Below are 53566 nucleotides of genomic sequence, written 5' to 3' on the forward strand. Positions count from 1 at the left end.
AGCCGCAGCACGAAGCCGGGTTGCAGGTCGTCGGCCTTTGCGGTCTTGACGGGTGGGTGGGGCCTCTCCCTGACCATGGCGACAGCTTCCATTTGTTCCTCCATGCGGTGGTTTGACGATGAACGCAGTCTAGGGAGGGCGGGAGCCGGCGCGCTGTAAACGGCTACCGCGCGGCTTGTGACCCATTCACATGCCGCGCCGGCCGTGCGATAGGCCCTTGCAATGACGCGCCGGCACCACGCCTGGCGGCACTACCGCACGGTTTCAGCCGCGCACGAAGGGGTTGAAGCGGCGCTCGGCGCCGAAGCTGCTCTCCGGCCCGTGGCCCGGGATGAACACCGTGTCGTCGCCCATGGGCCACAGGCGTTCGCGGATGCTGGCGATCAGCTGCGCGTGGTTGCCGCCCGGAAAGTCGGTGCGGCCGATGCTGCCGGCGAACAGCACGTCGCCCACGAAGGCGCGCTTCGCCCCGGGCGCGTGGAAGACCACGTGCCCCGGCGTATGGCCCGGGCAGTGCCGCACGGCCAGCGTCTCCCGGCCCACGGTGACGGTGTCGCCGTCGGCCAGCCAGCGCGCGGGCGTGAAGGGCTCGGCGGCCGGAAAGCCGAACATGCGCGACTGTTCGGCCAGCCCGTCGATCCAGAACTGGTCGCCCGGGTGCGGGCCGACGATGGGCAGGCCCAGGCGCCGCGCCAGCTCGCCCGCGCCGCCGGCGTGGTCGATGTGGGCGTGGGTGAGCCAGATCTGCGCCAGCTCCACCCCCAGCTCGCGCGCCGCCGCCTCGATGCGCGGCAGCTCGCCCCCGGGGTCGATCACCGCGGCCTGGCGGGTGGCGCCGCACCAGACGATGGAGCAGTTCTGCTGAAACGGGGTGACGGGAACGGTTTGGTAAGCCAGCATGCGGGGATCGGTTTCCGGGGACGTTCATTCAAATTATCAAACGATTGTTCAAAACGTAGCCGGCCCCGGGCTGCACATGGCGGAATCGGCGGGCCGGAATCGATCGGTTGCCGGGCAAGTCGGCGCCGATTCGGCCTGGCGGACGCGTTGCATGCCCATGGCGGGCGCACACGCATGCCACGAGGCGCGCACGTGCCAGGCAAATAGGGGCCAGGCCCAGCGCATGCGGCATGGCGCTCCGTCAGGGCTGACGCCGGGTGATTACCATCGCGGCATGGAGATCAAACGCACGTTCGACCCCTCGAGCGATACGAAGGCCAGGGTCGTCGCGGCCGCCACGCGGCTATTCGCCGAGAAGGGCATGGAAAAAGTCGCCCTGCGCGAGCTGACCAGCGCCGCCGGCGTGAACCTGGCGGCGGTCAACTACCACTTCGGCACGAAGGAAGCCCTGTGCGAGGCGGTGCTGGACAGCCTGGCCGAGCGGGTCAATGCGCGGCGGCTGGCCAACCTGGGCCAGGTGCTGGACGAAGCGCGCCGCGCCGGGCGGCGCCCCGCCCTGCCAGCCATCCTGGACACCTTCATCGCGCCCTACCTGGACGACGACGCCAGCGCCACCGACGGCGCGGTGCTGGTGCAGCTGCTCATCAAGGACCGCGTCAGCCCCAGCGACATGACGGCCCGCATCATCCGTAAACATTTCGATCCCCTGGCCCGGGCGTACATTGCCGCGTTCGCCCTGGCCTGCCCGAACGTGGCCCCCGACGACTTCTACTGGCGCTACATGCTGACCTACAACACGGTGATCCTCACCGCGAGCGACCGCGACGCCAGCCGCATCGCGACGATGTCGATGGGCCGGCTCGACGGCGCCGACCGTCCGGCGCTGCGGCAGGCCCTGGCGGACTACCTGGCGGCCGCCATCGGCGCGCCCAGCCGCACGCCGCCGGGCTGATCCGTCTCACGCACGCATCCGGGTAATCCCCGATTTGTTTCGAGCAAAGCGGTCACTATGCTTGTTTCATACATTCGTTTGATACAAGCGTTTCCACCACTCGGAGCGAACCATGCCCGCAGCCAATCCCCTCGACGGCTTCACCGTTGACCGCACCCGGATCCGCACCGTCGGCCGCGATCTCCAGCGGCCCGAATGCATCCTCGCCGAGCCCGACGGCACGCTGTGGTGTGCCGACGCCCGCGGCGGCGTGACGCGGATCGCCGCCGACGGCTCCCAGCGCTTCATCGGCCAGCGCGCGGACGAGCGCTTCGCCGCCGGCGCCGGCGGCACCGCCGAGGCGCTGGAGGCCAAGCTGACCACCGGCACCCTGCCCAACGGCCTGGCCTTCGCCGCCAACGGCGACATCCTGATCTCCAACTTCGGCACCGACCTGCTGGAGATCATGACTCGCGACGGTCAGACCCGCACGCTGTACGACCGGATCGACGGCCAGCCCATCGGCAAGGTCAACTTCGTGCTGCGCGACTCCAGACAGCGCATCTGGCTCACCGTATCGACCCGCGTCAACCCGTGGACGGCCGCCGCCGCCAGTCGTGTGTGCGACGGCTACATCGCGGTCATCGACGAGCGCGGCATCCGCGTGGTGGCCGATGGCTTCTACTTCACCAACGAGGTCCGGCTGGACGCGAAGGAAGAGTGGTTGTACATCGTGGAAACGACCGGTCCGCACATTACCCGCATGCGCCTGGACGAATCGCGCGCCGACGGCGTGCGCCTGACCGACCGCGAGGTGTTCGGCCCCTCGCACCTGGGCGGCAGCCCCGACGGCATCGCCTTCGACAGCTTCGGCAACCTGTGGTGCACGCTGATCATGGTCGACCAGCTCATCGCCCTCACACCCGAGGGCGACAAGCGCCTGCTGCTGGACGACGGCGACCCGGCCGCCAGCCGCAACCTGCGGGAAAAGACCGCTGCCGGCACCCTGACGGCCGAGGACATGCAGCGTGCGCGCGGCACCATCGCGCCCTGGATGGCCAGCCTGACCTTCGGCGGCCCCGACCTGCGCACCGTCTACCTGGGCAGCCTGCTCGGCACGACGATTCCCTGTTTCCGATCGCCCGTGCCCGGCTTGCCGATGGTGCACTGGCAGACCGCTTCCTGAGCCCTTTCCCCCTGGCCCCCAAAAGACCATTCACAGGAGACAACCATGAACCACCCCACGCCTTCCCCCCTGTCCGCCACGGCCTCCACCCGGCGGCATGCGCTCGCGGCGCTCGCCGCCGGCGCCGCCGCGCTCATGCCGCTGGCGGCGGCGGCCCAGGGCGCCTTCCCCAGCAAGCCCATCCGCATCGTCGTGCCCTTCGGCGCCGGCTCGTCGCCCGACGTCATCGTGCGCCTGATGAGCGAGCCGATGGCCAAGGCCCTGGGCCAGCCAGTGGTGATCGAGAACAAGGCCGGCGCCAGCACCATCATCGGCGCGCAGACCGTGGCGGCGGCGCCGGGCGACGGCCACACGCTGCTCTACACGGTGAACAACACCACGTCGATCAACCCCTACGTGTACAAGTCGCTGCCCTACAAGGCGGAGGACTTCGTGCCGGTGATCCGCGTGCTCTCGGTGCCCTACGTGGTGGTCACCTCGACCCAGTCGCCCTACAAGACGCTGGCCGACATGATGGCCGCGGCCAAGGCCAGCCCCAACAAGCTGAACTACGCCAGCTACGGCATCGGCCAGGGCACGCACGTGGCCATGGTGCGGCTGCTGAACGCGGCCGGCGCCCAGATGACCCACGTGCCCTACAAGGACACCGCCACCACCGACCTGATGGCCGGCCTCATCACCACCGTGATGGAGCCCACCACCACCGCCATCCCCAACATCCAGGCCGGCAAGCTGCGCGCGCTGGCCGTCACCGGGCCGCAGCGGGTGGAGTCGCTGCCCGACGTGCCGGCGGTGAACGAGACCTTCAAGGGCTTCGTCGGCGACTCGTGGCACGGCCTGCTGGCGCCCAAGGGCACGCCCGCGGCCGTGGTCGCCCAGCTCAACGACGTGGCCGGCAGGATCATCGCCACGCCCGAGTTCCAGAAGCGCCTGAAGGACCTGGGCCTGGTGCCGGCCGGCGGCTCGCCCGCCGACTTCCAGCAGTTCCTGAAGAACGACGCCCAGGCCTGGGCCAAGGTGGTGCGCGACAACCACATCCAGGTCGATTGACGCATCGGCACGTATCCTCCGCCTTGCCCACGTCCCACAGGAGAGCCCCATGCCCCGCAAGTTCATCGACCTGTCGATCTACCTGGAGAACGACGTCATCTCCGACCCGCCGGCCTTCGCGCCGAAGATCGAGTACTTCAACCACCAGAACTCGTTCGAGCAGATGGCGCCGTTCTTCCCCGGCCTGAAGCAGCAAGACCTGCCCGACGGCGAGGTGTGGGCGGTGGAGATGGTGCAGCTGTCCACCCACAACGGCACGCACCTGGACGCGCCCTACCACTTCCACAGCACCATGGACAAGGCGCTGGGCGAGAAAAGACCCGCCATCACCATCGACCAGGTGCCGCTGGAGTGGTGCTTCCAGCCCGGCGTGAAGCTGGACTTCCGCCACTTCGCCGACGGCTACGTGGTCACCGCCGCCGACGTGGAAGCGGAGCTGAAACGCATCGGCCACACGCTGAAACCGCTGGAGATCGTCGTCGTCAACACCCGCGCCGGCTCGCGCTACGGCCATGACGACTTCGTCAGCGCCGGCTGCGGCATGGGCTACGAGGCCACCATGTACCTGCTGGAGCGCGGCGTGCGCCTGACCGGCACCGACGCCTGGAGCTGGGACGCGCCCTTCGTCTACACCGCCGAGAAATACGCCGAGAGCCGCGACGCCGGCCTGATCTGGGAAGGCCACAAGGCCGGCCGCGACATCGGCTACTGCCACATCGAGAAGCTGCACAACCTGGAGGCGCTGCCGCCCGACGGCTTCACCATCTCGTGCTTCCCGCACAAGATCCGCGGCGCCTCGGCCGGCTGGACGCGCGCGGTGGCGATCTTCGACGACGCGCTGCTGCCCGCGTCGGCCTGACCTTCTTATAAGCAAAAAGTGCCTCCAGCGCTTGCCCATCAAGCGCTGGCAGCTATCAAATCAGGAGAATCCGTGGCACTCGATCACACCCACGACCCCCAGGCAAGAAGCTGGCTGGCGGCGGCCAGCGCGGCCGGGTGCGACTTCCCCCTCCAGAACCTGCCCTTCGCCGTGCTGCGCCGGCGCGGCACCCATGACGCCTTGCGCGGCGCCGTCGCCATCGGCGACCAGGCGCTGGACCTCGCCGCGCTGGCCGCTTCGGGCCTGCTGAAAGGTGATGCGCAAGACGCGCTGGCCCTGGCGGCCGAGCCCACGCTCAACCGCTTCATGGCCGCCGGCCCCGACGCCTGGCGCGCGCTGCGCCGCGCGCTGTTCGATCTGCTGCGCGAAGGCGCCAAAGGCCAGGACACGGCGCGCGCCTGCCTGCTGCCGCTGTCCGGCGTGGAATACGCGCTGCCCGCGCGCGTCGGCGACTACACCGACTTCTACACCTCGCTCGACCACGCCCTGAACTGCTTGCGCATCATGATGCCGGGCGGCGACATCACGCCCAACTTCCGCTGGCTGCCGCAGGCTTATCACGGCCGCGTCTCCACCCTGGGCGTGAGCGGCCAGCAGTTCCACCGCCCGCTCGGCCAGGCCATGCCGCCGGGCGCCGGCGCGCCGGTGTTCCGCCCCTGCGCCGCCATGGACTACGAGTGCGAGCTGGCCTTCTGGATCGGCCCCGGCAACGCGCAGGGCCAGCCCATTCCCGTCGGCGAGGCCGAGCGCCACCTGTTCGGCGTCGGCCTGCTCAACGACTGGTCGGCGCGCGACATCCAGGCCTGGGAGATGGCGCCGCTGGGCCCCTTCCACGCCAAGAACTTCGCCACCACCGTCTCGCCCTGGATCGTGACGCTGGACGCGCTGGCCCCCTACCGCACGGCCTGGACGCGGCCGGCCGCCGACCCGCAGCCGCTGCCCTACCTCGACGCGCCCGCCAACCGCGCCGGCGGCGCCTTCGACATCCGGCTGGAGGTGTGGCTGGAGAGCGAGCAGGCGCGGCGCCAGGGGCGCGGCCCCGCGCGGCTGTCGGGCACCAGCTTCCGCCACCAGTACTGGAGCGCCGCGCAGATGATCGCCCACCACACCGCCGGCGGCTGCGCCCTGCAGCCCGGCGACCTGCTGGGCAGCGGCACCATCTCCGGCCCCGGCCCGGGCGAGGCCGGCGCGCTGATCGAGCTGGCGCACGGCGGGCGCCAGCCCGTGCCCGTGGGCGGCGACGAGCAGCGCGGCTTCCTGCAGGACGGCGACACCGTGATCCTGCGCGGCTGGTGCGAGAAACCCGGCGCCGCGCGCATCGGCTTCGGCGAATGCCGGGGGACGGTGCTGCCGGCGCGGGCGTGAGCCGCGATTTTCAAGCCCAATCGGCCTCCAGTGCCCGCCAGCACTGCGCTGGCAGCTACTTAAAAAGTAGCATCAGCGGCGCGTCAGCCAGGTCCAGACCAGGTTCAGCCCGGCCACCCACAGGTCATCGGCGGGCGAGCCCTTGCCCTGCCAGCGCTCCTGCTGCGCCTCGCGCCGGGCGCGCTCGCGCTCGCGTTCGATGCTGATCAGCGCGTCGGCCAGGTCGGGCGGCGGGGCGCCTGCCTCGGCGCGCTCGGCCTGCCGGCCGTAGCCGGCCAGGGCGCGCTCCACGGCCCGCGGGTCCAGCAGCGAGAAGGCGGCGCGGCAGTAGGGGCAGGCGTGGTCCTGGCGCAGATCCACGGCGGCGCCGCAGCCGCCGCAGTGGATGACGCGCAGGCGCTCGGCCAGGTCGGCCACCTCGACGGGGGTGAGCTGGCGCACGAAGCCCTTCTCGACCATGAACGACGAGAAGGTGGAAAAGCGCCCGTGCCGCTGCGGGCAGCGCCAGGTGACGTAGCGGCCCGAGCGCACCACGTCCGAGCCCTCGGTGAGCGCGCGGCGGCAGCGCGGGCAGTTCATGGCGCGCGCCAGCGGCGCCTGCGGGTCGGCGCGGTGCTCGTGCAATTGGCGGAACAGCGCCACCACGCCGGCCGGCGCCATGCGCAGGTTCTCGTTGGCGTCGAACCAGATGCCGTGGCAGGCGTGGCACAGGTCCAGCTCCAGCGTGCCGCCGCCGTGCGCCGCCACTTGGCGCGCGTCCATCGGCCCGCGGCAGGACGGGCAGGCGGCGGGAGTGGGGGCGAGGCGGGCGAGCATGGTGGCGCGATGTTAGACGTACCATCACGCGCCGCCATGCCACGATTTCACGTTCCGCCGCCTCACCCGCCCGGCCTCGCGCCTGGCGCCCGCCTGGCGCTGCCGCCCGGCGCCGCGCGCCACGCCCAGGTGCTGCGCCTGCAACCGGGCCACGCGGTGACGCTGTTCGACGGCGCGGGCGGCGAGTGGTCGGCGCAGATCACCCGCATGGGCCGCAGCGAGGTCGAGGTGCAGGTGCAGGCGCACGACCCCGCCGAGCGCGAGGCCGCGCGCGCCGTGCACCTGGCCGTGGGCCTGATGGCGGCCGAGCGCATGGACTGGCTGGCCGAGAAGGCCACCGAGCTCGGCGCCGCCAGCCTGCAACCCCTGCTGACCGAGCGCGCCAGCCTGCGCCTGGCCGGCGAGCGGGCGGCGAAGAAGCGCGCCCACTGGCAGGCCGTGGCCGTCGCCGCTTGTGAACAAAGTGGCCGCAACCGCTTGCCGGACGTGCGCGAGCAGCTCTCATTTCAGGAGTACCTGGCAGTGCCGGCGGGCCCGGTGCGCTGGCTGCTGTCGCTGGACGCGGCGGCCACGCCCTTGAGCGCAGCGCTGGCGGCCCTGGCGCCCGATCAACCCGTGGCGCTGCTCTCCGGCCCCGAAGGCGGCCTGTCGCCCGCCGAGCAGGCCGCCGCGCTGGCCGCCGGCTGGCAGCCGGTCGGCCTGGGCCCGCGCGTGCTGCGCGCCGAGACCGCCCCGCTGGCGGCGCTGGCCGCGCTGACGCTCCCCTGAGTCTCGCCGCGCGATACCGCGCAGGCCCCGGTGCCGCCCGCCGGCGCGCCGGCCGCACAATGGCGCCCTTCGACGAACGAGGGTGTTGGACATGCTGATCTGGGGAGCCGTGTGGGGCGCCGTTCTGGGTGCGTTGTGGCCGGACTGGGGCGAGATCCTCTGGCTGCCGGGCGCCTTGCTGGGCCTGGCCGCGGGCTGGAGCCTGCGCCGGGCCGTGCGCACCGTGGTGCGCAAGGAGATCGCCGCCGCGCGGCAGGCGGCGCCGGCGGTTGCCCCGCAGGCCGCGGAAAGCCCGGCGAACGACCTCGCGGTGGGGCAGACGCCCGTGGCGCCCGCCGCCGTCCGCACGGCCACGCCGCCATCCGCGCCGGTGGGAGACGACGCGCCCGACTCCTTCTTCGGCGACACGGTGCCGGACGCCCCCGCGCCACCGCCTCCACCCCCCTCCGCCCCGCGCGCCCCCAGTCCGCTGGAGCAGGCCGTGGCCGGCGTGCGCCACTGGCTCGTGCAGGGCAACCCCATCGTCAAGGCGGGCCTGGTGATCCTGTTCATCGGCCTGTCCTTCCTGGCGCGCTACGCGGCGCAGGCCGGCCTGTTCCCGGTGGAGCTGCGGCTGACCGCCATCGGCGCGGTCGGCGTGGCGCTGCTGGCCGTCGGCTTCCGCCAGCGCGCGGCCCGGCCGGGCTTCGGCCTGGCGATGCAGGGCGGCGGCGTGGCGGTGCTGTACCTGACGGTGTTCGCCGCCTTCCGGCTCTACCACCTGGTGCCGCAGGGGGCGGCGTTCGCCTTCATGGGGCTGGTGTGCGCCTTCAGCTGCGCGCTGGCGCTGCTGCAGAACGCGCGGGCGCTGGCCTTCATGGCGTTCGCCGGCGGCTTCGCCACGCCGCTGCTGCTGTCCAGCGGCGGCGGCAGCCACGTGGCGCTGTTCGGCTACTTCACGCTGCTGAACCTGGCGATCCTGTTCATCGCCACGCGGCGCGCCTGGCGCGCGCTGAACCTGCTGGGCTTCGCCGCCACCTTCGGCACCGCCGGCGCCTGGGGCTGGTCGCGCTACGGCGTGGAGCACTACGCCAGCGCGCAGGCGTTCCTGGCCGCGTTCATGGCGATCTACATCGCCACCGCCATCCTCTACGCCCGCGCCACGCCGCTGCGCCTGGGCTGGGGCACCAGCCGCGCGGTGGACAGCACGCTGGTGTTCGGCACGCCGCTGCTGGGCTTCGGCCTGCAAGTCGGGCTGGTGCAGCCGTTCCCGTACGGCGAGGCGTTCTCGGCGCTGGCCTTCGGCGCCGTCTACCTGGTGCTGGCCGCGCTGCTGCTGCGGCGCGGCGAGGGCTACCGCGTGCTGGCCGAATGCTTCCTGGCGCTGGGCGTGGGCTTCGGCACGCTGGCGGTGCCGCTGGCGCTGGACGCGCGCTGGACCAGCGCGGTCTGGGCGCTGGAGGGCGCGGCGGCGTTCTGGGTCGGCGCGCGGCAGGCGCGCTGGCTGCCGCGCGCCTTCGGGCTGCTGCTGCAAGGGCTGGCTGCCTTCAGCTACTTCGGTTCGCTGGGCACGCCCATCAGCCGCTGGCCGCTGGCGCATCCGGCCTTCCTGGGCGCGCTGCTGATCGCGCTGCCGGCCATGGCCATCGCGGGGTGGGCGCGCCGGCCGCTGCCGCACGGCGGCTCGCGCTGGGCGCAGGGCTACGCGGCGCTGGAGGCGCGGCTGCCGACGCCGCTGCTGCTCTACGGCTTCGCCATGTGGCTGCAAGCCTGGTCGATGGAGTTCGCGCGCACGGTGCCGGCGCCTGTAGCGGATCAGTGGGCGCAGCCCGCCTGGACGGCGCCCGTGGCGCTGTGGCTGATGACGGGCGTCACCCTGCTGTCGTCCGCCGCGCTGCTGGCCTGGGCCCGGCGCGCGGCCTGGCCGGCCGCTGCCTGGCCCAGTCGCCTGAGCCTGCCGGTGCTGGCCCTGGCGCTGCTCGGCCAGTGGGGCAGCGGCCAGCACGCCATCGACTGGCCGGCGGCGCTGGGCTGGCCGCTGGCGCTGGCCTTCCACGTGGGGCTGCTGCGCCGCAACGAGCAGGCGGGCGACCTGCTGACCGCGCGCTGGCGCCGCTGGCTGGGCTGGCAGCACACCGGCACGGTGTGGCTCGTGGTGCTGCTGATCGGCGACGCCCTGGCCGGCTGGGCGGAGCGCGGCGGCCTGTGGGGCACGGCCTGGGCCAGCGTGGCGGGGGTGGTGGCGGGCACGGCGGTGCTGTTCGCGCTGACGCGCTGGGCCGGCCGCGCCCACCGCGCCGACACGCGCCAGCGCTTCGGCTGGCCGCGGAACCCGCACGCCGAGGCGTACTACTGGTTCGCCGCCGCGCCGCTGGCGCTGCTGCTGTGGCTGGGCGCGTTCGCGCTGGCCTGGACTTCATCCGGCCGCACCGCGCCGCTGCCCTACATCCCGCTGCTGAACCCGACCGACCTGGCGGTGCTGCTGGCCATCGGCGCGCTGCTGCTGTGGCGCGGCACGGTGCTGGCGGCCGCGCCGCGCCCGGCCGGCGCCGCGCGGCTGGCGGGGCCGGTGTTCTGGGGCGCCATCGGGCTGCTGGGGCTGGTGGCCGTCAGCACGGTGTGGCTGCGCGTGGCGCACCACTTCTTCGGCGTGCCGTGGGACGCCGATGCGCTGTACGACAGCTTCGTCGTGCAGACCGGCTACGCCATTCTGTGGACACTGACCGCGCTGGCGCTGATGGTGGCCGCGCACCGGCGCGGGCAGCGCCCGGCCTGGCTGGCCGGCGCGGCGCTGCTGGCGCTGGTGGTGGTCAAGCTGGTGCTGGTCGATCTGTCCAACCGGGGCGGCGGCGAGCGCATCGTCGCCTTCATCGGCGTCGGCCTGCTGATGCTGGTGGTGGGCTACCTCGCGCCGCTGCCGCCGAAGGCGCGGGCGCGTGCCGAGCCTAGAAACGGCAGTTGACCGCTTGTCATCTTCACGAGTACCGCATGGACATTGACCTTCATCGCTTCGATCACGTTCACCTGTCGGGTGGCAGCGCGTTCAACTGCCGTTTCTAGGCTGAGGAAACATCATGACGCTGCGCCGCTTCGCTTTCGCGCTGGCCCTGGCGCCGGCCCTCGCCGTCGCCGTCGCCATCGCCGCGCCCGCCGACACGCCCGACGGCTACGCCGCGCGCTGGCCCCTGCAACTGCCCGCCGCCACCAGCCTGGCGCGCCTGCCGCTGCCGGCCGAGGTGCTGGCGCAAATACAGACCGCCGACCTGCGCGACCTGCGCGTGTTCAACGGTGCCGGCCAGCCGGTGCCGCTGGCGCTGGACCGCGCCAGCCCCGACACCCGCGCGCCCGCGCCAGCCGCCATCGCCCTGCCCGCGCTGCCGATCCTGGCCGACGCGCAGGCCGCCACCACCGCCGGCCTGTCGCTGCGCGTGGAAGACGGCCCCGGCGGCCGCGTGGTGCGGCTCGACACCCCTTCCGCGCCCACTGCGGCCGACGCCACGCTGATCGGCGCCCTGGTGGACACGCGCGAGCAGAAGGCCGCGCTGCAAGCCGTCGAGCTGGACGCCGACTGGCCCGCCGCGCGCCCTTTCACCTTCCGCCTGCACGCCAGCACCGACCTGCGGCAATGGCAGCCGCTGGGCGAGGCCACCGCCTACCGCGGCGCCGACGGCGCGGTGGCGGCGCCCGCGCGCGTGCCCCTGAACGGCGCCACGCTGCACGCGCGCACCCTGCGCATCACCTGGGACGCCGCCGCGCCCGGCGCCGTGGCGCTGCGCGGCGTGCGCCTGCTGCCCCAGCCGCCGCAGGCCGCGCCCGCGCGCGTGGCCGTGCCGCTGGCGCTGCCCGAAGGCGCCGGGCGCGACCCGCGCGTGCTCGAATGGCGGCTGCCCTTCGCCACCCCGCTGGCGGCGCTCGACATCCGTGCCGACGGCGCCGCCGCCCTGGTGCCGGTGCGCGTGCTGGCGCGCCAGCAGCGCGAGCAGCCGTGGACGCCGCTGGGCCGCCACGTCGTCTTCAGCCTGGCGCAGGACGGGCGCACGCAGCACAGCCCGCCGCTGGAGCTGGGCCCGGCGGCCTGGCGCGAATGGCGCGTGGAGGCCGACGCCGCCTCGCCCGGCTTCGCCGCGCCGCCGCAGGTGACGGCCTGGCTGGCGCCGGTGCAGATCGTGTTCGTCGCCAGCGGCCCGCCGCCCTTCACGCTGGCGGCCGGCCGCGCCGACGCGCCCGCCGCCAGCCTGCCGCTGCCCAGCCTGATGCCGGGCCACGAACCCGGCGCGCAGGCCCGGCTGCCCGCCGCCGCGCTGGCGGCGCCCGCGCCGCAGCCCGCCGCCGTGCCCACCACCGCGCCCGGCGCGCAGCGCGACGTGCGGCGCTGGACGCTGTGGGCCATCCTGCTGGCGGGCGTGCTGGCGCTGGGCGGCATGGCCTGGGCGCTGGTGCGGCAGCTCGGCAAAGCGGATTCATAGCCAAATCGGCCTCCAGCGCCCATCCAGCAAGCGCTGGCAGCTATTTCATCAGTAGCAGCCATACCTCCTACACTGGGCGGCATGAACCGCCGCCTGCTGCTGCTGACCCTGGCCCAGGGCCTGTTCCTGGTCAACAACATCACCTTCGTCGCCATCAACGGGCTGGTGGGGCTGCAACTGGCGCCGTTCGGCTGGATGGCCACGCTGCCGGTGATGGGCTACGTGGTGGGCGGGGCCATCGCCGCGCCGCTGGTGGCGCGCGCGCAGGCGCGGCTGGGGCGCAAGGGCTCGTTCCAGATCGGCCTCTTGGTGGCGCTGGGCTCGGCGCTGCTGGCCGCCTTCGCCGCCTGGACGCGCCAGTTCCCGCTGCTGGTGGCGGCCACCGTGATCGCCGGCTACTACAACGCCAACGGCCAGCTCTACCGCTTCGCCGCCGCCGAGCTGGCGCGGCCCGACTGGCGCGAGCGGGCGGTGTCGCTGGTGCTGGCCGGCGGGCTGATCGGCGCCGTCGTCGGCCCCAACCTGGCCAACTGGACGCGCGCGCTGCTGCCCGCGCCCTTCGTCGGCGCCTACCTGTCGCTGGCGGGGGTGGCGGTGCTGGCGATGGCGGTGGTGAGCGCCATCGACTTCCCGCCCGCGCCGCCCAAGGTGGCGGGCGCGCCGGCCGGCCGGCCGCTGGGCGAGATCATGCGCCAGCCGGTGTTCGTGGTGGCCGCGCTGGGCGCGGCGCTGGGCTACGGCGTGATGAACCTGCTGATGGCCGCCACGCCGCTGGCGATGCAGGTGTGCGGCTTCGACTTCAGGGACACGGCGCTGGTGCTGGAGTGGCACGTGATCGGCATGTTCGCGCCGGGCTTCTTCACCGGCGGCCTGATCAAGCGCTTCGGCGCGCTGCCGGTGATGGGCGCGGGCGTGGCGCTGAACGGGGTGTGCGTGGCGATCGCGCTGTCGGGGGTGGAACTGCACCAGTTCCTCATCGCGCTGCTGGTGCTGGGCGTGGGCTGGAACTTCCTGTTCACCGGCAGCACCACGCTGGCGCTGCAAGCCTGGCGGCCGGAGGAAAAGGACCGCGCGCAGGCGGCGATCAACTTCTGCGTGTTCGCCACCATGGCGTTCACCTCCTTCGCCTCGGGGGCGCTGGTGACGACGCAGGGCTGGGCCTGGCTGAATAGGGGGTCACTGCCGGCGCTGCTGCTGGTGGGTGGTGCGCTGGTGTGGCTGGGAAGGCGCCGGCCGCAGGCTGCAAGCTAGACTATTGATAGCTACTGGCGCTTGACTGGCGGGCGCTGTAGGCTGATTCGGTATGAATTTTCTGCTTGGTGCGGGATGCGCCGTATGCCGGGAGATGCGCCCGGCGGCGCAGCGCAGCGAAGCGGCCGAAGAACCGCTTTCAGCACACGCCAGACAAGCGTCAGCGCCCGATTCGGCGCTCAATCGGAAGCCGCCCGCCCCGGCAGCCCGAACGCCAGCGCGCCCAGCGCGCCCTGCGCGATGCCGTACAGGCCGTAGATCATCCCCACGCCCACGGCGGCCGGCGCCGCCACGCCGAAGGGCGCCAGCGCCGCCACCGCCGCCGCCTCGCGCGTGCCCCAGCCGCCCACGCTGACCGGCAGCGCCGCCATCAGGAACACCGGCGCGATGGCGAAGGCCCACACCGCCGGCGGCTGCCGCACGCCCAGCGCCAGCGCGCCGGCCGCCAGCGCCGCCGCCGACAGCACCTGCACCGCGGCCGAGGCCAGCACCTGCCAGCGCAGCTGGGCGCCGAAGTCGGGCCGCCCGGCCACCGCCCGCAGCGGCCCCGCCCCGCCGCCGCCCACGCGGCGCAGCAGCCACGGCAGGCACCACGGCAGCGCCAGCCACAGCAGCGTGCCGGCCAGCGCCAGCGCGGCCAGGGCGGCCGGCGGCACGCGCAGCGCGGCGCCCAGCGCGGGCGCGCAGGCGGCGGCGCCCAGGCCGCCGATGGCGCACAGCATCCACAGACCGCTCACGCGGTCGAGCACCACCGACCAGCCCGCCGCCCGCGCGTCCTGCCCGGCGCGGCGCAGCACCACGGCGCGGTACACGTCGCCGCCGACCACGGCGCCCGGCAGCAGCGCGTTCAGCCCGATGGCCTGGAAGTACCAGCGGCAGGCGTCGCGCACGCCCACGTCGGCGCCCAGCCAGCGCGCCAGCGCGCGCCAGCGCAGGGCGGAGACCAGGTTGGACGCGACGGCCGCCAGCAGCCCCGCCAGCAGCCAGCCGGGATGCGCCTGGCGCAGCTGGCCCAGCACGCGCGCCGGCTCGGCCAGCCAGAGCACCGCGCCCAGCAGCAGCAGCCCGGCCAGGCCGCGCAGCAGGGCCTTGCGCGCGCGCTTCACGCTATTAAATCAGAAGCTGCTTGCGCTTGTCTGGCGGGCGCTGGAGGCTGATTTGGCTCGGAATCCGGCACGACTTCCTCGGCATGGAACTGCGGCGCGCCGCCGGCCTCGTGGTAGATGCGCATGAGCAGCTCGCCGATCAGCCCGGCGGCGATGAGCTGCACGCCCATCAGCAGCAGCATCACGCCTATCAGCAGCAGCGGCCGGCCGCCGATGTCCTCGCCGAACAGCTTCTGCACCAGCAGCCAGAACAGGATCAGCGCGCCCGGCGCCGCCAGCCACAGGCCCAGCCCGCCGAAGGCGTGCAGCGGGCGCTGGCGGTAGCGCATGAAGAAGACGATCAGGATCAGGTCGAGGATGACGCGGAAGGTGCGGTCGATGCCGTACTTGGACACGCCGCGCGTGCGCGCGTGGTGGCGCACCGGCACCTCGGCGATGCGCGCGCCGGCCTCCTTGGCCAGCGAGGGAATGAAGCGGTGCAGCTCGCCGTACAGGCGGATGCGGTCGATGATGGGCCGGCGGTACGCCTTCAGCGCGCAGCCGTAGTCGTGCAGGTGCACGCCGGTGGCGCCGGAGATCAGCCGGTTGGCGATGCGCGAGGGCAGCTTGCGCGACAGCTCGGCGTCCTGCCGGTCCTTGCGCCAGCCGCTGACCATGTCCACGTCGGGGTCGGTCTCCAGGCGTTGCAGCAGCAGGGGGATGTCGCCGGGCTCGTTCTGCAGGTCGGCATCGAGCGTGACCACGTAGCGGCCGCGCACGCGGTCGAAGCCGGCCTGCAAGGCGCTCGACTGGCCGTAGTTGCGCGCCAGGAACACCGGGCGCAGCCAGGGGTGGCTCGCTGCCAGCTCGCGCAGTTTGGCGCGGCTGCCGTCGGTGGAGCCGTCGTCCACCGCCAGCAGCTCGAAGCCGAGCGGCTGCCCGGCCATGGCCTGGGCGATGCGCGCCACCAGGTCGGGCAGGTTCTCGACCTCGTTGTAGATGGGCACCACGATGGAGACATCGGGCGCCGCGGTACGCGGGGGGGGGGGGGGGCATGGGCGGCGCGGCGGATCGGATAATCAAAAGATTGTGCCCTGCCCCGCATGACCGCCCTCGACGCCCCCCGCGCCATCGACCTGCGCCCACCCATCGCCCATCCCCTGGTCTGGCTGCTGCTGCTGGCGGCGGCGCACGTGGCGGTGCGGGTGGCGGTGTCGCCCGCGCTGAAGTGGGACGAGGCCGAGCAGATGCTGTGGTCGCAGCAGCTGCAACTGGGCTACGGGGCGCAGCCGCCGCTCTACACCTGGCTGCAATGGGGCATGAACCGGCTTTTCGGCCCCAGCGTGCTGGCGCTGTCGCTGCTCAAGCACGCGCTGCTGGCGCTGGCCTATGCGCTGATGTGGCTGGCCGGCCGCGCGCTGCTGGGCCCGCGCGGCGCCTGGTGGGCCGCCGCCAGCCTGATGCTGCTGCCGCCGCTGGGCTGGTATTCGATCCGCGACCAGACCCACACCGTGCTGGTGGCGGCCATGACCTGCGGCGCCTGGTGGCTGCTGCTGCGCATCGTCCGGCGCCCCCGGCCGGCCGATTTCGCCTGGCTGGGCCTGGTGTGCGGGCTCGGCCTGCTGGCCAAGTACAGCTTCGCGCTGGTCGCCGGCGCCATGCTGGTGGCGGCGCTGTCGGTGCCCGAGGCGCGCCGCGCCCTGCTGGGGCGCGGCTGGTGGTGGGCGCCGGTGGTGGGCGCGCTGGTGGTGGCGCCGCACGCCACCTGGCTGCTGTCGCACCTGGGCGAGGCCACCACCGGCACGCTGGGCAAGATGCAGATCCAGCCCGAGCGCGGATGGAGCAAGGGCCTGCTCAGCCTGCTCGACGTGTATGCCGGCACCTTGGGGCTGTGGGCGTTGGTCGCGCTGTGGGCGTTTCGTTCAGCCTGGTGGCGCGGGCCCGTTGCGCCGGCAGCACCCTGGGCGCAGCGCGTGTTCATGCGCTACCTGCTGCTGGTCGCGCTGGCGCTGCTGGGCATGGTGCTGCTGGCCGGCGTCACCGACTTCAAGGGCCGCTGGGTGGTGCCGCTGCTGTGCGTGGTGCCGCTGGCGGCGTTCGCGGCGCGGCCCGAGCTGCAAAGCCACCCGCGCGGCGGGCGCTTCACCGGCGCCGTGGTGGCGCTGGCCCTGGTCATGCTGGTGGCGGCCGGCGTGCGGCCCTGGTTCAGCGGGCTGCGCGGCCAGGTGGACGAGCTGAACCACCCGGCGGCGGCGCTCGGCGAGGCGCTGCGCGCCGCCGGCTACGACGGCCAGGGCCGCATCGTCGCCGCCGACCACATGATGGCCGGCACGCTGCGCACGCGCTTCCCGCGCGCCACGGTGGCCGCCTGCGCCGCCGGCGAGGAGAACGTGCCCGCCTGCGTGGCCGCCAGCGCCGCCGCCGCGCGCGCCGCCGGCACCGGCTGGCTGCTGATCTCGCGCGACGACCGCGGCGAGCCCGGCTGGTGGCGGCAGGCCGCGCCCGGCGCGGCGGCCAGCGTCATCGAACTGCCCCTGCGCATGGTGCGCGCCGGCACGCCGCCGGCGGTCTACCGCTACGTCTGGCACCCGGCCGGAGCGGAGAAGAAATGAGCGTGATCCTCGTCACCGGCTGCGCCGGCTTCATCGGCCTGCACTGCGCCGAGCGCCTGCTGGCGCGGGGCGAGCAGGTGGTGGGCATCGACAACCTCAACGCCTATTACGACCCGGCGCTGAAGGAAGCGCGCCTGGCGCGCCTCGCCGCCCACCCCGCCTTCCGCTTCGAGCGGCTCGACCTGGCCGACCGCGCCGGCATGGCGGAGCTGTTCGCCCGCGTCAAGCCCACGCGCGTGCTGCACCTGGCGGCGCAGGCGGGCGTGCGTTACTCCATCGACCAGCCTCATGATTACACCGACGCCAACCTCCTCGGCTTCGGCCACGTGCTGCAAGGCTGCCGCGCGGCGCAAGTCGAACACCTCGTTTTCGCCAGCAGCTCCAGCGTGTACGGCGGCAACGCCAGGCTGCCCTACAGCGAGCGCGACGCCGTGGACCACCCGGTCAGCTACTACGCCGCCACCAAGAAGGCCAACGAGGTCATGGCCCACAGCTACGCCCATCTGGACGGCATGCCCGCCACCGGCCTGCGCTTCTTCACGGTGTACGGCCCCTGGGGGCGGCCGGACATGGCGTTGTTCAAGTTCACGCGCGCCATGCTGGCCGGCGAGCCCATCGACGTCTATGGCCACGGCCGGCTGGTGCGCGACTTCACCTACATCGACGACATCGTGGAGGGCGTGCTGCGCGTGCTCGACAAACCCGCCACGCCCGACCCCGCCTACGACCCGATGGCGCCCAACCCCGGCACCAGCAGCGCGCCGTACCGTATCTTCAACATCGGCAACCGCCAGCCCACGGTGCTGATGGACTACATCGAGGCCATCGAGTCGGCGCTGGGCATCACCGCCGACAAGCGCATGCTGCCCATTCAGCCGGGCGACATGCACAGCACGGCGGCCGACACCTCGGCGCTGGCCGCCTGGGTGGGCTTCGCGCCCGCCACGCCGGTGCGCGAGGGCGTGGCGCGCTTCGTGCGCTGGTACAGAGAGTTCTACAAGGTATGAAAGTCACCGTCTTCGGCACCGGCTACGTCGGTCTGGTTCAAGGGGCCGTGCTGGCCGACGTCGGCCACGATGTGGTCTGCGTGGACATCGACGCCGCCAAGGTGGCCGCCTTGCAGGCCGGCCGCATCCCCATCCACGAGCCCGGCCTGGCGCCGCTGGTGGCGGACAACCAGGCCGCCGGTCGCCTGCGCTTCACCACCGGCGCGGCCGAGGGCGTGGCGCACGGCGAGCTGATCTTCCTGGCCGTCGGCACCCCGCCCGACGAGGACGGCAGCGCCGACTTGGCCGCCGTGCTGGCCGTGGCGCGCACCATCGCCACCCACATGGCGGCGCCCAGGACCATCGTCAACAAGTCCACCGTGCCGGTGGGCACGGCCGACAAGGTGGCCGATGCGGTGCGCGCCGTGCTGGCCGGGCGCGGCGCGCGGATCCCGTTCGAGGTCGTCTCCAACCCCGAATTCCTGAAGGAAGGCGCCGCCGTCGCCGACTGCAAGCGGCCCGACCGCATCGTCATCGGCACCGCCAGCGCGGCGGCCGAGCGCCAGCTGCGCGAGCTGTACGCGCCCTTCAACCGCAACCACGACAAGATCGTCGTGATGGACGTGAAGAGCGCCGAGCTGACCAAGTACGCCGCCAACGCCATGCTGGCCACCAAGATCAGCTTCATCAACGAGATCGCCAACCTGGCCGAGCGCCTGGGCGCCGACGTGGAGGCCGTGCGCCGCGGCATCGGCAGCGACCCGCGCATCGGTTACCACTTCATCTACCCCGGCGTGGGCTACGGCGGCAGCTGCTTCCCGAAGGACGTGAAGGCGCTGATCCACACCGCGCGCTCGGTCGGCTTCGCGCCCGAGGTGCTGGAGGCGGTGGAGCGCCGCAACGACGCGCAGCGCCAGGTGCTGGCCGAGCGCATCGCCGCGCACTACGGCAGCCGGCTGCAAGGCAAGACCATCGCCGTCTGGGGCCTGGCCTTCAAGCCCGAGACCGACGACATGCGCGAGGCCCCCAGCCGCGCCCTGCTGGCCGCGCTGTGGGCGGCCGGCGCGCAGGTGCGCGCGCACGACCCGGTGGCGATTCATGAAGCGCGCCGCCTGTTCGGCGAGCGCCCCGACCTGGTGCTGTGCGAGACGCCCACGCAGGCGCTGGAGGGTGCCGACGCACTGGTGATCGTGACGGAGTGGAAGCAGTTCCGCGTGCCCGATTTCGCGCAGATGGCGCGGCTGCTGAAGGACCGCGTCGTCTTCGACGGCCGCAACCTGTACGAGCCCGCCGCCGTCGCGCGCCATGGGCTGCGCTACGAGTCCATCGGCCGGCCGGCGGCCGAACCGCCGCAACCCTGAGCCGCCATGCCCCGCTTCGCCGCCAACCTGAGCCTGCTCTACCCGGAGCTGCCTTTCCTCGACCGCTTCGAGGCCGCCGCGCGCGACGGCTTCGAGGCGGTCGAGTACCTGTTCCCCTACGCCTGGCCGGCCGAGGAGTTGGCCGCGCGCCTGCGCGCGCACGGCCTGCGCCAGGTGCTCTTCAACGCGCCGCCGGGCGGCAGTGATGCCGCCGGCTTCGAGCGGGCCTGGGCCGACGGCCAGCGTGGCACCGCCAGCGTGGCGGGGCGCGAAGCCGAGTTCCGCACCGGCGTGCAATGGGCGCTGCGCTACGCTCAGGCGCTGGACTGCCCGCGCATCCACTGCATGGCGGGCTTGCTCCCTGAGGCCGCCAGCGCAGGTCAGATAAGCGCTGCACGCTCCGTTTATGTGAGCAACCTGCGCTGGGCCGCCGAGCAGGCCCGGGCCGCCGGCTGCGACGTGCTGATCGAGCCCATCAACCCGCGCGACATGCCGCGCTTCTTCCTCAACCGGCAGGACGAGGCGCACGCCATCGTGCGGGAAGTGGGCATGCCCAACCTCAAGGTGCAGTTCGACCTGTACCACTGCCAGGTGGTCGAGGGCGACGTGGCGACCAAGATCCGCCAGTACCTGCCGACCGGGCGCGTGGGCCACTTCCAGGTGGCGGGCGTGCCCGAGCGGCACGAACCGGACCAGGGCGAGCTGAACTGCGCCTACCTGTTCGGCGTGATCGACGAAGTGGCCGCGCAGTGCGGCTGGCAGGGCTGGGTCGGCTGCGAATACCGCCCTCAGCGCGGCGCCGAGCCCGGCGGCACCTCGCGCGGGCTGGGCTGGCTGCGCGCCGCCGGCTGACGCCCGGTTACGCCGGCCGGCCGCGCGGGCTGGCATCATGCCCCGCATGGACTCCACTTTCGATCTCTCTCGCCGCCGCTGCCACCGCCTGGCCGGCGCCAGCCTGCTCGGCGCGCTGCTGCCCGCGCTCGGCGCCTGCGCGGCCGGCGGCGGCGTGCGCACGCAGCTGCTGTCGGCGCAGCGCCTCAACCAGCTGCTGGCCAGCCAGTTCCCGTACACGCGCAGCTTCGGCGGGCTGGCCGAGCTCTCGCTGCTGTCGCCGCGCCTGTCGCTGCTGCCAGCCAGCAACCGGCTGGCGACGGCGTTCGACCTGGCGCTCGTCGAGCGCCTCGCCGGCGGACGCTACACCGGCGGCCTGGACCTGGACTACGGCCTGCGCTTCGACGCCCCGCAGGGCGCCATCCGCATGGCCGACGCGCGGGTGAACCGCCTGGCCATCGACCAGCTGCCGCGCGCGCAGCAGCAGCTGGTGTCGCAATACGCGCCGCGCCTGGCCGAGCATTTGCTGGCCGACCTGGTGATCTACCGCTTTCCGGCCGAGCAGCTGGACCTGGCGCGCAACCTGGGCCTCGGCGTGGGCGCGCTGCGCGTGCTGCCCGAGGGCCTGCAAGTGGAGCTGGCGCCGCGGGGACCGCGCTGAAGATTTACAGTCAAATTGAACTCCAGAGCCCGCCCATCAAGCGCCGGGGGCTATATTTCAAATAGCAACCATCGACCGGAGGCACCCCTGAGCGGACGCGAAAACCTCCGGGAATTCAACGCAAAAGAAACCGGGAATCCACCAAGTTGGGCGCATGGCAGCCAGTTAGCGCCGGTGCCGGTCCAAGCGCCCTTTCTCATGCCTGCAAGAGGTACGACCGGATCAGGTCGGCGATGTTCGCCTTGTCGTCATCCGAGAGGCCCAGGAACCGCCGGAATCGAACATGGCCGCATTGGGGCAGTTGGCTGCCGATGCCCACGCTGTTCTCGTCGAGGAGCGACAGTGTCAACAGCCCCGCCTGCCGCTTGCCCCAGGACCAGCCTGATTGGCCAAGCAGGGTAGGTCTGCGCCGTTGCGGGAAGAACGGACAAGGGAAAGGAGCTGCGCGGCTCGGGCGAGGTCAACCAGGTTGTCGCAGGCAAGCGTCGAGCGCGGCGCCGTCAACGACGAGGCGGAGATCACGCTGCCCGGCGGCCAGGCGCTGGTGGCCGTGGTGACGCGCCGCAGCGCCGAATTGCTGCGAATTCAGTAGCTGCCAGCGCTTGCCCAGCAAGCGCTGGAGGCCAAAAAACATATGGATCCGCAAACGCGTCCGCGCCTCAGCGCCGCGACTCGGGCGCCACCGCCGGGAACACCACGCGCACCAGCAGCCCCGCACGCGCCTGCCGCCCCGGCGGGCGGGCGTCCAGCAGCATCAGCTCGGCCCCGTGGCCGATCGCGATGTCGTGCACGATGGACAGCCCCAGGCCGCTGCCCCGGCCCGGCGCGCCGGGGCCGCGCTGAAAGCGCCGCAGCACGCGGGCGCGATGTTCTGGCGCGATGCCGGGGCCGTCGTCCTCCACCTCCAGCACGCCGCGGCCATCGGCCGCCTGCCGCGTGCGCACCGTGATGCGCGCCTCGGCGCCGGCGTACTCGAAGGCGTTGTGCACCAGGTTGCCGGCCAGCTCGGCCAGCAGCATGGGCCGGCCGCGCACCGGTGCGTTCGCCAGCTCGAAGCCCAGGTCAACGGCGCGGTGCGAGGCCTGGCGCACCCAGTCCTCGGCCGCGTCGGCGGCGATGGCCTTCAGATCCGTGTCCAGCATCTGCTCGGTGCCGGGCGACTCGGTGCGCGCCAGCACCAGCAGCTGCGAGGCCACGCGCGCGGCGCGCTCGCTGGCCGACGACAGGCGCGCCAGCGTGGGCGTGAGGGCGGGCGGATGCGTCTCCAGCAGCGCCAGCTCGGCCTCGGTGCGCAGCGAGGTCAGCGGCGTGCGCAGCTGGTGCGCGGCGGCGGCAATGAAGTTCTGCTGCACCGCCGAGGCCCGCCGCAACCGCTCGAACAGCCGGTTGATGGACTCGATCAGCGGCCGGATCTCGGCCACGGCGGAGGCGCTGTCCACCGGGTCGAGCCGGTCCAGCGAACGCTCCGCCAGCTCGGTGCCCAGCGCGTGCAGCGGCTGCAGGCCGCGCCGGATGCCGCCCAGCGCGACCAGCGCCAGCGCCGCCGCCAGCAGCGACATCGGCGCCAGCACCGCCAGCAGGGCCGCGCGGCGCGCGGCGACGCGCTTGTTCAACGTCTCGGCCACGCGCACCTCGCACGCCGCCGCGCCGCAGGGCGCGGCCAGCTGGACCAGGCGCACATCGGTCGGGCCCAGCCGCAGCTGGCTGAAAACCGGCGCGCCGCCTGCCGGCGGCGCCAGCGCCGGCTGCAACAGCTGCGGGTCGCCCGCCAGCAGGCCGTGCTCCGGGGTCAGCACGGCGAAGTACAGCCGATCGCTGCGGTCGGTGCGCAGCGCATGCTCGGTCTGCGGGTTGATGTCCAGCCCGGGCTGCCCCGCGGCGTCCACGCGCAGCAGGTTGCCCAGCGCCAGGGCGGTGTCGCCCAGCTCGTGGTCGAAGGCGTCGATCGCCGGCTTGACCACGAACGAGAACTGCAGGTACGCCGCCAGCGGCAGGATGGCCAGCAGCGGCAGCAGCACGGCGCGCGTCAGCCGTACGCGCAGCGAGTCGGGCGCTGTGGATCGAGCCCCCACGCTCCCCGCTGCGCGTGGTTCGCTGCCCCCCAAGGGGGTCTTCGCGCCTTCGGGCGGCCGGGCGGCGCTCATCGGGCCCCCACGCTCCCCGCTGCGCGTGGTTCGCTGCCCCCCAAGGGGGTCTTCGCGCCTTCGGGCGGCCGGGCGGCGCTCATCGCGTTCACCCGGCCGGCGGCCGCTCCTCCATCAGGTAGCCGAGGCCGCGGATGGTGCGGATGCGCAGCCCCGCCGGCTCGATCCTGCCGCGCAGCCGGGACACGTAGACCTCGATCGCGTTCTCGGACATCAGCTCGTCCCAGCCGGCGATCGATCGCATGAGGTCGTCCTTGGACACGATCTTGCCCGCGCGCGCGAGCATGAACGCCAGCACCTCCCATTCGCGCGCCGACAGATCGAGAGGCTGGCCGTCGATGGCGGCGCGCCGGCCGTCCAGGTCCACCCGCAGCGCGCCCATCTGCAGGGTGTCGCCGTCGCGGCGGCGGGCGCGGCGCTCCAGTACCCGCACGCGCGCCAGCAGCTCGGCCAGTGCGAAGGGCTTGACGACGTAGTCCTCGGCGCCGCCTTCCAGGCCGCGCACGCGGTCCTCGACGGCGTCGCGCGCGGTCAGCATCAGCACCGGCGTGCGGCTGCCTTGCTCGCGCAGGCGGCGCAGCGTCTCGAAGCCGTCGATGCCCGGCAGGCCGACGTCGAGGATGACCAGGTCGTAGGCGTCTTGCTTGACCGAGCGCGGCACGGGTTCGCCCCGCGCCGAGACGTCCACCTTCCAGCCCTGCGAGCGCAGGGCGCGCGAGGTGGATTCGGCGAGCTCGGGATCGTCCTCGACGAGCAGGATGTACATGGCGCGCATAGCTTAGTCCAGCGCCGGCCGCAGGCGTGGCGGGCGAGTTCAGCTTGCAGCAAGGTTTCCGCGCGCGATCGCTGGGAACATCGCTTCCCAGGCGCGGCGCAAGGGGTGCGCCCGCCGCCACAACCAGCGCGCGGAGGAGAGACGAGCCCATGAACAACCGAAACCTGCTGCGGGGGCTGTTCCTCGTGGCCATCTCGCTGGTGTTCGCCGGCGCGTCGCTGCGTTATCCGGTAGGCGGGTTCGACCGCGCCGGGCCGGGCCTGTTCCCGCTGATGGTCAGCGGCATGCTGCTGGTCATCGGCGTGGCGACCCTGATCCAGTCGCGCCTGCTGCCGCCCGAGCCGATGAAGCCGCAGATCAAGAACATCTCGCTGATCCTCGTCGCGCTGTGCGGCTTCGCGCTGCTCTCGCACTTCGTCAACATGATCGTCGGCATCGTGTTCATGGTGTTCTGCGCCTCGCTGGCGGGCGATTCGTTCTCGGCCTGGCGCAGCGCCAAGATCGCCGCCGCGCTGGTGCTCATCGCCGTCGGATTCGAGAAGCTCCTCGGCCTCAACCTGCCGCTCTACTGATGGACGTCCTGCACAACCTCGCCTTCGGGTTCGAGCACGCGCTCACCCTGCAGAACCTGATGTACTGCGCCATCGGCTGCGTGGTGGGCACCCTGGTGGGCCTGCTGCCCGGCCTGGGGCCGCTGGCCACCATCAGCCTGCTGCTGCCGCTGACGTACTCCATCCCCACCACCGGCGCGCTGATCATGCTGGCCGGCATCTACTACGGGGCGCAGTACGGCGACAGCGTGAGCGCGATCACCATGAAGATCCCGCACGCCAGCTCCATCGTGGCCTGCATCGACGGCTATGCGATGACGCTCAAGGGCAAGACGGGGCTGGCGCTGTTCACCGCCGGCATCTCCAGCTTCATCGGCGGCACGGTCGCCATCGTGGTGCTGGCCTGGCTGGCGCCGGTGCTGGGCGAGGTGGCGTTCCTCTTCGGCCCGGCCGAGTACTGCGCGATGATGATGGTGGGTTTCGTCAGCGTGAGCTTCGTCACCACCGGCAGCATGCTCAACGGCCTGGCGATGTGCATGATCGGCGTGCTGCTGGGCACCATCGGCACCGACGTCAACAGCGGCATGCAGCGCTTCACGTTCGACCTGCCCTTCCTGGCCGACGGCGTGGGCCTGATCAGCGTGGCACTGGGGTGCTTCGGCATCGCCGAGATCACCAAGAACCTCGACTCGCACGAGAACCGCTCGCCCTTCAACGGCAAGATCAAGCTGATGCCGACCTGGCCCGAGTTCAAGCGCATCATCCCCAGTGCGCTGCGCGGCAGCGTCGTCGGCTCGCTGCTGGGCATCCTGCCCGGCGGCGGCCCGACCATCGCGCAGTTCGCCGCCTACGCGCTGGACAAGAAGGTCAGCAAGTACCGGCGCGAAATCGGCTCCGGCGTCATCGAGGGCGTGGCCGGGCAGGCGGCGGCCGACGAGGCGGCCGCGCGCACCAGCTTCATCCCGCTGATGAGCATCGGCATCCCCGAGAACGCCGTCATGGCGCTGATGATGGGCGCCTTCATCATCAAGGGCGTTCAGCCCGGCCCCAACATGATCGCCGGCCACCCCGAGCTGTTCTGGGGGCTGGTGGCCAGCATGTGGGTGGGCAACGTGTTCCTGGTGGTGCTGAACGTGCCTCTGGTGCGCTACTGGCTGTCGGTGTTCAAGATCCCGTACGACGTGCTGTTCCCGGCGATCCTGTTCTTCTGCTGCATCGGCACCTACAGCATCAACAACAACCTGGACGACGTGTTCATCACCGCCGCGTTCGGCCTGCTGGGCTACGCGATGATGCGGCTGCAGCTGGACCCGGCGCCCTTGATGCTGGGCTTCATCCTGGGGCCGATGCTGGAGGAGAACTTTCGCCGCGCGATGCTGCTGAGCCGGGGCAGTTTCTCGGTCTTCGTCACGCGGCCGATCAGCGGGAGCCTGTTCGCGCTGGTCGGGGGATTCGTGGTGTGGCAGGTGGTCGGCTTCTTCCTGCGCTCGCGCCGGGTGGTACAGGCGCCGGCCCTCACGGCTTCATCCTAAGCGCGGCCGCGCCGGCCCGAGGTTCCTTCGCGCGCTCGGCGCCGGGGCGTTCACCGGACTGCCGCCCGTGCCGCGCGCCGACGGTCCGGCGCGCTCATGGGCGTGCACCTTCGCCGGCCGGCGGCAGGTTGCGCGCGGTGGCCAGCAGCGTGGCGCACAGCGCCTCCTCGCCGCCACGGCAGGCGTAGACCCGCGCCTCGGCCACGGTGAGCAGCCTGGCGGCGTGCAGCACGCGCCCGCGCGCCACCAGCCGGTCGCCGCCGGCGGGGCCGACGATCTTCAGCGTGCAGTCGATGGTGGCGTTGGCCCAGCCCGGCGGCAGCAGCGTGCCGGCCGCCGCCACGGCCGCGAAGTCCGCCGCCGCGAAGATGGGCGTGGCCTGCAACTGGCCGGGGCGGAAGCTGAAGGCGTCCTGGTAGGGCAGCGTCAGATCCACCTCGCCGGGCGCGAGGCGGTCGAAGCGCAGGCCCAGGGTCTGCGCGGCGGGCATGGCCAGCACGAGCTGCGCTCGCTTTTGCAAAGCGTCATGGTCCACGGGATTTCCTTTGGTGTTGAAAAACGGAGGTGGGCGGGGACACGGCCTGGCGCTTGCGCCCCTCGAACCAGGCGACGTGGTCCACCAGCCGCGCGCGCAGCGCCTGCTGCTCGGCGATGGCGGCATCGACGGCGGCGATGCGCGCTTGCAGGCGCTCGATCATCTCGTCGATGGTGAGCGTGCGGGCGCGGTAGCGCGGCAGCAGATCGGCCAGGTCAGCCAGCGAGAAGCCGATGTCGCGCGCCATGGCGATGAAGCGCGCGTCGCGCACCGCCTGCGCGCCGAAGCGGCGGTAGCCGCCCGGCCCGCGCGTGGATTGCAGCAGCCCCTGGTCGGCGTAGCGCCGCAGCCGGTGCACGGACAGGCCGGTGGCGGCGGCGAGTTCGGAGGTTCGCATGGCTCGCACTGTAGAAACCCTCGCACGGTGCGAGGGTTGTGCCGCCGGAAGTTTTTTACGCTGATGCCGTCAGGCCGCCAGCCGCGATGGCCGATGACCTGGTTTAGCTATGTTTTATATAGCTACCAGCGCTTGATGGACGGGCGCTGGAGGCCCAAAAGGCTTGTAAACCTACGGCGCCGCCGGCACCAGCAGCCCGCGCTGCACGGCGGGGCGGGCGGCGAAGGTGTCGAGCACGCGCTGCACTTCGGCGAAGCGCTCGAACTCCACCAGCCTGCCGGCGTCGTAGAAGCCGACCAGGTTGCGCACCCAGGGGAAGATGGCGATGTCGGCGATGGTGTAGTCGTCGCCCATCATCCAGGCGCGGCCCTTCAGGTGGCCGTCCAGCACGCCGAGCAGGCGCGCGCTTTCGGCGGCGTAGCGCTCGCGCGGGCGCTTGTCGGCGTAGTCCTTGCCGGCGAACTTGTGGAAGAAGCCGAGCTGGCCGAACATGGGGCCGATGCCGCCCATCTGGAACATCACCCATTGCAGCGTCTCGTAGCGCGCCGCCACGTCCCGCGGCAGCAGCTGCCCCGTCTTGCCGGCCAGGTAGAGCAGGATGGCGCCGGACTCGAACAGCGCCAGCGGCTTGCCGCCCGGCCCGTCGGGGTCGAGGATGGCCGGGATCTTGTTGTTGGGGTTGAGCGAGAGGAACTCGGGCGACGTCTGGTCGTTGGTGGCGAAATCCACGCGGTGCGCCTCATAGGGCAGGCCGGCTTCCTCCAGCATGATCGACACCTTCACGCCGTTGGGCGTGGGCAGCGAGTAGAGCTGCAAGCGGTCCGGGTGGCGCGCCGGCCACTTGCGGGTGATGGGGAAGGGGGCGAGGGCGTTCTTCATGCCGGCCACTATAGCCAGCCGCGGCCGCGCGGCCGGCAGCGTGCTCGGCACGGGCGTACAGTTGCCCGCTGAACCCCCACCACAAGGAGCGCCCACCATGAACGCACCCCTGCACCGAGAACTGGCGCCCGCCCTGGACGCAGCCGCCACGCAGCGCCAGATCGACGCCCAATGGGACGGCGACATCCTGCGCCAGCTGACCGACTACATCGCCGTGCCGGCCAAGTCCCCCGGCTTCGACCCCGACTGGGCGCAGCACGGCTACATCGACAGCGTGGTGCGCAGCGCCGCCCAATGGGTCGAGGCGCAGAAGGTGCCGGGCCTCAAGCTGGAGGTGGTGCGCCTCGGCGCGCGCACGCCGGTGATCTTCTTCGAGATCGACGGCACCAAGCCGGGCGCCACGCAGACGGTGAGCACCGCCGGGCCGCCCCAAGGTGCGAAGGCCCCCTCGGGGGGCAGCGAACCACGCGAAGCGGAGAGCGTGGGGGGAACCGTTTTGATGTACGGCCACCTGGACAAGCAGCCCGAGTTCAACGGCTGGCGCGCCGACCTCGGCCCCTGGACGCCCAAGTACGAGGACGGCAGGCTCTACGGCCGCGGCGGCGCCGACGACGGCTACGCGGTCTATGCCGCCATCGCCGCCGTGCAGGCGCTCAAGAGCCAGCAGGTGCCGCACCCGCGCATCGTCGGCCTGATCGAGACCAGCGAGGAGAGCGGCTCGCCCGACCTGCTGCCCTACATCGACGCGCTGCGCCCGCGCCTGGGCGACGTGGGCCTGGTGGTGTGCCTGGACTCCGGCGCCGGCAACTACGACCAGCTCTGGCTGACCACCAGCCTGCGCGGCATGGTCAGCGGCACGCTGAAGGTGGAGGTGCTGACCGAGGGCGTGCACTCGGGCGACGCCTCGGGCCTGGTGCCCAGCAGCTTCCGCATCCTGCGGCAGGTGCTCGACCGGCTGGAAGACAGCGCCACCGGCCGCCTGCTGCCGGCCAGCTTCCACTGCGAGATTCCCGCCGAGCGCGTCGAGCAGGCCCGGGCCACGGCGGCGATCCTGGGCGACGACCTGTTCAGGCGCTTCCCGTGGGTGCACTACGACTGCGGCGGCCGCGAGCAGTCCGTGCTGCCGATGACGGCCGACCCGGTGGATGCGTTGCTGGCGCGCACCTGGCGGCCCACCCTCAGCGTCACCGGCGCCGAGGGCCTGCCGCCGCTGCAGGACGCCGGCAACGTGCTGCGCCCCTCCACCGCGTTCAAGCTCAGCCTGCGGCTGCCGCCCGTGGTGGACGGCGCGCAGGCGGTGCAGGAGCTCAAGCGCCTGCTGGAGGACAACGCGCCCTACCAGGCCCGCGTCACGTTCGAGAGCGGCGGCGGCGCCACGGGCTGGAACGCGCCCGGTTCGGCGCCGTGGTTCGCGCAGGCGCTGGATGCGGCCTCGCAGGCCCACTTCGGCGCGCCCTGCGGCTACATCGGGCAGGGCGGCACCATTCCGCTGATGAGCCAGTTGAGCGAGGGCTTCCCGACGGCGCAGATGATGGTCTGCGGCGTGCTGGGGCCCAGGAGCAACGCGCACGGGCCGAACGAGTTCCTGCACGTGCCGTATGCGAAGAAGCTCACCGCCGCGGTGGCGGAGGTGGTTGCGCGGATGCCGTGAGGACGGGCCGCCGTGGGCCGGGACGTGCGTGCGGCCGACGGCGCCTCCACGAACTCAATCCCCCATCAACGCCTCGATGGCGCCCGGATCGACCGGCACGCCGCGCGTGATCAGCTCGCAGCCGCCGTCGGTGACGACGGCATCGTCCTCGATGCGGATGCCGATGTTCCAGAACTCCCTGGGTACCTTCTCGCTGGGCCGCACGTACAGGCCGGGTTCGATGGTCAGCACCATGCCGGGCCGCAGGATGCGGGCGGGCCGGTCCTTGATGAGTTCGCCCGAGAGCGGGTCGCGCCGCTCGCTCACCTGGCCGACTTCCGAAGGCTCGACGTAGCTGCCGCAGTCGTGCACGTCCATGCCCAGCCAGTGGCTGGTGCGGTGCATGTAGTGGGCGAAGTAGGCGCGGCGGGCGATGGCGTCGTCGAGCGTGCCGTGCTGGTCCTTGTCGATCAGGCCCAGGTCGAGCATACCCTGCGTCAGCACCTTGACGGTGGCCTCGTGCGGATCGGTGAAGCGCGCGCCGGGCCGCGTGGCGTCCACAGCGGCCTGCTGGCTGGCCAGTACCAGCTCGTAGAGCACGCGCTGCGGGCCGGTGAATTTGCCGTCGGCCGGGAAGGTGCGGGTGATGTCGCTGGCGTAGCCGTCCAGCTCGCAGGCGGCGTCGATCAGCACCAGCTCGCCGGCGCGCACGGGCGCGCGGTCGGCGCGGTAGTGCAGCACGCAGGCGTTGGCGCCGGCGGCGACGATGCTGCCGTAGGCGGGGAACTGCGCGCCGTGCTGGCGGAACTCGTGCAGCAGCTCGGCCTCCAGGTGGTACTCGCACACCTCCTGGCCGGCACGCAGCATGCGGGCACTGCGCTGCATGGCGCGCACGTGGGCGCCGGCGCTGATCAGCGCGGCGCGGCGCATCAGGCCCAGCTCGTGCGCGTCCTTGACCAGGCGCATCTCGTCCAGCACCGCGCACAGGTCGCGCTGCGCCTCGGGCGCCAGCGCGCCGAAGCGCACGCGGGCGCGCACCTTGCCCAGCCAGCCGTCGATGCGGCCCTCCAGCCCGGCGTGGGTGGCGAAGGGGTACCAGACGGTGGCGCGGTTCTCCAGCAGTTGGGGCAGGCGCTGGTCCAGCTCGTCAACCGAGAAAGCCTCGTCCACGCCCAGCGCGGCGGGCGCGGCCTCGGGGCCCAGGCGGATGCCGTCCCAGATCTCGCGCTCCAGGTCCTTGGGCTGGCAGAACAGCGTGCTGCGCCCGTCGGCGGTCAGCACCAGCCAGGCGTGGGGCTCGGTGAAGCCGGTCAGGTAGTAGAAGTAGCTGTCGTGGCGGTACGGAAAGTCCGCGTCGCGGTTGCGCATCTGCACCGGCGCCGTGGGCACGATGGCGATGCCGCCTTCGCCCAGCTGGGCAGCGGCGCGGGCGCGGCGGGCGGCGTAGATCGGGGTGTCGGGGTTCATGGATGGAACGATAGCCGATGCGGGCTCAGCGCGGCGTGTACCGCACCCCGCGCGGTGCCCGGCACATGCCCCACAGCTGCATCCCGCTCTGTTCGGCCAACTGAACCGCCAGCGCGGTGGGGGCGGAAATCGTCGCCAGTGCTGCCACGCCAAGGCGCGCGCACTTGCGCACCAGCTCGTGGCTGCCGCGGCTGGACAGCAGCACGAAGCCGGGCTCGGCCAGGCGCCGCTGGCGCGCCAGGCGGCCCAGCAGCTTGTCGAGCGCGTTGTGGCGGCCCACGTCCTCCAGCACGTCGGTCAGCGTGCCGTCCAGGCCGGCCCAGGCGGCGGCGTGCAGCGTGCCGGCCTGCGCGTTCAGCGCCTGGCGCGGCGCCAGTTGATCGAAGGCGCGCAGCACCACGGGCAGGTCGATCGCCGCCGCCCAGTCGCGCGGCGGCCGCCCGGGCGTGGCCAGGTCCAGCGCGGCGAGGCTCTCCACGCCGCACACGCCGCAGCCGGTGCGGCCGGCCAGGCTGCGGCGGCGCTGCTTGAGGCGCTCGAAGCAGCCGGTGGCGATCTCCAGCCGCACCTCCACCGCGTCCGTGCCCGGCGGCAGCCCGGCCGGGGCGCCGTCGATGGCGTGCACGTCGATGCCGTAGCACTGCGCGGCCTCGTCGAGCAGGCCCTCGCTCAGCGCGAAGCCGAGCGCGAAGTCGGCCAGGTCGAGCGGCGTGGCCATCATCACCGCGTGGCCGATGCCGTTGAACACCAGGGCCACGGGCACCTCGGCGGCCAGCAGGTCGGCGCGGCGCACGGGCGGCCGCGCCAGCACGGCCTCTTCCACTTGCACGGGCACGAGCGCCGGCATCTCCGTCGCGCCACCGTCGTGCAGGCCCTGCGCCGCGGCACGGCCGGCGGGGGTGAGCCGCGCCAGCCAGCGGCCGTCTTCCAGCGCGACGTTGACCCAACCCGGACCGGGCGTGCCGCCAACAGAAGCCTCGCCCATCAGCGCGAGCTGGCGCATCAGCACGCTGGCGCCCTGCGCCAGGCGCTTGACCAGGCGCGGCAGCGAGACGGCGGCGCCGTCGGGCCCGGCGGCCAGCTCGCGCAGCAGGGCGGCGGACAGCGCGTCCATCAGGCGTGCGGCACCAACACGACCGGGATCGACTTGGAGGTCGGCGTGCCCGCCACGATGGCGGTGGCCGACAAGGGCACCAGCGGGTTCGTCTCCGGGTAGTAGGCGGCGAGGTTGCCGCGCGGGATATCGTAGGCGACCAACCGAAACCTCTCGGCGCAGCGCTCCTGCCCATCGTCCCACACGGTCCTGATGTCCACCCAGTCGCCGTCCTTCAGGCCCAGGGCGCGGATGTCCTCGGGGTGGATGAAGACCACGCGCCGCTGACCATAGACGCCGCGATAGCGGTCGTCCATGCCGTAGATGGTGGTGTTGTACTGGTCGTGCGAGCGCGTGGTCAGCAGCGTGAAGACGACCGCATCGCGCAGCCGCGCCCGCGCGCGGTGCGCCGGCGTGTCGCGCGGCACCGGGTGCGGCACGAAGGCGGCCCTGCCCGAGGGCGTGGCCCACACGCGCTCGCTGGCGCGGTTGCGCAGGCGGAAGCCCCCCGGCGCCGCCAGGCGGGCGTTGAAGTCCTTGAAGTCGTCGAACACCCGCTCGATCAGGTCGCGGATGCGGGCGTAGTCCTCGACCAGCCAGAGCCAGGGCACCTGGCTGCGCGCGCCCACGGTCGCCGCGGCCAGCCGGGCGACGATGGCCGGCTCCGACAGCAGGTGTTCCGACGCCGGCGGGTTGATGTCGCTGGAGAGGTGCACCATGCTCATCGAGTCCTCCACCGTCACGCCCTGCGGGCCGCCGGCCTGCACGTCGATCTCGGTGCGGCCCAGGCAGGGCAGGATCAGCGCGGCGCGCCCGTGCACCACGTGGCTGCGGTTGAGCTTGGTGGCGACGTGCACCGTCAGCTCGCAGCGGCGCAGCGCTTTCCATGTCTCGTACGTGTCGGGCGTGGCGGCGGCGAAGTTGCCGCCCAGGGCGAAGAACACGCGGGCGCCGCCATCGCGCATCAGGCGGATGGCCTCCACCGTGTCCACGCCGTGCCGGCGCGGCGGCGCGAAGCCGAAGACCTGTTGCAGCCGGTCGAGCAACGCGGCGGGCGGCTTCTCCCAGATGCCCATGGTGCGGTCGCCCTGCACGTTGCTGTGTCCGCGCACCGGGCAGGCGCCGGCGCCGGGGCGGCCCAGGTTGCCGCGCAGCAGCAGCAGGTTGACCAGCATCTGGATGGTGGCCACCGAGTGCGAGTGCTGCGTGATGCCCATGCCCCAGCAGACGATGGCGCTGCCGGCGCCGATATAGACGTCGCCGGCGCTGCGCAGCTGCGCTTCGGTGAGGCCCGACTCGGCGGCCAGCACGTCCCAGCGCTCGGCGCGCAGGTCGGCGGCCAGGGCGTCGAAGCCGGTGGTGTGCGCGGCGATGAAGGCGTGGTCCAGCACCGTGCCGGGGCACGCGTCCTCCTGCTCCAGCACGTGCTTCATCAGGCCCTTGACGGCGGCCAGGTCGCCGCCGATGCGCAGCTGGAAGTAGTGCGTGCTGATGGGCGTGGCGCCCAGCGTCGCCATCTCGCGCTTGTCCTGCGGGTCCTGGAAGCGCTCCAGCCCGCGCTCGCGCAGCGGGTTGAAGCTGACGATGCGCGCGCCGCGCCTGTGCGCCGCGCGCAGCTCGCCCAGCATGCGCGGGTGGTTGGTGCCGGGGTTCTGGCCGAAGATGAAGATGGCGTCGGCGCGCGTGAAGTCGTCCAGCGTCACCGTGCCCTTGCCGACGCCGATCTGCGGCGTCATGGCCGAGCCGCTGGGCTCGTGGCACATGTTCGAGCAGTCGGGGAAGTTGTTGGTGCCGAACTGGCGCACGAACAGCTGGTAGAGGAAGGCGGCCTCGTTGCTGGTGCGGCCGGAGGTGTAGAAGACGGCCTGGTCGGGGTCGGGCAGCGCGTTCAGGTGGCGCGCGATCAACGCGAAGGCGGCGTCCCATTCGATCGGCACGTAGCGGTCGGTCGCCGCGACGTACATCATGGGATGCGTGAGACGCCCCTGGCCTTCCAGCCAGAAGTCGCTCTGCGCGGCCAGCTCGCTCACCGTGTGCTGCGCGAACAGTTCGGGCCCGGCGCGGCGCGCGGTGGCCTCGGCGGCCACGGCCTTGGCGCCGTTCTCGCAGAACTCGAAGCTGGAATGGTGATTGCGGTCGGGCCACGCGCAGCCGGGGCAGTCGAAGCCGCCGGGCTGGTTGGCCGCGAGCAGCGTCTTCGCGCCCTTGACGGGGATGTCCTGCCGCAGCAGCGCGTTCGTCACGCCGCGCAGCGCGCCCCAGCCGCCGGCGGGGCCTTTGTAGAACGCGATCTTCTCCTCGGACATGGCGCGAGTGTGGGGGCCAAATGCGGGATAGTCTAGAGCGATGACGCGCCCCGCCCCGACCGAACCGCCAACCGCCCGCACCGGCCTGCTGCTCACCGGCGGCGGCGCGCGCGCGGCCTACCAGGTGGGCGTGCTGCAAGCCGTGGCGCAGCTGAAGCGCGCCGCGCTGGGCCGGCGCGCGGGCAACCCGTTCGGGGTGATCACCGGCACCTCGGCCGGTGCCATCAACGCGGCGGCGCTGGCCTGCGGCGCGGACGACTTCGACGGCGCCGTGCGCCGCATGGCGGGCACCTGGCGGCGCTTCACGACCGAGCAGGTCTACCGCACCGCACCGCTGGCGCTGCTCGACGCGCCCGGCCGCTGGCGCATGCTGATGGGCTTGGCGCGCCTGCTGGCGCGCTGGCGCCGGCACCAGCCGCGGTCGCTGCTGGACAGTGCACCGCTGGCCGAGCTGCTGGCGCGGCTGGTGCCGCTGGAGCGCCTGCCCGCGCTGCTGGCGGCCGGGCATCTGGAGGCGCTGGCGGTGACGGCCTCCAGCTACAACACGGGCGAGCACGTCACCTTCTACCAGTCGGCGCGGCCGATGCTGCCGTGGACGCGCTCGCAGCGGCGGGCCGTGCCGGCGCCGGTGACGCACGCGCACCTGCTGGCTTCGTCGGCGATTCCGTTCGTGTTCCCGGCCACCGCCATCCCGCACGGCGACCACGTCGAGTACTTCGGCGACGGCTCGATGCGCCAGACCGCGCCCATCTCCGCCGCCATCCACCTGGGCGCGGACCGCATCCTGGTGGTGGGCTCTGGCCGCCTGCACGAGCCGGCCGGCGACACGCCGCCCAACACCTATGCCGGCCCGCCCAGCCTGGCGCAGATCGCCGGGCACGCGCTGACCAGCATCTTCCTGGATGCGCTGGCGGTGGACGTGGAGCGCGCCGAGCGCATCAACCACACGCTGGCGCTGATCCCGCCCGATGCGCTGGGCGGCACGGCGCTGCGGCCGCTGAGTCTGCTGGTGATCTCGCCGTCGGAGCGCATCGACGCCATCGCCGCGCGCCACGTGCAGGCGCTGCCCCCCGTGCTGCGCCGCGCGCTGGGCCACCCGGCGCAGCCCGCGCCCAGCGAGGCCGCGCAGTCGTCGGCGCTGGCCAGCTACCTGCTGTTCGACGGCGGCTTCACGCGCGAGCTGATGGCGCTGGGGCGAGCCGACACGCTGGCGCGGCGCGCCGAGGTATTGGCGTTCTTCGGCTGGCCGGGCGATCAAGCGCCGAGCTGATGCAGCCGCTCGGGCGTGCCGACATCGGTCCAGGCGCCGGTGTACAGCTCGGCACTGACCTGGCCCGCCGCGATGGCGCGGCGCAGCAGCGGCGCCAGCGGCGCGGCCGTGCCCTGCGGGTTGCCGGGCAGGATGTCGCACCAGGGGGGCTCGAACAGCGCGCGGCGATAGAGCGCGTAGGTGCTGAACGTATGGAGCACGGGCGCCTCGTTCAGGGCCAGTCCATCGGCCGACAAGCCGAAATCCCCCTTCGGGTTGTGCGGCGGATTCGGCACCAGCCACAGGTGCGCCAGCCGGCCGCTGGCGGCGAAGCGCTCGGCGGCGGCGCGGGTGAAGGCGAAGTCGGGCGCGAACACGTCGCCGGCCACCACCCAGAACACGTCGTCGTCGGCGTTCGCCAGCAGCGGCAGCGCACGGACGATGCCGCCGGCCGTCTCCAGCGCGTAGCCGAAGTCGGCGCCCTCGGGCGAGAAGCGCAGGGCGACTTGCTCCTCTATTCGTAGCTGCTTGCGCAGACTGGACAAGCGCTGGAGGCCAAAATAGTCCTGAACCTGCTCGCCCAGCCAGGCCGTGTTGACCACCACCTCGGTGACGCCACCGCGCAGCAGCGCCGCCAGCGGCCACTGCATCAGCGGCTGGCCGCGCACCGGCAGCAGCGGCTTGGGCGTGCGGTCGGTCAGCGGGCGCATGCGCTCGCCGCGGCCGGCCGCCAGGATCAAAGCCCGCACGGCGTGCGGCTGCATGGTGTCTCGCGGGCTCTGCATGGGGCGACTGTAGACCAGGGCCGCACCGGGACGGCGCGGCGGCTTCAGTAAAATCAAGGGTTTCCCCCGCGCGCGCGTCCTTTGCGCGCCCCACCTTCCCCTTCTGGAGCCCCCGATGGCAGACACTGCCCAGATGGCCAACGCCATCCGCGCCCTGGCGATGGACGCCGTTCAACAGGCCAATTCCGGCCACCCCGGCGCCCCCATGGGCATGGCCGAGATGGCGCTGGCGCTGTGGGGCGGCCACCTGCGGCACAACCCGGCCAACCCGCACTGGGCCGACCGCGACCGCTTCGTGCTCTCCAACGGGCACGCCTCGATGCTGGTCTATGCGCTGCTGCACCTCACCGGCTACGACCTGCCGCTGGAGGAGCTGAAGAACTTCCGCCAGCTGCACAGCAAGACCGCCGGCCACCCCGAATGGGGCCTGACGCCCGGCGTGGAGACCACCACCGGCCCGCTGGGCCAGGGCATCACCAACGCGGTGGGCATGGCGCTGGCCGAGAAGCTGCTGGCGGCCGAGTTCAACCGCCCCGGCCACGCCGTGGTGGACCACCACACCTACGTGATGCTGGGCGACGGCTGCCTGATGGAAGGCATCAGCCACGAGGCCTGCGCGCTGGCCGGCGCCTGGAAGCTGAACAAGCTGATCGCCCTGTACGACGACAACGGCATCAGCATCGACGGCAAGGTGGCGCCCTGGTTCGTGGACAACACGGCCGAGCGCTTCGAGGCCTACCAGTGGAACGTGATCGGCCCGATCGACGGCCACGACGTGGGCGCGGTGGACCGCGCCATCGGCGAGGCCAAGGCCAGCGCCGACCGGCCGACGCTCATCATCTGCCGCACCCGCATCGGCAAGGGCAGCCCCAACCGGCAGGACACCGCCAAGGCGCACGGCGAGCCGCTGGGCGCGGCCGAGATCGCGCTGACGCGCGAGGCGCTGGGCTGGCCGTATGCGCCGTTCGAGATCCCGCAGGCCGTCTACGCCGCCTGGGACGCCCGCCCCGCCGGCGCCCAGGCCGAGGCGCGCTGGAACGAGCGCTTCGGCGCCTACGCCCGCGCCTTCCCCGGGCTGGCGGCCGAGTTCCAGCGCCGCATGGCCGGCGAGCTGCCGAAGAACTTCGCCCAGGTGGCGGTGGACGCCGCCGTGGCCGCGCACACCAAGGCCGAGACGGTGGCCAGCCGCAAGGCCAGCCAGATCGCGCTGGAAAGCTTCACCGCGCAGCTGCCCGAGCTGCTGGGCGGCAGCGCCGACCTCACCGGCTCCAACCTGACCAAGACCGCCGCCACGCCCGACCTGCGCTTCGCCGCCGACGGCACGGTGGTCAAGACCGAGGACGGTCGCACCGGCCGCCACATCAACTACGGCGTGCGCGAGTTCGGCATGGCGGCCATCATGAACGGCGTGGCGCTGCATGGCGGCTACATCCCCTACGGCGGCACGTTCCTGACCTTCAGCGACTACAGCCGCAACGCCATCCGCATGGCGGCGCTGATGAAGCAGCGCGTGGTGCACGTGTTCACGCACGACTCCATCGGCCTGGGCGAGGACGGGCCCACGCACCAGTCCATCGAGCACGCCGCCAGCCTGCGCCTGATCCCCGGCCTGGACGTCTGGCGCCCGGCCGACACGGCCGAGACCGCCGTCGCCTGGGCCGTGGCGCTGGAGAACCGGCACCGCCCCACCGCGCTGCTGCTGTCGCGCCAGAACCTGCCCTATCTTCCTAAGCGCGACCTGGGCGACATCAGCCGCGGCGCCTACGTGCTGAGCGAGCCGGGCGACGTCGGCCTGGGCAGGAAGGCGCAGGCCGTGATCATCGCCACCGGCTCCGAGGTGCAGCTGGCGCTGAAGGCGCAGGAACTGCTGGCCACCCGCAAGATCGCCGTGCGCGTGGTCTCCATGCCCAGCACCAGCGCGTTCGACCGCCAGACCACGGCGTACAAGCAATCGGTGCTGCCCGCCGGCCTGCCGCGCGTCGCGGTCGAGATGGGCGCCACCGACGGCTGGTGGAAATACGGCTGCGCCGCCGTGGTCGGCATCGACCGCTACGGCGAGTCGGCGCCGGCGCCGGTGCTGTTCGACTTCTTCGGCTTCACGCCCCGGAACGTGGCCGACACCGTGCAGGCCGCGCTGGGATAAGTTTCAAGCCAAATCGGCCTCCAGCGCTTACCAGACAAACGCCAGCAGCTATTAATAAACTAGCAAAAGGAAACCGCAATGACCATCAGGATCGGCATCAACGGCTTCGGCCGCATCGGGCGCATGGTGTTCCGCGCCGCCGTGCAGAACTACTCCGACATCGAGGTCGTGGGCATCAACGACCTGCTGGAGCCCGACTACCTGGCCTACATGCTCCAGTACGACAGCGTGCACGGCCGGTTCAAGGGCGACATCGCCGTCGAGGGCAACACGCTCGTGGTCAACGGCAGGAAGATCCGCCTGACCGCCGAGAAGGACCCCGCCAGCCTGAAGTGGGGCGAGGTCGGCGCCGAGGTGGTGATCGAGTCCACCGGCCTGTTCCTCACCAAGGACACCGCGCAGAAGCACATCGACGCTGGCGCGAAAAAGGTCATCATGTCGGCGCCCAGCAAGGACGACACGCCGATGTTCGTGCACGGCGTGAACTGCGCCAAATATGCCGGCGAGCCGATCATCAGCAACGCCAGCTGCACCACCAACTGCCTGGCGCCGCTGGCCAAGGTGCTGCACGACAAGTGGGGCATCAAGCGCGGCCTGATGACCACCGTGCACGCCGCCACCGCCACCCAGAAGACCGTGGACGGCCCCAGCAACAAGGACTGGCGCGGCGGCCGCGGCATCCTGGAGAACATCATCCCCAGCAGCACCGGTGCCGCCAAGGCGGTGGGCGTGGTGCTGCCCGAGCTGAAGGGCAAGCTGACGGGCATGAGCTTCCGCGTGCCCACCTCCGACGTGTCGGTGGTGGACCTGACGGTGGAATTAGCCAAGGAAGCCAGCTACAAGGACATCTGCGCCGAGATGAAGGCGCAGAGCGAAGGCAAGCTGAAGGGCATCCTGGGCTACACCGAGGACAAGGTGGTGGCCACCGACTTCCGCGGCGACGCGCGCAGCAGCATCTTCGACGCCGAGGCCGGCATCGCGCTGGACGGCACCTTCGTCAAGCTGGTGAGCTGGTACGACAACGAATGGGGCTACTCCAACCGCTGCCTGGACATGGTGCGGGTGGTGACGAAGAAGTAAGCTGGGTCCAGCGGCCAAGAAAAAAGCGCCCTCGGGGCGCTTTTTTCATCGCCGGGCCGCTCCCAAGATGAAAAAGCCCCCGTGGGGGCAGCGCACCCTGCGAAGCAGGAAAGCGTGGGGGGACATTTTTCATCGCCGGGCCGCTCCCAAGATGAAAAAGCCCCCTCAGGGGGCAGTGGACCACGCGCAGCGGGGGAGCGTGGGGGGGACATTTTTCATTCGTCGAACCGCTCACTGGTCGTAGCCCGGCCGCTCGCGGTCGAGCCGGCGCAGCAGCGCGGGCCAGGCGAGCGCGCCGGCGCCCTTGCCGGTGGTCACGGTCCTGGCCACCTGCATGATGCCGTCGAGGATCCTCGGGTCGAAGTGCACCAGTTCGCCGCCGCCGGCCTGCGCGTCGATCTGGATGCGGCAGGCGTTCTCGAAGTTGTACATGGCCATGAAGGTGTCGGCGATCGTCGGGCCGGCGACCAGCAGGCCGTGGTTGCGCAGCATCAGGTGGTTGGCCATGCCCATGTCGGCCACCAGGCGCGGCTTCTCGTCGTCGCGCAGCGCCACGCCTTCGTAGTCGTGGTAGGCCAGCGAGGCCAGCACGAAGGTGCTCTGCTGGCTGATGGGCAGCACGCCGCACTTCTGCGCGCTGACGGCCACGCCGGCGCGGCTGTGGGTGTGCAGCACGCACTGCGCGTCCTCGCGCGCGGCGTGGATGCAGCTGTGGATCACGAAGCCCGCCGGGTTGACCGGGTAGGGCGAGTCGAGCAGCTTGTTGCAGTCCATGTCCACCTTGACCAGGCTGGACGCGGTGACCTCGTCGAACAGCAAGCCGTAGGGGTTGATGAGGAAGTGGTGCTCCGGGCCGGGCAGGCGCACGCTGATGTGGGTGAACACCAGGTCGCTCCAGCCGTACAGGGCCACCAGCCGGTAGCACGCGGCCAGGTCGACGCGCAGCCGCCATTCCTCCGCGGACACGAGCGAGCGGACGTCGGTGGTGGGGGCGTTCATGGGGGAGTCTCCTTTGTGAAGTGGGGCGCCGGCACCGCGCGGGGGACGCGCTCCGGGGTGCCGCGCGTGCAGTGTACGGGCGCGCCCCCCGGCGCGTCACTACACGCGGGGAAACGCCGCGACCGCCCCGGGCCCCGCGCGTTCCTATAATCCATCCCCCAATTAAGAATCACTTGCATCGCGTCGCGGCGATGCCCCGGGCATGCTCGTTCCCTTCCTCATCATGCTGCGCGAAGGCATCGAGGCCGCGCTCATCGTCGGCATCATCGCCAGCTACCTCCGGCAGACCGGGCGCGGGCGGCTGATGCCCGCCGTGTGGGTGGGCGTGCTGCTGGCCGCCGCGCTGTCGCTGTTCGCCGGCGCCGGGCTGCAACTGGCGGCGGCGGAGTTCCCGCAGAAGCAGCAGGAGCTGTTCGAGGGCATCGTTGGCCTGATCGCGGTGGTGCTGCTGACCTCGATGGTGTTCTGGATGCGCCAGGCCGCGCGCCGCATCAGGGGCGATCTGCACGCCGGCGTGGAGAAGGCCGTGGCGGGCGGCGGCCATGCCTGGGCGCTGATCGGCATGGCGTTCCTGGCGGTGGCGCGCGAGGGGTTGGAATCGGTGTTCTTCCTGCTGGCCATCTTCCAGCAGAGCCAGGGCTGGGAGGCGCCGGCGGGCGCGCTGGCCGGCATCGCCGTGTCGGCGGCGGTGGGCTGGGGCATCTACTCGGGCGGCGTGCGGCTGGATTTGCGGCGCTTCTTCCGCTGGACGGGCCTGTTCATCCTGCTGGTGGCCGCCGGGCTGCTGGCCGGCGTGCTGCGCAAGTTCCACGAAGCCGGCCTGTGGAACCACCTGCAAGCCGTGGTGTTCGACCTGAGCGAGACCCTGCCCATGGACAGCCCGCTGGGGGCCGTGCTCTCGGGCCTGCTGGGCTACCAGGCGGCGCCGGTGGTGGGCGAGGTGGTGGTCTACGTCGCCTTCCTGGCCGGGGCGCTGTTCTTCTTCCTGCGTCCACCGGCAGCAGTGCCGACGCGCTGAGTTGCATTCCCGATGTCCGAAACCCCGAACACATCCTCTCCCGCCATGCGCGCCGCCGTCGCCGGCTCGGCGCTGCTGGTGCTCGCCGGCCTGGCCGCGTTCTGGTGGGCCGCCGGCGTGGCGCGCAAGGCGCCGCCCAAGGCGGCTGGCCACGCGGTCACCGTCACCATCCAGGGCAACGTGTGCGAGCCCAATGACATCACCGTGCCGGCCGGGCGCACCACCTTCACCATCGTCAACCACTCCCAGCGCGCGCTGGAGTGGGAGATTCTGGACGGCGTGCGCGTGGTCGAGGAGCGCGAGAACATCGCCCCCGGCTTCTCGCAGACCATGACGGTGAAGCTGCCGCCGGGCGACTACGCCATCACCTGCGGCCTGCTGAGCAACCCGCGCGGCAGGCTGCACGTCACGCCCACGGCCGAGTCCGACGCCGAGGCGGCGCGGCCCTCGCAGGTGGCCTACGTCGGCGCGCTGGCCGAGTACCGCGTCTACCTGGCGCTGGGCGCCGGCGACTTGCAGGACGCCGCGCAGGCCCTGGCCGACGCGGTCAAGGCCGGCGACCTGGCGCAGGCCCGCGCGCTGTACGTGCCGGCGCACCAGGCGTACAAGCGCGTCGAGCCCATGGCCGAGCTGTTCGCCGACCTCGACCAGCGCCTGAACGCGCGCGCCGACTACTTCGAGCAGCGCGAGGCCGACCCGGCCTTCACCGGCTTCCACCGCATCGAGCACGGCCTGTTCGCGCCCGGCCAGGGCGATGCGAAGGCGCTGGCGCCCGTGGCCGACCGGCTGGTGGCCGACGTCGGCGCGCTGAAAGAGCGCCTGCGCGCGCTCGACATCCCGCCCGAGCGCCTGGCCAGCGCCGCATCGAAGCTGCTGCGCCGCACCGCCGACAACCTGCCGGCCGGCGGCGAGGACCGCTGGGGCCACGCCGAGGCCGCCAACCTGCAAGCCACGCTGGACGGCACGAAGAAGCTGGCCGACCTGCTGGCGCCGCTGCTGGCCAAGGCGGCGCCCGCGCTGAACCAGACCATCGAGGCGCGCTTCGCCGCCTTTGCCGCCGCGCTCGACCCTTACCGCGATGGCGAGGGCTTCAAGCCCGCGCCGCTGGACCAGGCGCAGCGCCAGACCCTGGCCGCGCCCGCGCGCGCGCTGGCCGACGCGCTGGGCCAGGTGAACGCCGCGCTGGGGCTGGAATGAAATACTCCCATACCCTGCTATCCGCCAGCGCTCGACAGTCAAGCGCCAGGCATATGCTACTCCATGGGAGTATCACATCATGACCCACGACGCCCCCCCCACGTCCCCCGCCCGCCGCCGCCTGCTCGGCACCGCCGGCGCCACGCTGGCCGGCCTGGCCGCGGGCCGCGCGGCCGCCGCGCCGGCCGATGCGCCCAACCCCGGCGCCCAGGTCACCGACGCGCCGCTCAGCACCCACACGCAGGACCGCGTGCCCTTCCACGGCGCGCACCAGGCCGGCATCGTCACGCCGCGGCCGAGCCACGGCATGGTGGCGTCGTTCTTCGTGCTGGCCGAGAACCGCCGGGACCTGGAACGCCTGCTGCGCCTGCTGACCGCGCGCATCGCCTTCCTCACCCAGGGCGGCAAGGAGCCCGAGCTGGACCCGAGGCTGCCCCCGCCCAGCTCCGGCCTGCTGGGCCCGGTGGTGCAGCCCGACGCGCTCACCGTCACCGTCTCGCTCGGCGCCTCGATGTTCGACGACGAGCGCTACGGGCTGGCCAGGCTGAAGCCGAAGCACCTCCAGCAGATGAAGGCGCACCCCAACGACGCGCTGGTCGCCGCGCTGTGCCACGGCGATTTGTCGATCCAGTTCTGCGCCAACACGCCCGACACCAACATCCACGCGCTGCGCGACATCATCAAGAACACGCCCGACCTGCTGGTCCTGCACTGGAAGCAGGAAGGCAGCGTGCCGCCCATCCCCGCCGTGCCCGGCCAGCCGGCCGAGAGCGCGCGCAACTTCCTGGGCTTCCGCGACGGCTCGGCCAACCCCGACGGCGGCGACGCCAGGCTGATGGAGCGGATCGTCTGGGTCGGCGAGGGCGACGGCGAGCCCGCCTGGGCCACCGGCGGCACCTACCAGGCGGTGCGCATCATCCGCAACTTCGTCGAGCGCTGGGACCGCACGCCGCTGCGGGAGCAGGAGGCCATCATGGGCCGCGTCAAGCCCAGCGGCGCGCCGCTGGACGCGGCGGACAAGACCGAGCACCACGTGCCCGACTACACGCTGGACCCGCAGGGCGAGCGCACCCCGCTGGACGCCCACATCCGCCTGGCCAACCCGCGCACGCCCGAGTCGCAGGCCAACCTGATGCTGCGCCGGCCCTTCAACTATTCCAACGGCGTCACCAAGTCCGGCCAGCTCGAAATGGGCCTGCTGTTCATCTGCTACCAGGCGAACCTGACGCAAGGCTTCATCGCCGTGCAGAAGCGCCTGGACGGCGAGCCGCTGGAGGAATACATCAAGCCCATCGGCGGCGGCTTCTTCTTCACCCTGCCCGGCGTGCGGGACGAGCGCGACTGGCTCGGCCGCGCGCTGCTCGCCGCCGCCTGATTCTTCATCCCCGCATGCAAAGGACCGCCATGACCGCCCTGCCCCCCCGCCGCCGTTTCCTCGCCGCCCTGGCGGCCGGCGCTTTCGCTCCCCTCGCCGCGCGAGCCGCCGTGTCGCCGCAGGCGCTGGTCGGCCCCATCGCCGACTACAAGCTCTACGTGATCGAGAACGTGCGCAAGCTGGCGGCCGACGTGCGCGTCTTCGTCGCCGCCGTGAAGGCCGGCGACGTCGAGAAGGCCAGGAAACTCTACGCCCCCACCCGCACCAGCTACGAGAAGATCGAGCCCGTGGCCGAGCTGTTCAGCGACATGGACAGCGCCATCGACTCGCGCGCCGACGACCACGAGAAGGCCGAGAAGGACCCCGGCTTCGGGGGCTTCCACCGCATCGAGTACGCGCTGTGGGTGGAGAAGAGCACCAGGAACGTCGGCAAGGTGGCCGACAAGCTGCTGGCCGACGTGCTGGAGCTGCAAAAGCGCCTCTCCGCGCTGACCTTCCCGCCCGAGAAAGTGGTGGGCGGCGCCGCCGTGCTGATGGAGGAAGTGGCCGCCACCAAGATCTCCGGCGAGGAGAACCGCTACAGCCACACCGACCTGTGGGACTTCCAGGCCAACTTCGAGGGCGCCTACAAGATCGTCGAGCTGCTGCGCCCGCTGGTCGCCAGGGAAGACAAAGCCTTCATGGACAAGACCGACGCCAACTTCAAGACCGTGTTCGACACGCTCAAGAAGTACCGCGCGGCCGACGGCGGCTTCGAGACCTACGCCAAGCTCGCCGAGCGCGACCGCAAGCTGCTGGCCGGCCGCGTGAACACGCTGGCCGAGGACCTGTCCAAACTGCGCGGCATGCTGGGATTGAACTGAAGCCGTACCATGCCGCCGGCATGGACACCATCCACATCACCGACCTCGAAGCCGCCATCAACCACTGGCGCGCGCGCAAGCCGTCCGTGGACAGCGCGCTGGCGCCCGAGGTGGCGGCGCTGGCCGAGGTGTACGCGCTGATGGCCTTCTTCCACGAGGACGAGGCCGACGCCCTGCGCATGCCCGCCGCCGCGCGCGCCGCCTGGCTGGCCTGGTACGCCACCACGCCCGACGCGCCCTGCATCGCCATCTGCTCCACCAGCCAGGGCGACGCCGTGTGCAAGGGGTGCGGGCGCACCGAGCACGAGGTGCAGGACTGGACGGCGATGAGCCCCTACGCCAAGCGCGCCGCCTGGCGCCGCATCACGCGGGAGGGCACGGCCTGGCGCTTCAACCGCTACGCCGACCGCGTCCGCAACGGCCCATGAAGCCACGCGCTATGCTCGCGGCATGCGACTGATCCTGAACTGGCTGCTCTCGGCCGCCGCGCTGCTCGGCGTGGCCTACATCTACCCCGGCGTTGCGGTGGCGAGCTTCGGCTCGGCCATGCTGGCGGCGCTGGTCATCGGCCTGCTGAACATGCTGGTGCGGCCCATTCTGGTGGTGCTGACCATCCCGGTCACCCTCCTCACGCTGGGGCTGTTCCTGTTCGTCATCAACGCGCTGATGTTCTGGGCCGCCTCGGGGCTGCTCAGCGGCTTTCACGTCAACGGCTTCTGGGCCGCGCTGATCGGCTCGCTGCTGTATTCGGCGCTCGGCGTGCTGATCGACGCGGTGCTGAAGCGGGGCTGACGATACGGCGCTCAAGGCGCAAAGAGCACGAAGGCCGCGGAGCAGGCCATGCCAGTGCACCCGTGGCCGGGGTCCCCCCGGCCAGTGGGTGCGCCCCCTTCCAGGGGGGTGGCGGAACATCGCGAAGCGAGTGGGGCCTGGGGGTGGCCGATTCAGCGGCGCTTCTTTTCGTCTTCCTGCTGCTGACGCAGCAGTTCGCGGCCTTCGCGCAGGCGCGCATCGACGATGCTGGCCTCGATCAGGTCGGCGCTGCCGCCGCGCTGCTGGCGCGAGAAGTCCTGCGCCGCGCGCCAGCGGTCCACCGCGCCGGCGTAGTCCAGGTGCGCCATCTGCGCCTCGCCCTCGGCGCGCAGCTGGCGCAGCGTCTGCCCCTGCGCGGCCCAGGCGGCGGCCAGCGCCTGCCAGGCGCCGGCGTCGCGCGGGTGGTCGCTGACCCAGGGTTGCAGCGCCGACGCTGCCTCGGCCGCCTGGCCGCCGCGCGTCTGCGCCTGCGCGCGCAGCAGCAGCGTGGCACGGCCTGTCTGACTGTCGGCCGCGGCGTTGGCCGGGCGGGCCGCCGCCGGCAGCAGCTCCAGCGCGCGGGCGGGCTGGCCGGCCTTCAGCGCCAGCTCGGCTTGCAGCAGCCGCGCCTGCTGGGCGGCGCGCGCATCGCCGGCCACCGCCAGCGCCAGCTGCGTGGCCCGCGCCTGCGCGCGCGGCAGGTCGCGCAGCTCGGCGTGCGCCAGCGCGGCGGCGTAGAGCGCGCCGGCGCGGCGCCCCGGCGGCTGCTGGGCGAAGCCGGGCTGCTCGGGCTCGCCGGCCCAGGCGCGCAGCACGTCCATGCCGGGGCGGCCGAGCACGCGGGCGCGCGCGGCGATCAGCAGCGCCTCGAGATCCTGGCCCCCACGCTCCGCGGCTTCGCCTGCCGCGCTGCCCCCCGAGGGGGCCCGCCCGCCTTGGGGCGGCCCGGCGGCGGGCGTCCGGCCGGCATGCGCCAGCCCTTGCAAGCGCTGCCGCATGTCGGCGATGCGCTCGGTGGTGAGCGGGTGGCTGCGCAGGTAGGGCCAGTCGCCGTTGTCGTTGATGCGCGAGGCGCTTTGCAGCTTCTCGAACATGCCGGCGAAGCCCTCCGGCGCGAAGCCGGCCTGGGTCATGATGCCGAAGCCGATGCGGTCGGCCTCGCGCTCCATGCCGCGCGAGAAGTTGAGCTGCTGCTGGATCAGCGCCGCCTGCCCGCCGGTGGCCAGCGCCGCGCCGGCCTGCGGGTTGCGGCTGGCGGCGACGGCGCCCAGCACCAGCGCGGCCAGCATCAGCGGCGTGGCCCGGCCCTGCTGGCCCAGCATGCGCGGGATGTGGCGCTGGGTGACGTGCGTCATCTCGTGCGCCAGCACCGAGGCCAGCTCGTCGCGCGAACTCACCACGCCCACCAGCCCGGTGTGCAGCCCGAAGTAGCCGCCGGGCAGCGCGAAGGCGTTGATGCTGCCGTCGCGCCCCAGCAGCACCTGCCAGGCGTAGCGCTCGTCCAGCTCGGCCGGCAGCTCGCCGCGCGCGCGCGCGCCGCCCCGCAGCGCGCGCCAGATGCCGTCCACGTATTCGCCCACGATCGGGTCGTCCAGGTAGTCGGGGTCGCGGTAGAGCTCGCGCGCGATGGCGTCGCCCAGCTTGCGCTCCTCCAGCGTGGTCATGTCGCCCGCGTCGCCGAGCGAAGGCAGGCCTCGCGGGGCCTGCTGGGGCGGCTGAGGCGAGGTCTGCGCATGCCCGGCAGGCCCCAGCATTGCTATGCAAACAAGAGCTGCCAGCGCTTGTCTGGCAAGCACTGTGGGGTGATTTGGCTTGTAATGGCGGGTCATCGATGCGGGGCGGCGCGCGGCGTGCGCGCGAGCCCGTATGATGCCCGCAGCACGCGGCGCGTTCCGCCGCATTTGTGACCACGCATGACCTCGCCCCTCACCCACTTCGACGCCCAGGGCCAGGCCCACATGGTGGACGTGGGCGGCAAGCCGGCCACGCGCCGCGTGGCGGTGGCCACCGGCCGCATCGAGATGCGGCCGGCCACGCGGGCGCTGATCGAGTCCGGCACGGCCAGGAAAGGCGACGTGCTGGGCATCGCCCGCATCGCCGGCATCATGGCGGCCAAGAAGACCAGCGATCTGATCCCGCTGTGCCACCCGCTGGCGCTGTCGCGCGTGGCGATCGAGTTCAGCATCGACGGCGCCGCCGTGGCCTGCACCGCCACGGCCGAAACCACCGGCCCCACCGGCGTGGAGATGGAGGCGCTGACCGCCGTGCAGGTCGCCCTGCTGACCATCTACGACATGTGCAAGGCCGCCGACCGCGCCATGGTGATCGGCGGCGTGCGGCTGCTGGAGAAGCACGGGGGCCAGTCGGGCCGCTACGTGGCGGACGCCGCGCAGGAACACCCGTGACCGACGGCATCCTTCCCGCCGAGCCCATCCACGTGCCCGAGGAGGTGCTGGCGGACCTGCGCGCCCGCCTGCGCGCCACGCGCTGGCCCGACGAGCTGCCCGGCACGGACGAGGCCTGGGGCCCCGGCGTGGACCGCATGAAGCGCCTGTGCGCGCGCTGGGCCGACGGCTACGACTGGCGCGCCACCGAGGCGCGCGTCAACCAGTGGCCGCAGTTCCGCACTGCCATCGACGGCCTGGACATCCACTTCTTCTGGGTGCGCTCCCAGGCGCCCAAGGCCATCCCGCTGCTGCTGACGCACGGCTGGCCGGGCTCGGTGATGGAATTCCTGGAGGTCGTGCCGCCGCTGGTGGCGCCCGGCGCGGCCGGCGGCCCGGCTTTCGACCTCGTCATCCCCTCGCTGCCGGGCTACGGCTGGTCGAGCCCGCCCTCCGAACGCGGCTGGACGCTGTCGCGCGTGGCCCGGGCCTGGGCCACGCTGATGGCGCGCCTGGGCTACGAGCGCTTTGGCGCCCAAGGCGGCGACCTGGGCGCCATGGTCTCGGCGCGCCTGGCCCTGCACGCGCCCGAGCGCATGCTGGGCGTGCACCTCAACATGGTCGTGGTGCCGCAAGCGTCCGGCGAGGTCACCGATCTGGAGCAGGCCGACCTGAAGGACGTGGCCGCCTTCGTGAAGCACGGGACGACCTACCAGGCCACGCACTGCCTGTCCTCCCAGACCGTGGGCTACGCCCTGAACGACTCCCCCGCCGGCCTGGCGGCCTGGATCCTCGACAAGTTCGACCGCTGGACGGACAGCCCGCAGGACGCCTTCGCCGCCGTTCCGCTGGACCGCCTGCTCGACAACCTGACGCTGTACTGGGTCACCCGCACCATCGCGTCGTCGATGCGGCTGTACGCGGAGTCCAGGCTGGCGGACGATCTGGGTCCGGCAAAGGGCCGGGTCGAAGTGCCGACGGGCGTGGCCCTCTACCCGCGCGAGATCTACCGGTTTCCGCGAAGCTGGATCGAGGCCGCGTTCAACCTGGCGCACCACCGGCGCATGCCGCGCGGCGGGCATTTCGCGGCCATGGAAGAGCCCGGTCTGTTCGTGGCCGACGTGCGCGATTTCTTCGCCGGACTTCAGCGCGCGGCCTGAGCGCGCAGGCGGGGTCAGCCTCCTGCGGCCTGCCGCGCCTCGCGCAGGAGGCGCTCGTTGTCCGCCATCCACGCGCGGTGCTCGCGCGGGAACGCGGCGCGAAAGCGCAGCAGGTGCGCCATCGCCAGTTCGTCGCGCTGCTGGAAGCTGGCGCTCTCGATCACCTTGATGATCACGCGCGGCTCGGGCGAGAAGTGCAGCGTGGCGAGCGCGGCCGGCAGCATCCAGGCCGCGCTGTCCTGCGTCGCCGGGCGGCTGGTGACCTCGGCGAAGCGCACCACGTCGGCGTACAGCCAGGACTTGCGGGCCTCGGCCATCGGGTCGATGCGGTAGGCGGCGCTGCGCTGCTCGGGCGTCAGGTAGATCTGGCTGACGCGGTGGTAGTCCCAGCCCACGCAGGCCACGGCGCACGCCATGGCGGATGCGGCCACGTGGCGCACCCAGGCGGGCCACGCCGGACGGGCACCCTCGCGTGTGACCCACAGCAACCAGGCGCACGCCAGTGCGGCGATCTGGAACGGCCCGTACCACAGCGGATATTCCACCAGGCTGTGGATGCCGATCGCCAGCAGCACGCCCCAGGCCAGCTGCCGCGCCGGCTGCCGCTCGGCCCACGGCCGGCCGCGCCACACCGCCCACGCCGCCAGCGCGCAGGCCAGCAGCGCCGCCGGCACGCCCAGCTCCACCGCCAGGTGCAGCGGCAGGTTGTGCGCGTTGTCCAGGATGTGGCAGAAGCGCGCGCCGTCGTACAGCGTGATGTAGTGCGCGTAGTCCAGCTCGCCCCAGCCCCAGCCCGTCCAGGGCTTGAGGGCGATCAGGTGCAGCACGTTGCGCCACAGGATCAGGCGGCTGCCGCAGGTGCTCTCGGCCGTGCGCAGGCGCTCCACCACGTCGCGGCCGGCGATGCCCTCGGTGGACTGCGCCAGCAGCGGCAGGGTCAGCGCCGCCAGCGCGTACAGCGCCACCAGGCCGCCCACCGCCAGCAGCGCGCCCCGCCCGCGCCCCGCGCCCCAGGCCCACCACAGCACCAGCGCGCCGCAGGCCAGCAGCTCCACCAGCCCCACGCGCGAGGCCGTGGCCGCCAGCGCCGCCATCGGCAGCGCGCCCAGCCACGCCGCGTGGCGCCGGGCCACGCGCCCGCCCTGCACCAGCCCGCGCAGCGCCAGCGCCCCGATCACCAGCAGCGAGGCCAGCTGGTTGGGCTGCCGCAGGTTGCCGAACGCCTGCCCCGGCTCGGCGATGTTGACGAAGGGGTAGAGCGGCGTCTCCAGGTCGAAATACTGGAGCAGCGCGATCAGGCTGCTCGCCAGCGCCGCCGCCAGCCAGGACCAGGCCACGGCCCGCCAGGCGCCCGCCGCGTCATCCGCCGGCCACAGCGCCAGCGCCACCGCCGCCAGCGCGGCCGAGACCAGGTACGGCTCCATCCCCGGCACCGGGCCGAAGGTGTGGGGCCAGAGCCAGGGCAGCGCCAGCAGGCCGGCCAGCAGCGCGCGTCGAACGAGCGTGGGCATGGCGGGGATTGTGCCAAGCTTCCTTCACCATTCCCTATGGGATAAAGTGCCTGAATAATTTCATGTGATAGCGCAAAATGGAATCGATAGCTATCATTGCTGCATGAGTGCAGTCCTCCCCAAGCCCCAGGCCGAACCGGCCGCGGTACTGACGAAGGCCACCGTGCGCGCCGCCGAGCTGCTGGGCCTGAACAGCGGCGACCTGGCCAGGGTCATCGGCGTCAGCGCCGCCACCGTGTCCCGCTACCGGCAGGCGGCGGCGGGCCTGTCGCCCACCTCCAAGTCCGGGCAACTGGCCCTGCTGCTGGTGCGCGTGTTCCGCTCGCTCGACCCGCTGGTCGGCTCCGACGACCACAAGCGCAAGGCCTGGATGCGCTCGCAGAACCAGGCCCTGGGCGGCGTGCCCGCCCAGTTGATCCTCAGCCCCGAGGGCTTGGCCCGGACCCTGGCCTACCTCGACGGCATGCGCGCCGCCGCATGACGGCCGCCTGGCAGCCCGCCTGGGTGCGCGACCAGGCCCGCCAGATCGCCGAGCCCCAGGCTTGGCGCGGGGTGGAAACCCAGTACGCCAGCGCCACCACCCTGCTGGTGGATTCCTACGACGAGCACGACGTGCTCGAACAGTTGATCGAGGACAGCAAGCCGGCGCCGCCCAAGGCGCGCCCGCAGCGCAAACACTTCCTGCTGACCACCCCGTTCCGCTACGCGCCGCTGCACGCCAGCCGCTTCCGCCCCGCCGGCCAGGGGCGCCACGGCCTCTGGTACGGCGCCCGGGTACCGGAAGCGGCGTGCGCCGAAGTCGCTTACTGGCGCATGCGCTTCATCCTGGACAGCGCCGGCCTGGCCGACAGCCGGATCGTCACCCACCACACCTTCTTCGCCGCGGCGGTCAACGGCCGCGGCATCGACCTGATGGCGCCGCCCTGGGACGCCTTCCGCACCGCCTGGACCAGCGGCGGCGACTACACCGAAACCCACCGCCTGGCCGCCGCGGCCGAAGCCGCCGGCATCGAGGTCATCCGCTACGAATCGGCCCGCGCGCCCGGCAGCGCCTGCGTGGCCGTGCTGACGCCCGACGCGCTGAGCGAGCCGCCCGGCGGCCTGGACGCGACGCGCCGCAACTGGACCTGCACCGCCACGCGCGACCGCGCCATGATGATGGAGGTGGATGGGGAGCGGCGCTTCGAGTGGGATGCGCAGGCAGCCTGAAGGACCAGCGCAAGCGCGGACCAGCTTCTCAAATCCAAACACCTCAGGAGCAGGAGCGCTTTGGCATTCAACCGCGCAACCGATCACCCAGCCTGCGCAGGCGGCGGCTGAGTTCGCGCGCCATGTTCATCTGCACCAGCGCGAACTGCTCCACGTCGCGCTGGTAGAGCGCGTGCAGGCCGCCCATCGAGATCTCCAGCGCGCGCGTGGCCAGCACCGCCTGCGCGCTGGCGCTGCGCGGCGCGAGGTCGATCAAGGCCATCTCGCCGAAACAGTCGCCCGCCTGAAGGTGCGCCAGCACCACCGGGCCGGCAGGGGTGGCCTTGGTCAGCTCCACCTCGCCGGCGTCCAGCACGTAGAGCGACTCGCCCGTATCGCCCTCGTGGAAGAAGAAGGCGCCGGCCGGCATGGCGACTTCGCGCGAATCGTCCAGCAGCACACCGAGCGCGGCCTCGGTGAGGCCGCCGAACAGCGGCATAAATCTTCATCTGACCCTGATATTCCTTAAATCTTCATCTGACCCTGATATTCCCCCCGCCCCGGCAAGTCTGCTAGCATGCACTTTCGCACCAATGCATCAAGCCACAACCCCATGAGCCGCCTGACCATCACCCTGAGCGAGCCCCGCTACCGCGCGCTGAAAGAAGCCGCCGCCAGGCGCGGCAAGGCGATTGGCCAGCTGATCGACGAAAGCCTGGAGTTCTACGGCATCAAGACCCGCGAAGACGCCCTGGCCATCTTCGAGCGTGCCGGTCAGGCCAGCCGTCTGCATGAAACAGACGCCATGGAACTGGCGGTGAGCGAAGTGCGGGCGCATCGTGAGGGCCAATAGCCCCCACGCTCCCCGAGGGGCGGCCTGGCGATGAACAACCCAGCCGTCATAGACACCAACGTACTGGTCGCCGCGCTGATCGCGCCTCGAAAAGACACGCCTCCTGCCCACGTCGTGCGGAGCATGCTCAAAGGCGGATTCCCTTTCGTGATGTCGGAGGCGCTGCTGGCCGAGTACCGCGACGTGCTGAGCCGGGCAAAGCTGCGCAAGGCGCATGGACTTGCGCCCGCCGATCTGGAAAGCCTGCTGGTGGATCTGACCCAGCTCGCCATCATGCTGGCGCCCGCGCTTGGTCCCGTGGCGCCCGATCCCGGCGATCAGCACCTGTGGGATCTGCTGGCGGCGCGCGACGACCTGGTGCTCGTCACCGGCGACAAACTCCTTCTGACGTCGGCCATGCGGCAGCGCATCCTGACTCCGCAGCAATTCCTGGCCATGTGATGTGCGCCCGCCAGCGGAAAATCTTCATCTGACCCTGATATTCCACTGATATTCCCAGAAGGCTTGCGTTGCCGCGGAGTAAGCCTTACAC

The 53566-nt window shown here is 72.2% G+C and carries 52 protein-coding genes (1 of these 52 only partly in view); 33 read left to right on the top strand and 19 right to left on the bottom strand.

Going from position 1 to position 53566, the window contains the following annotated elements:
* Positions 1-92: the 5' portion of a helix-turn-helix transcriptional regulator gene (locus QM772_RS09825; protein ID WP_415135929.1), read on the bottom strand. It extends 607 nt beyond the left edge of the window; the window shows 92 of its 699 coding nt (coding positions 1-92); the start codon lies at positions 90-92; the stop codon falls past the left edge of the window.
* 172 nt (positions 93-264) lie between these two features.
* Positions 265-900 (bottom strand): MBL fold metallo-hydrolase, encoded by a 636-nt coding sequence (locus QM772_RS09830; RefSeq protein WP_415135931.1) that lies wholly within the window; start codon positions 898-900, stop codon positions 265-267.
* 274 nt (positions 901-1174) lie between these two features.
* Here QM772_RS09830 and QM772_RS09835 point away from each other — a divergent pair, with 274 nt between their 5' ends.
* The 5 genes from QM772_RS09835 to fahA all read left to right on the top strand — a co-directional run bounded on the left by QM772_RS09835 (position 1175) and on the right by fahA (position 6312).
* The gene (locus QM772_RS09835; RefSeq protein ID WP_415135933.1) at positions 1175-1852 is read left to right on the top strand and encodes a TetR/AcrR family transcriptional regulator; all 678 of its coding nucleotides are present in this window, start codon (positions 1175-1177) and stop codon (positions 1850-1852) included.
* A gap of 112 nt (positions 1853-1964) precedes the next feature.
* Positions 1965-3017: an SMP-30/gluconolactonase/LRE family protein gene (locus tag QM772_RS09840; RefSeq protein WP_415135935.1), complete on the top strand. Its 1053-nt coding sequence runs from the start codon at positions 1965-1967 to the stop codon at positions 3015-3017.
* 45 nt (positions 3018-3062) lie between these two features.
* The gene (locus QM772_RS09845) at positions 3063-4067 is read left to right on the top strand and encodes a Bug family tripartite tricarboxylate transporter substrate binding protein (RefSeq protein ID WP_415135937.1); all 1005 of its coding nucleotides are present in this window, start codon (positions 3063-3065) and stop codon (positions 4065-4067) included.
* Between the two features lie 49 nt (positions 4068-4116).
* Positions 4117-4926, top strand: coding sequence for a cyclase family protein (locus tag QM772_RS09850; RefSeq protein ID WP_415135938.1), 810 nt, complete (start codon positions 4117-4119; stop codon positions 4924-4926).
* A gap of 72 nt (positions 4927-4998) precedes the next feature.
* Positions 4999-6312 carry a fumarylacetoacetase gene (gene fahA / locus QM772_RS09855; RefSeq protein WP_415135940.1) on the top strand — a complete coding sequence of 438 codons (1314 nt, stop codon included), beginning with the start codon at positions 4999-5001 and terminating at the stop codon, positions 6310-6312.
* A gap of 72 nt (positions 6313-6384) precedes the next feature.
* On the opposite strand, the gene QM772_RS09860 is transcribed toward fahA, so the two are convergent.
* Positions 6385-7128, bottom strand: coding sequence for a zf-TFIIB domain-containing protein (locus QM772_RS09860; RefSeq protein WP_415135942.1), 744 nt, complete (start codon positions 7126-7128; stop codon positions 6385-6387).
* A gap of 36 nt (positions 7129-7164) precedes the next feature.
* Here QM772_RS09860 and QM772_RS09865 point away from each other — a divergent pair, with 36 nt between their 5' ends.
* From QM772_RS09865 to QM772_RS09880, 4 genes are all read left to right on the top strand, one after another.
* Positions 7165-7896: a 16S rRNA (uracil(1498)-N(3))-methyltransferase gene (locus QM772_RS09865; RefSeq protein WP_415135944.1), complete on the top strand. Its 732-nt coding sequence runs from the start codon at positions 7165-7167 to the stop codon at positions 7894-7896.
* Positions 7897-7987: 91 nt separating this feature from the next.
* The gene (locus QM772_RS09870) at positions 7988-10837 is read left to right on the top strand and encodes a DUF2339 domain-containing protein (RefSeq protein WP_415135946.1); all 2850 of its coding nucleotides are present in this window, start codon (positions 7988-7990) and stop codon (positions 10835-10837) included.
* Between the two features lie 112 nt (positions 10838-10949).
* Positions 10950-12341, top strand: coding sequence for a DUF3999 domain-containing protein (locus QM772_RS09875; RefSeq protein ID WP_415135948.1), 1392 nt, complete (start codon positions 10950-10952; stop codon positions 12339-12341).
* Between the two features lie 81 nt (positions 12342-12422).
* Positions 12423-13592 carry an MFS transporter gene (locus QM772_RS09880; RefSeq protein WP_415135950.1) on the top strand — a complete coding sequence of 390 codons (1170 nt, stop codon included), beginning with the start codon at positions 12423-12425 and terminating at the stop codon, positions 13590-13592.
* A 179-nt stretch (positions 13593-13771) separates the two neighbouring features.
* Here QM772_RS09880 and QM772_RS09885 read toward each other — a convergent pair whose 3' ends face one another.
* Complete coding sequence (locus tag QM772_RS09885; RefSeq protein WP_415135952.1) at positions 13772-14698, bottom strand: lysylphosphatidylglycerol synthase transmembrane domain-containing protein; 927 nt, start codon at positions 14696-14698, stop codon at positions 13772-13774.
* The gene (locus tag QM772_RS09890) at positions 14695-15690 is read right to left on the bottom strand and encodes a glycosyltransferase family 2 protein (protein ID WP_415139540.1); all 996 of its coding nucleotides are present in this window, start codon (positions 15688-15690) and stop codon (positions 14695-14697) included. The genes QM772_RS09885 and QM772_RS09890 overlap by 4 nt, the downstream gene beginning before the upstream one ends.
* Positions 15691-15780: 90 nt before the next feature.
* Between QM772_RS09890 and QM772_RS09895 the strand changes: the two genes are divergently transcribed.
* Genes QM772_RS09895 through QM772_RS09915 form a run of 5 tightly spaced genes read left to right on the top strand, consistent with a single transcriptional unit; the run spans position 15781 to position 21128 of the window.
* Complete coding sequence (locus QM772_RS09895; RefSeq protein WP_415135954.1) at positions 15781-17289, top strand: glycosyltransferase family 39 protein; 1509 nt, start codon at positions 15781-15783, stop codon at positions 17287-17289.
* Positions 17286-18296 (top strand): NAD-dependent epimerase, encoded by a 1011-nt coding sequence (locus QM772_RS09900; RefSeq protein WP_415135956.1) that lies wholly within the window; start codon positions 17286-17288, stop codon positions 18294-18296. The genes QM772_RS09895 and QM772_RS09900 overlap by 4 nt, the downstream gene beginning before the upstream one ends.
* On the top strand, positions 18293-19636 hold the full coding sequence (locus QM772_RS09905; RefSeq protein WP_415135958.1) for a UDP-glucose dehydrogenase family protein: 1344 nt from the start codon (positions 18293-18295) through the stop codon (positions 19634-19636). The genes QM772_RS09900 and QM772_RS09905 overlap by 4 nt, the downstream gene beginning before the upstream one ends.
* Positions 19637-19642: 6 nt before the next feature.
* Positions 19643-20488 (top strand): 2-oxo-tetronate isomerase, encoded by an 846-nt coding sequence (gene otnI / locus QM772_RS09910; protein WP_415135960.1) that lies wholly within the window; start codon positions 19643-19645, stop codon positions 20486-20488.
* A 46-nt stretch (positions 20489-20534) separates the two neighbouring features.
* Positions 20535-21128 carry a hypothetical protein gene (locus tag QM772_RS09915; protein ID WP_415135962.1) on the top strand — a complete coding sequence of 198 codons (594 nt, stop codon included), beginning with the start codon at positions 20535-20537 and terminating at the stop codon, positions 21126-21128.
* A gap of 196 nt (positions 21129-21324) precedes the next feature.
* On the opposite strand, the gene QM772_RS09920 is transcribed toward QM772_RS09915, so the two are convergent.
* Complete coding sequence (locus tag QM772_RS09920; RefSeq protein WP_415135964.1) at positions 21325-21477, bottom strand: hypothetical protein; 153 nt, start codon at positions 21475-21477, stop codon at positions 21325-21327.
* A gap of 120 nt (positions 21478-21597) precedes the next feature.
* Here QM772_RS09920 and QM772_RS09925 point away from each other — a divergent pair, with 120 nt between their 5' ends.
* The gene (locus QM772_RS09925) at positions 21598-21720 is read left to right on the top strand and encodes a TOBE domain-containing protein (protein ID WP_415135966.1); all 123 of its coding nucleotides are present in this window, start codon (positions 21598-21600) and stop codon (positions 21718-21720) included.
* A gap of 67 nt (positions 21721-21787) precedes the next feature.
* On the opposite strand, the gene QM772_RS09930 is transcribed toward QM772_RS09925, so the two are convergent.
* Together QM772_RS09930 and QM772_RS09935 are read right to left on the bottom strand one after the other, a co-directional pair.
* Positions 21788-23200, bottom strand: coding sequence for a sensor histidine kinase (locus tag QM772_RS09930; RefSeq protein ID WP_415135968.1), 1413 nt, complete (start codon positions 23198-23200; stop codon positions 21788-21790).
* A 160-nt stretch (positions 23201-23360) separates the two neighbouring features.
* The gene (locus QM772_RS09935; RefSeq protein ID WP_415135970.1) at positions 23361-24038 is read right to left on the bottom strand and encodes a response regulator transcription factor; all 678 of its coding nucleotides are present in this window, start codon (positions 24036-24038) and stop codon (positions 23361-23363) included.
* A 158-nt stretch (positions 24039-24196) separates the two neighbouring features.
* Here QM772_RS09935 and QM772_RS09940 point away from each other — a divergent pair, with 158 nt between their 5' ends.
* On the top strand, positions 24197-24619 hold the full coding sequence (locus QM772_RS09940; protein WP_415135972.1) for a tripartite tricarboxylate transporter TctB family protein: 423 nt from the start codon (positions 24197-24199) through the stop codon (positions 24617-24619).
* Positions 24619-26130: a tripartite tricarboxylate transporter permease gene (locus tag QM772_RS09945; RefSeq protein WP_415135974.1), complete on the top strand. Its 1512-nt coding sequence runs from the start codon at positions 24619-24621 to the stop codon at positions 26128-26130. The genes QM772_RS09940 and QM772_RS09945 overlap by 1 nt, the downstream gene beginning before the upstream one ends.
* A gap of 94 nt (positions 26131-26224) precedes the next feature.
* Here the strand turns inward: QM772_RS09945 and QM772_RS09950 are convergent, their stop codons facing one another.
* The 3 genes from QM772_RS09950 to QM772_RS09960 all read right to left on the bottom strand — a co-directional run bounded on the left by QM772_RS09950 (position 26225) and on the right by QM772_RS09960 (position 27941).
* Positions 26225-26620, bottom strand: coding sequence for a PaaI family thioesterase (locus QM772_RS09950; RefSeq protein ID WP_415139542.1), 396 nt, complete (start codon positions 26618-26620; stop codon positions 26225-26227).
* A gap of 34 nt (positions 26621-26654) precedes the next feature.
* Positions 26655-27062, bottom strand: a complete 408-nt coding sequence (locus QM772_RS09955; RefSeq protein ID WP_415135976.1) for a MerR family transcriptional regulator — start codon at positions 27060-27062, stop codon at positions 26655-26657.
* Positions 27063-27233: 171 nt separating this feature from the next.
* Entirely contained in the window at positions 27234-27941 is a 708-nt protein-coding gene (locus tag QM772_RS09960) for a glutathione S-transferase N-terminal domain-containing protein (RefSeq protein WP_415135978.1), read from the bottom strand.
* Between the two features lie 97 nt (positions 27942-28038).
* Between QM772_RS09960 and QM772_RS09965 the strand changes: the two genes are divergently transcribed.
* Positions 28039-29592, top strand: a complete 1554-nt coding sequence (locus QM772_RS09965) for a M20/M25/M40 family metallo-hydrolase (RefSeq protein WP_415135980.1) — start codon at positions 28039-28041, stop codon at positions 29590-29592.
* A gap of 54 nt (positions 29593-29646) precedes the next feature.
* Here QM772_RS09965 and QM772_RS09970 read toward each other — a convergent pair whose 3' ends face one another.
* From QM772_RS09970 to QM772_RS09980, 3 genes are all read right to left on the bottom strand, one after another.
* A complete protein-coding gene (locus tag QM772_RS09970; protein ID WP_415135982.1) occupies positions 29647-31038 on the bottom strand; it encodes an aminopeptidase P N-terminal domain-containing protein in 1392 nt (463 codons plus the stop codon).
* Positions 31039-31063: 25 nt separating this feature from the next.
* Positions 31064-31885 carry a formate dehydrogenase accessory sulfurtransferase FdhD gene (fdhD, locus tag QM772_RS09975; protein WP_415139544.1) on the bottom strand — a complete coding sequence of 274 codons (822 nt, stop codon included), beginning with the start codon at positions 31883-31885 and terminating at the stop codon, positions 31064-31066.
* 266 nt (positions 31886-32151) lie between these two features.
* Positions 32152-34437: an FdhF/YdeP family oxidoreductase gene (locus QM772_RS09980; protein WP_415135984.1), complete on the bottom strand. Its 2286-nt coding sequence runs from the start codon at positions 34435-34437 to the stop codon at positions 32152-32154.
* A gap of 40 nt (positions 34438-34477) precedes the next feature.
* Between QM772_RS09980 and QM772_RS09985 the strand changes: the two genes are divergently transcribed.
* Positions 34478-35707: a patatin-like phospholipase family protein gene (locus QM772_RS09985; RefSeq protein ID WP_415135986.1), complete on the top strand. Its 1230-nt coding sequence runs from the start codon at positions 34478-34480 to the stop codon at positions 35705-35707.
* Here the strand turns inward: QM772_RS09985 and QM772_RS09990 are convergent.
* Complete coding sequence (locus QM772_RS09990; protein WP_415135988.1) at positions 35692-36471, bottom strand: nucleotidyltransferase family protein; 780 nt, start codon at positions 36469-36471, stop codon at positions 35692-35694. The two genes, QM772_RS09985 and QM772_RS09990, sit on opposite strands and share 16 nt — an antisense overlap.
* Before the next feature lie 115 nt (positions 36472-36586).
* Between QM772_RS09990 and tkt the strand changes: the two genes are divergently transcribed.
* Positions 36587-38614, top strand: coding sequence for a transketolase (tkt, locus tag QM772_RS09995; RefSeq protein ID WP_415135990.1), 2028 nt, complete (start codon positions 36587-36589; stop codon positions 38612-38614).
* Between the two features lie 78 nt (positions 38615-38692).
* Positions 38693-39694: a type I glyceraldehyde-3-phosphate dehydrogenase gene (gene gap / locus QM772_RS10000; RefSeq protein ID WP_415135992.1), complete on the top strand. Its 1002-nt coding sequence runs from the start codon at positions 38693-38695 to the stop codon at positions 39692-39694.
* A gap of 231 nt (positions 39695-39925) precedes the next feature.
* Here the strand turns inward: gap and QM772_RS10005 are convergent, their stop codons facing one another.
* On the bottom strand, positions 39926-40693 hold the full coding sequence (locus QM772_RS10005) for a class II aldolase/adducin family protein (protein ID WP_415135994.1): 768 nt from the start codon (positions 40691-40693) through the stop codon (positions 39926-39928).
* Positions 40694-40895: 202 nt separating this feature from the next.
* On the opposite strand from QM772_RS10005, the gene efeU reads away from it, so the two are divergent.
* From efeU to QM772_RS10035, 6 genes are all read left to right on the top strand, one after another.
* Positions 40896-41711 carry an iron uptake transporter permease EfeU gene (efeU, locus tag QM772_RS10010; RefSeq protein ID WP_415135996.1) on the top strand — a complete coding sequence of 272 codons (816 nt, stop codon included), beginning with the start codon at positions 40896-40898 and terminating at the stop codon, positions 41709-41711.
* 12 nt (positions 41712-41723) lie between these two features.
* Positions 41724-42908 carry an iron uptake system protein EfeO gene (efeO, locus tag QM772_RS10015; protein WP_415135998.1) on the top strand — a complete coding sequence of 395 codons (1185 nt, stop codon included), beginning with the start codon at positions 41724-41726 and terminating at the stop codon, positions 42906-42908.
* Between the two features lie 79 nt (positions 42909-42987).
* Positions 42988-44283 (top strand): iron uptake transporter deferrochelatase/peroxidase subunit, encoded by a 1296-nt coding sequence (efeB, locus tag QM772_RS10020; RefSeq protein WP_415136000.1) that lies wholly within the window; start codon positions 42988-42990, stop codon positions 44281-44283.
* Between the two features lie 29 nt (positions 44284-44312).
* Positions 44313-45146 carry an iron uptake system protein EfeO gene (efeO, locus tag QM772_RS10025; RefSeq protein WP_415136002.1) on the top strand — a complete coding sequence of 278 codons (834 nt, stop codon included), beginning with the start codon at positions 44313-44315 and terminating at the stop codon, positions 45144-45146.
* Between the two features lie 20 nt (positions 45147-45166).
* Positions 45167-45574, top strand: coding sequence for a DUF3717 domain-containing protein (locus QM772_RS10030; protein ID WP_415136004.1), 408 nt, complete (start codon positions 45167-45169; stop codon positions 45572-45574).
* 22 nt (positions 45575-45596) lie between these two features.
* On the top strand, positions 45597-45938 hold the full coding sequence (locus QM772_RS10035; RefSeq protein WP_415136006.1) for a phage holin family protein: 342 nt from the start codon (positions 45597-45599) through the stop codon (positions 45936-45938).
* 152 nt (positions 45939-46090) lie between these two features.
* Here the strand turns inward: QM772_RS10035 and QM772_RS10040 are convergent, their stop codons facing one another.
* Positions 46091-47692, bottom strand: coding sequence for a M48 family metalloprotease (locus QM772_RS10040; RefSeq protein WP_415136008.1), 1602 nt, complete (start codon positions 47690-47692; stop codon positions 46091-46093).
* Positions 47693-47851: 159 nt separating this feature from the next.
* Here QM772_RS10040 and moaC point away from each other — a divergent pair, with 159 nt between their 5' ends.
* Positions 47852-48343 carry a cyclic pyranopterin monophosphate synthase MoaC gene (gene moaC, locus QM772_RS10045; RefSeq protein ID WP_415136010.1) on the top strand — a complete coding sequence of 164 codons (492 nt, stop codon included), beginning with the start codon at positions 47852-47854 and terminating at the stop codon, positions 48341-48343.
* Positions 48340-49482, top strand: coding sequence for an epoxide hydrolase family protein (locus QM772_RS10050; RefSeq protein ID WP_415136012.1), 1143 nt, complete (start codon positions 48340-48342; stop codon positions 49480-49482). Before moaC ends, QM772_RS10050 begins: the two co-directional genes overlap by 4 nt.
* A gap of 14 nt (positions 49483-49496) precedes the next feature.
* Here the strand turns inward: QM772_RS10050 and QM772_RS10055 are convergent, their stop codons facing one another.
* Positions 49497-50993 (bottom strand): Wzy polymerase domain-containing protein, encoded by a 1497-nt coding sequence (locus tag QM772_RS10055; RefSeq protein WP_415136014.1) that lies wholly within the window; start codon positions 50991-50993, stop codon positions 49497-49499.
* A 103-nt stretch (positions 50994-51096) separates the two neighbouring features.
* On the opposite strand from QM772_RS10055, the gene QM772_RS10060 reads away from it, so the two are divergent.
* Complete coding sequence (locus QM772_RS10060) at positions 51097-51474, top strand: antitoxin Xre-like helix-turn-helix domain-containing protein (RefSeq protein WP_415136016.1); 378 nt, start codon at positions 51097-51099, stop codon at positions 51472-51474.
* Positions 51471-52202, top strand: a complete 732-nt coding sequence (locus tag QM772_RS10065; protein ID WP_415136018.1) for an RES family NAD+ phosphorylase — start codon at positions 51471-51473, stop codon at positions 52200-52202. The genes QM772_RS10060 and QM772_RS10065 overlap by 4 nt, the downstream gene beginning before the upstream one ends.
* Before the next feature lie 67 nt (positions 52203-52269).
* On the opposite strand, the gene QM772_RS10070 is transcribed toward QM772_RS10065, so the two are convergent.
* Complete coding sequence (locus tag QM772_RS10070; RefSeq protein WP_415136020.1) at positions 52270-52680, bottom strand: cyclic nucleotide-binding domain-containing protein; 411 nt, start codon at positions 52678-52680, stop codon at positions 52270-52272.
* Between the two features lie 114 nt (positions 52681-52794).
* Between QM772_RS10070 and QM772_RS10075 the strand changes: the two genes are divergently transcribed.
* Together QM772_RS10075 and QM772_RS10080 are read left to right on the top strand one after the other, a co-directional pair.
* Positions 52795-53034, top strand: a complete 240-nt coding sequence (locus QM772_RS10075; RefSeq protein WP_415136022.1) for a CopG family transcriptional regulator — start codon at positions 52795-52797, stop codon at positions 53032-53034.
* A 30-nt stretch (positions 53035-53064) separates the two neighbouring features.
* Complete coding sequence (locus QM772_RS10080) at positions 53065-53475, top strand: putative toxin-antitoxin system toxin component, PIN family (RefSeq protein WP_415136024.1); 411 nt, start codon at positions 53065-53067, stop codon at positions 53473-53475.
* Positions 53476-53566 lie beyond the last annotated feature (91 nt).

The sequence above is a fragment of the Ottowia sp. genome, from assembly GCF_047601385.1.
GTDB lineage: Bacteria > Pseudomonadota > Gammaproteobacteria > Burkholderiales > Burkholderiaceae_C > Ottowia.

Bases quoted from the DNA above. Each gene is read 5' to 3' on its own strand.
- QM772_RS09830 (WP_415135931.1), bottom strand. From the start codon at position 900: ATGCTGGCTTACCAAACCGTTCCCGTCACCCCGTTTCAGCAGAACTGC.
- QM772_RS09835 (WP_415135933.1), top strand. From the start codon at position 1,175: ATGGAGATCAAACGCACGTTCGACCCCTCGAGCGATACGAAGGCCAGG.
- QM772_RS09840 (WP_415135935.1), top strand. From the start codon at position 1,965: ATGCCCGCAGCCAATCCCCTCGACGGCTTCACCGTTGACCGCACCCGG.
- QM772_RS09845 (WP_415135937.1), top strand. From the start codon at position 3,063: ATGAACCACCCCACGCCTTCCCCCCTGTCCGCCACGGCCTCCACCCGG.
- QM772_RS09850 (WP_415135938.1), top strand. From the start codon at position 4,117: ATGCCCCGCAAGTTCATCGACCTGTCGATCTACCTGGAGAACGACGTC.
- QM772_RS09860 (WP_415135942.1), bottom strand. From the start codon at position 7,128: ATGCTCGCCCGCCTCGCCCCCACTCCCGCCGCCTGCCCGTCCTGCCGC.
- QM772_RS09865 (WP_415135944.1), top strand. From the start codon at position 7,165: ATGCCACGATTTCACGTTCCGCCGCCTCACCCGCCCGGCCTCGCGCCT.
- QM772_RS09870 (WP_415135946.1), top strand. From the start codon at position 7,988: ATGCTGATCTGGGGAGCCGTGTGGGGCGCCGTTCTGGGTGCGTTGTGG.
- QM772_RS09875 (WP_415135948.1), top strand. From the start codon at position 10,950: ATGACGCTGCGCCGCTTCGCTTTCGCGCTGGCCCTGGCGCCGGCCCTC.
- QM772_RS09880 (WP_415135950.1), top strand. From the start codon at position 12,423: ATGAACCGCCGCCTGCTGCTGCTGACCCTGGCCCAGGGCCTGTTCCTG.
- QM772_RS09895 (WP_415135954.1), top strand. From the start codon at position 15,781: ATGACCGCCCTCGACGCCCCCCGCGCCATCGACCTGCGCCCACCCATC.
- QM772_RS09900 (WP_415135956.1), top strand. From the start codon at position 17,286: ATGAGCGTGATCCTCGTCACCGGCTGCGCCGGCTTCATCGGCCTGCAC.
- QM772_RS09905 (WP_415135958.1), top strand. From the start codon at position 18,293: ATGAAAGTCACCGTCTTCGGCACCGGCTACGTCGGTCTGGTTCAAGGG.
- otnI (WP_415135960.1), top strand. From the start codon at position 19,643: ATGCCCCGCTTCGCCGCCAACCTGAGCCTGCTCTACCCGGAGCTGCCT.
- QM772_RS09915 (WP_415135962.1), top strand. From the start codon at position 20,535: ATGGACTCCACTTTCGATCTCTCTCGCCGCCGCTGCCACCGCCTGGCC.
- QM772_RS09935 (WP_415135970.1), bottom strand. From the start codon at position 24,038: ATGTACATCCTGCTCGTCGAGGACGATCCCGAGCTCGCCGAATCCACC.
- QM772_RS09940 (WP_415135972.1), top strand. From the start codon at position 24,197: ATGAACAACCGAAACCTGCTGCGGGGGCTGTTCCTCGTGGCCATCTCG.
- QM772_RS09945 (WP_415135974.1), top strand. From the start codon at position 24,619: ATGGACGTCCTGCACAACCTCGCCTTCGGGTTCGAGCACGCGCTCACC.
- QM772_RS09950 (WP_415139542.1), bottom strand. From the start codon at position 26,620: ATGCCCGCCGCGCAGACCCTGGGCCTGCGCTTCGACCGCCTCGCGCCC.
- QM772_RS09955 (WP_415135976.1), bottom strand. From the start codon at position 27,062: ATGCGAACCTCCGAACTCGCCGCCGCCACCGGCCTGTCCGTGCACCGG.
- QM772_RS09960 (WP_415135978.1), bottom strand. From the start codon at position 27,941: ATGAAGAACGCCCTCGCCCCCTTCCCCATCACCCGCAAGTGGCCGGCG.
- QM772_RS09965 (WP_415135980.1), top strand. From the start codon at position 28,039: ATGAACGCACCCCTGCACCGAGAACTGGCGCCCGCCCTGGACGCAGCC.
- QM772_RS09970 (WP_415135982.1), bottom strand. From the start codon at position 31,038: ATGAACCCCGACACCCCGATCTACGCCGCCCGCCGCGCCCGCGCCGCT.
- fdhD (WP_415139544.1), bottom strand. From the start codon at position 31,885: ATGCCGGCGCTCGTGCCCGTGCAAGTGGAAGAGGCCGTGCTGGCGCGG.
- QM772_RS09980 (WP_415135984.1), bottom strand. From the start codon at position 34,437: ATGTCCGAGGAGAAGATCGCGTTCTACAAAGGCCCCGCCGGCGGCTGG.
- QM772_RS09985 (WP_415135986.1), top strand. From the start codon at position 34,478: ATGACGCGCCCCGCCCCGACCGAACCGCCAACCGCCCGCACCGGCCTG.
- QM772_RS09990 (WP_415135988.1), bottom strand. From the start codon at position 36,471: ATGCAGAGCCCGCGAGACACCATGCAGCCGCACGCCGTGCGGGCTTTG.
- tkt (WP_415135990.1), top strand. From the start codon at position 36,587: ATGGCAGACACTGCCCAGATGGCCAACGCCATCCGCGCCCTGGCGATG.
- gap (WP_415135992.1), top strand. From the start codon at position 38,693: ATGACCATCAGGATCGGCATCAACGGCTTCGGCCGCATCGGGCGCATG.
- QM772_RS10005 (WP_415135994.1), bottom strand. From the start codon at position 40,693: ATGAACGCCCCCACCACCGACGTCCGCTCGCTCGTGTCCGCGGAGGAA.
- efeU (WP_415135996.1), top strand. From the start codon at position 40,896: ATGCTCGTTCCCTTCCTCATCATGCTGCGCGAAGGCATCGAGGCCGCG.
- efeO (WP_415135998.1), top strand. From the start codon at position 41,724: ATGTCCGAAACCCCGAACACATCCTCTCCCGCCATGCGCGCCGCCGTC.
- efeB (WP_415136000.1), top strand. From the start codon at position 42,988: ATGACCCACGACGCCCCCCCCACGTCCCCCGCCCGCCGCCGCCTGCTC.
- efeO (WP_415136002.1), top strand. From the start codon at position 44,313: ATGACCGCCCTGCCCCCCCGCCGCCGTTTCCTCGCCGCCCTGGCGGCC.
- QM772_RS10030 (WP_415136004.1), top strand. From the start codon at position 45,167: ATGGACACCATCCACATCACCGACCTCGAAGCCGCCATCAACCACTGG.
- QM772_RS10035 (WP_415136006.1), top strand. From the start codon at position 45,597: ATGCGACTGATCCTGAACTGGCTGCTCTCGGCCGCCGCGCTGCTCGGC.
- QM772_RS10040 (WP_415136008.1), bottom strand. From the start codon at position 47,692: ATGCTGGGGCCTGCCGGGCATGCGCAGACCTCGCCTCAGCCGCCCCAG.
- moaC (WP_415136010.1), top strand. From the start codon at position 47,852: ATGACCTCGCCCCTCACCCACTTCGACGCCCAGGGCCAGGCCCACATG.
- QM772_RS10055 (WP_415136014.1), bottom strand. From the start codon at position 50,993: ATGCCCACGCTCGTTCGACGCGCGCTGCTGGCCGGCCTGCTGGCGCTG.
- QM772_RS10060 (WP_415136016.1), top strand. From the start codon at position 51,097: ATGAGTGCAGTCCTCCCCAAGCCCCAGGCCGAACCGGCCGCGGTACTG.
- QM772_RS10065 (WP_415136018.1), top strand. From the start codon at position 51,471: ATGACGGCCGCCTGGCAGCCCGCCTGGGTGCGCGACCAGGCCCGCCAG.
- QM772_RS10070 (WP_415136020.1), bottom strand. From the start codon at position 52,680: ATGCCGCTGTTCGGCGGCCTCACCGAGGCCGCGCTCGGTGTGCTGCTG.
- QM772_RS10075 (WP_415136022.1), top strand. From the start codon at position 52,795: ATGAGCCGCCTGACCATCACCCTGAGCGAGCCCCGCTACCGCGCGCTG.
- QM772_RS10080 (WP_415136024.1), top strand. From the start codon at position 53,065: ATGAACAACCCAGCCGTCATAGACACCAACGTACTGGTCGCCGCGCTG.